Here is a 57,252-nt window from a genome sequence, read left to right as displayed (position 1 = left end):
CTTGGCGAATTTCATACTACTATGATGAAATCGCCGGTTCGTCCGTGCCCCGTTTTTGAGATATTTAGCCGGGGTCGCCGGTTTGCGCAGGTGGCGCGAGCGGCGAACGACGGCTCGCCGGCCGGTATCCGGACGCCGCGCGCAGGCTGCGCGGCCGGGGCAGGCGCGGGAGCCGAATGGACGAATCGACTTCGATTTGCGGGGTGCTATGAGAATTGCTGTACTGGATGACGATCCGGCCCAGACGGATTTCGTCAGTCAAACGCTGACGGCCGTCGGCCATACGTGCTATGCGTTCAAGGAAGGCAAGGCCCTGAAGAAGCGCCTGCAGCGCGAGACGTTCGACCTGCTGGTGCTCGACTGGAACGTGCCCGACATGTCCGGCGAGGAAGTGCTCAAGTGGGTGCGCGCCAACCAGACCGAGCACAGCCTGCCGATCATCTTCATGACGAGCCGCGACGACGAGGCGGGGATCACGCAGATCCTCAACGCCGGCGCCGACGATTACGTGGTCAAGCCCGTGTCCGGCCCGATCCTGCGTGCGCGCATCGGTTCGCTGCTGCGCCGCGCGTATCCGGTCAACGCCGAGGCGACCGTCCGCGAATTCGATCAGTTCCGTTTCGACGTGAACCTGAAGCAGGCGTACGTCGGCGACAAGGCCGTGAGCCTCACGCAAAAGGAATTCGAGCTCGCGCTGCTGCTGTTCCAGCATCTCGACCGGCCGCTGTCGCGCGCGCACATTCTCGACCTCGTGTGGAAGCAGGCGACCGACATTCCGTCGCGCACGATGGATACGCACATTTCGATGCTGCGCACGAAGCTCGGCCTACGGCCCGAAAACGGCTACCGTCTCGCGCCGATCTACGGGTACGGCTACCGGCTCGAACGGGTCGGCCAGGGGGAACCGGAGTGACCGCGCGAATCACGCAGCGCACGGCGAGCCTGTGCACGGCGGCGCTGCGCGCGGCCTGCGCGGTCGCGTTCGCGTTCGCCGCGCAGCAGGCCGCGGCGCAGCCGCCCGCCGCCGCGGGCAAGATGGTCGTCTATCGCACGCAGGCGGGCGACACGCTGTACGACGTCGCCGCGCGCTACCTGCAGGGCGCGGACGACTGGCAACTGCTCCAGCAGATCAACGGCGTGCCGGCGCCGAAGCACCTGCAGCCCGGCGTCGCGCTGAAGCTGCCGGTTGCGCGCCTGCGCAAGGAAAAGCTCACCGCACGCGTGATCGCGGTGCAGGGCACGGCCGAGCGCGCGTCCGGCGACGCCTTCGCGCCGCTCGCGAACGATGCGACGCTCGCCGAAGGCGACCGCGTGCGCACCGGCCCGAACGGCTTCGTGACGATCGAGCTGGCCGACGGCACGCACATGAGCCTGCCGCCCGACAGCCAGCTCGACCTGAAGTCGCTGCGCCGCACGGTGCTGACCGGCACGCTCGATCGCGAGTTCGAACTCACGCGCGGCTCGGTCGATAGCGACGTCACCCACCTGAAGAAACGCGACGACCGCTTCCAGATCCGCTCGCCATCGGTTGTGGCCGGCGTGCGCGGCACGCGCTTTCGCGTGAACTACGACGCGGCCGGCACGGCGTCGACGCGCGTCGAAGTGCTCGACGGCACCGTCGGCGTCGCGGGCGGCCGGCAGCCAGCCGGCGCGACGCTCGTGCATGCGAACTTCGGCAGCGTCGCGACGTCGTCCGGCGCGGTCGGCGCACCCGTCGAACTGCTCGGCGCACCCACGCTCGCGCATCCCGGCAAGGTGCAGGACGAGCCCGACGTCGCATTCGACATCGCGCCGCTCGAGCAGGCGCATGCGTATCGCGTGCAGCTCGCGCACGACGCGGGGCTGCTCGACCTGTTCCGCGAAACGCGCACCGATTCGCCGCGCGCGGTGTTCCGCGACGTGCCGAACGGGAATTACTTCGTGCGGATCGCTGCGATCGATGCGAACGGCCTCGAGGGGCTGCCGCGCACCTATGCGTTCGAGCGCCGCGTGATGGGGCTCGACGCGAGCGCGTCGCAGGGCGCGGGCGGTTACGATTTCCGCTGGTCGCCGAACGGCTCGGGCCAGAATGCGCGTTACCGGTTCGTGCTGTCGCGCTCGAAGGACCTGAGCGCGCCGGTCGTCGATCAGGTCGGCCTGCACGCGCGCCAGATCACCGTCGCGCACCTGCCGCCGGGCGACTATTTCTGGGCCGTGACCGTCGAGGAATTCGAAGGCGGCAAGTTCTACGAGAAGACCAGTCCGGTCAGCGCGTTCACGTTGTCGCGCTGACCCGCGGCGCATGAAACCCGACTCCGTTTCCCCGCGGCGGCGCCTCGGCCGCCGCTTCCTGATCGAATGGATCGCGATCGGCTGCCTCGGGATCGCGGTGATCCTCGCGTGCGCGCTCGGCCGCCTGTCGTCGAGCGTCGACGGGCTGATCTACGACCGGCTGCTGATGCTGCGCAGCCTGCCGCTGTCGCCCGACGTGGTGGTGGTCGACATCGACAACCAGAGCGTGTCCGCGCTCGGCCGCTGGCCGTGGCCGCGCGACGTGCATGCGCGGCTGCTCGACACGCTCGCGCGCGCGCAGCCGGCCGCCGTCGTCTACGACGTGCTGTTTACCGAACCGTCGCCCGAGGATCGCACGTTCGCGGACGCGATGAGCCGCGTGCCGACCTTCCTGCCGGTGCTGCTGAGTCCCGAGCAGGCGGACGGCACGCGATCGGTCGATCCGCCGGTCGCCGCGCTCGCCGCGCGCGCGACGGGGCTCGGCCATATCAATCTCGAAGTCGATCGCGACGGCATCGTGCGCAGCGTCGCGCTGTTCGAAAGCGACGGCCGCGTGCGCTGGCCGCAACTGATGGTGCCCGTGTACCGCGCGATCCAGGCCGGCCGGCTGCACCCGGTCGGCGGCATGCCCGGCGCGAACGCGCACGACCTGTCGCGCGATGCGGCGGGCGACGGCCGCTACCTGATTCCGTTCAGCCGCAACACGCCCGCGTATCCGACGCTGTCGTTCGACGACGTGCTCGAAGGGCGCGTGAAGCCCGACGCGCTGCGCGGCAAGATCGTCGTCGTCGGCGTGACGGCGTCGGGGCTGTACGACCGCTTCGCGACGCCGGTGTCCGGCGAGTTCGGCCCGCTGGCCGGCGTGTATATCCATGCGAACGTGCTCGACATGCTGGCGACCGGCAGTGCGATCTCGCCCGCGTCGCGCGCGGGATTGTTCGTCGCGTCGCTGCTGCCGCTCGCCGTGTTGCTGGGCGGCTTCCTGATGCTGTCGCCGTGGCGTGCGCTGCTGCTGACGCTGAGCCTGGCCGCGCTCGCCGTGGTCGCGAGCGTGGCGCTGCTGTTCGAGGCGCGCATCTGGCTGACGCCGGCGCCCGCGATCTTCGGGCTGATCGCCGTCTACCCGATCTGGAACTGGCGGCGGCTGGAAATGACGATGTCGTACCTGCGCCGCGAGCTGCAGAAGCTCGCCGACGAGCCGCACCTGCTGCCCGAGGCGCCGCGCACGCGCAGCGTCGGCGGCGACGTGCTGGAGCGGCAGATGGCGCTGATGGCGCAGGCCGCGCAGCGCGTGCAGGACATGAAGCGCTTCGTGTGGGACAGCCTCGACAGCATGCCCGAGCCGATCTTCGTGACCGACCTCGCCGGCACCGTGCTGATTGCGAACCACGCGGCGAAACGCTACGGGTCGCGGCTCGCGCTGCCGCTGCCGGAAGGGCGGCCGCTGCGCACCGCGCTCGGCGAGCTGACCTTCATGAAGACCGTCGACGGCAACGCCGAGCACGACGCGGCGATCCGCGAGCGCTGGCCGGCCGCGCTCGATCCGACGCTCGAGGCCGAGCACGACGCGATGGCGCGCGGCATCGAGGTGCGCGATCGCGACGGGCTCGACCATTTGCTACGCTACGCGGCGTGTACGAACGCGCAAGGGCGCGTGACGGGCTGGATCGCCGGCCTCGTCGACGTGACCGAGCTGCATGCGGCCGAACGGCATCGCGAGGAAGCGCTGCACCTGCTGTCGCACGACATGCGTTCGCCGCAGTCGTCGATCCTCGCGCTGGTCGAGATCGAGCGCGATCGCGTCGAGACCGACGCGATGCGCGGGCTGCTCGCGCGGATCGAGCGTTATGCGCACCGCGCGCTGTCGCTTGCCGACGAGTTCGTGCAATTGGCGCGCGCCGAGTCGCAGGCGTACCAGCTCGAGGTGACGAGCCTCGTCGACGTGCTGATCGACGCGAGCGACGAGGTGTGGCCGCAGGCGCAGGCGAAGCACATCCGCGTCGAGACCGACGTGGGCGCCGACATGTGCTGGGTGCGCGCGGATCGCTCGCTGATCACGCGCGCCTTCGTGAACCTGCTGAACAATGCGGTCAAATACAGTCCGTCCGACACGGTGATCGCGTGTACGCTGACGGTCGAGCACGCATCGAAGCGGATGTTCTGTACGATTCGCGATCAGGGGTACGGCATTGCGCCGGAAGATCAGCGGCATCTGTTCGAGCGTTTCAAGCGATTCCATGCCGGCGAGCGGCCCGACATCCCGGGCTCCGGGCTCGGCATGGCTTTCGTGAAGACGGTCGTCACGCGCCATGGGGGCAGCGTGTCGGTCGACAGCGAAGTGGGTGTCGGCACCGCGGTGACGGTGTCGTTGCCCGCGATCGACGAGCCGTCCGCCTGACAGGGCCGGGCGCGACGGCACGCATTTGGGGAAAGTCATGAGAAAGCAATGGGCGGCGACCGCGCTGGCGGCGTCGCTGTTGACGGGTTGTGCCGGCGTGACGAGCGGCGTGAGTGCGGTCGGGCAGCCGAATGCATTTGCATCCGGTGCGCACGGCTACGATTTCGTGCGGACGGCCGCGCAGGCGGACGACGCCGAGTACCGGCAGATCGAGACGCTCGTGCGCGACGAACTCGCGCGCCGCGGCTTCGATGCGCAGCCTCTCAAGGACGCGCGCTACCGGTTGTCGATCGCGTATGCGACGCAGCCGGCGGCGGTCGCGGCGAGCGCCGACCGGTGCGGCGCGGCGAGCAGCGCATGCGTGACGGTCGACGGGCCCGCGCCGGTCGCGCTGCCGTTCATGGGCCGCGTGTACCGCCACGTGCTGACGCTGCGCTTCGTCGATGCGCAATCGGGCGCCGACGTCTATCGCGTGTCGGCGTCGCTGCGCGATCGCGATCCGGGCACGCAGCAGACCGCGCCGGCGCTCGTGAAGAGCGCGCTGGCGAAGGTGCCGTTCGGCGACGGCAGCGGCTGGCTGGTCAAGACGAAAAAAGACGACGCGGGCGGGATGCCGGGCGTCGTCTCGGTGAAGCCGGCCGACGCGCGCTGAAGCGCTGGCCGTGAGGTGAGGGCGGGCCCGCCGGGGCGCGCCCTTGCCGCGTTCAGACGGTCGGTTGGCCGCCGTCGCGCGTGCGCAGGTACGTATCGAACTCCGCACCGACTTCCGGGTGACGCAGCGCGAATTCGACCGTCGCCTTCAGGTAGCCGAGCTTGCTGCCGCAGTCGTAGCGCGTGCCCTGGTACTTGTAGGCCAGCACCTGCTCGTCGGCGAGCAGCGCCTGGATCGCGTCGGTGAGCTGCAGTTCGCCGCCCGCGCCGGGCTTCAGCGCGCGCAGGTGTTCGAAGATCCGCGGCTTCAGGATGTAGCGGCCGACCACGCCGAGGTTCGACGGCGCGACTTCCGGCGCCGGCTTCTCGATGATCGCCGACATCTTGACGATCGACTCTTCCCATTCCTTGCCGTCGACGATCCCGTACGACTTCGTCTCCGACGGCGGGATCTCTTCCACGCCGATCACCGAGCTGTGATAGTGGTCGAACACGTCGACCATCTGCTTCATCACCGGCGGGTTGCCGTCGAGCAGGTCGTCCGCGAGGATCACCGCGAACGGGTTGTCGGCCACCAGCTTTTCCGCGCACAGCACCGCATGGCCGAGGCCGAGCGCTTCCGGCTGGCGCACGTAGAAGCAGTCGACATGGCTCGGCTTGATGCTGCGCACGAGTTCGAGCAGCTTTTCCTTGCCGCGCGCCTCGAGTTCGGCCTCGACCTCGTACGACTTGTCGAAGTGGTCCTCGATCGCGCGCTTGCTGCGCCCGGTCACGAAGATCATCTCGGTGATGCCCGCGGCGATCGCTTCCTCGACCGCGTACTGGATCAGCGGCTTGTCGACGACCGGCAGCATTTCCTTCGGGCTCGCCTTCGTTGCCGGGAGGAACCGCGTGCCGAGACCGGCAACGGGGAATACCGCCTTGGTGACTTTCAACATGATCGAACCTTTATTCCTGTAATCGACTTGTCAGACGGTCTATGTTCACGTTCGCATTATAGTGAACGCAAATGACCTTACCCTTTGTTACGCAGGCAACCGATCGAGCTGCGCACGCAGTTTTTCGAGCGTGCTCTGGAATTCCGCGACGCGTTTCTGCTCCTGTTCGACCACGGCCGGCGGGGCTTTCGCGACGAAAGCCTCGTTGCCGAGCTTCGCGTTGCATTTCGCGATTTCGCCCGTCAGGCGCGTGATTTCCTTCGACAGGCGCTCGCGTTCGGCCGCGACGTCGATTTCCACCTTCAGCACCAGCTTGTTCGGGCCGACGATCGCGATCGGCGCGCCGTGCGCTTCCTTGTCGAGCGCCGCTTCGTCCGCGAGGATCTGCACTTCCGACAGGCGCGCGAGCGCCTGCACGTACGGCGCGAACGAGCGCAGGCGCTCGGCATCGCCGGCCGCGAGCAGCGGCACCTTGGTCGCCGGCGACAGGTTCATCTCGCCGCGCAGGTTGCGGCAGGCGTCGACGATCGCCTTCAGGTCGGCCGCCCACTGCTCGGACGCCTCGTCGAGCTTCTGCAGGTTCGCGACCGGATACGCCTGCGTCATCAGCGACGCCTCGCCCTCGGCCTTGCCCTGCGGATAGCGGCCGGCGAGCGGCGCAACTTTCTGCCACAGTGCCTCGGTGATGAACGGGATGACCGGGTGCGCGAGGCGCAGCACCGTTTCCAGCACGCGCAGCAGCGTGCGGCGCGTCGCGCGCTGCTGTTCCGGCGTGCCGTTCTGGATCTGCACCTTCGCGAGTTCGAGATACCAGTCGCAGTACTCGTCCCACACGAATTTATAAATGCTGCTCGCGATGTTGTCGAAGCGGTAATCGGCGAAACCCTTCGCGATGTCGGCTTCGGTGCGCTGCAGCAGCGACACGATCCAGCGGTCGGCCGCCGAGAAGTCGAGGTAGCCGCCGGGGCCGCAGTCGCCCGCGCCGCACACTTCCGGCTTGTCGCTGCCGCAGTCGTGGCCTTCGCAGTTCATCAGCACGAAGCGCGTCGCGTTCCACAGCTTGTTGCAGAAGTTGCGATAGCCTTCGCAGCGCGCGAGGTCGAAGTTCACGTTGCGGCCGAGCGTCGCCATCGACGCCATCGTGAAGCGCAGCGCGTCGGTGCCGAACGCGGGGATGCCGTCCGGGAATTCCTTGCGCGTCTTTTTCTCGATGGTCGCGGCCTGCTTCGGGTTCATCAGGCCCGTCGTGCGTTTCGCGACCAGCGCCTCGAGGTCGATGCCGTCGACGATGTCGATCGGGTCGAGCGTGTTGCCCTTGCTCTTCGACATCTTCTGGCCTTCCGCGTCGCGCACGAGGCCGTGCATGTAGACGGTATGGAACGGCACCTTGCCGGTGAAGTGCGTGGTCATCATCACCATCCGGGCGACCCAGAAGAAGATGATGTCGAAGCCGGTGACGAGCACCGACGACGGCAGGAAGTGCTTCAGTTCGGGCGTTTCGTTCGGCCAGCCGAGCGACGAGAACGGCACGAGCGCCGACGAGAACCACGTGTCGAGCACGTCTTCGTCACGTTTGAGCGCGCCCGTGTAACCGTTCGCCGCGGCCTGCGCGCGCGCGCCTTCCTCGTCGCGCGCGACGAACACCTCGCCGTTCTCGCCGTACCACGCGGGAATCTGGTGGCCCCACCACAGCTGGCGCGAGATGCACCAGTCCTGGATGTTTTCGAGCCACTGGTAGTAGGTGGTCGTCCAGTTTTCCGGCACGAACTTGATCTGGCCGTCGCGCACCACGTCGAGCGACGTCTCGGTAATCGACTTGCCCGGATTGAACGTGCCTTCCGGCGCCGGCTTCGTCATCGCGACGAACCACTGGTCGGTCAGCAGCGGCTCGATCACGACGCCCGTGCGGTCGCCGCGCGGCACCATCAGCTTGTGCGGCTTCACCGAGTCGAGGAAGCCTTCCGCATCGAGGTCGGCGACGATCGCCTTGCGCGCGTCGAAGCGGTCGAGGCCGCGATACTGCTCGGGGCCGTTGTCGTTGATCTTCGCGTCGAGCGTCAGGATCTCGATCGGCGCGAGCTTGTGGCGCAGGCCGACCTGGTAGTCGTTGAAGTCGTGCGCGGGCGTGACCTTCACGACGCCCGTGCCGAACTCGCGGTCGACGTAGTCGTCGGCGATCACCGGGATCTCGCGGCCCGTCAGCGGCAGCGTCACCAGCTTGCCGATCAGGTGCGCGTAGCGCTCGTCTTCCGGATGGACCATTAGCGCGACGTCGCCGAGCATCGTCTCGGGGCGCGTGGTGGCGACCGTCAGCGAGCCGGAGCCGTCGACGAGCGGGTAGCGGATGTGCCACAGGTGGCCGTTTTCCTCTTCGCTGACGACTTCGAGGTCCGACACGGCGGTGAGCAGCACCGGATCCCAGTTGACGAGGCGCTTGCCGCGGTAGATCAGCCCTTGTTCATACAGCGTGACGAACACGTCGCGCACGGCGGCCGACATCTTGTCGTCCATCGTGAAGTATTCGCGCGACCAGTCGGTCGACGCGCCGAGCCGGCGCACCTGGTCCGTGATCGTCGAACCGGATTTCTGCTTCCATTCCCACACGCGCTCGACGAACTTCTCGCGGCCGAGGTCGTGGCGCGACACGCCCTGCGCGTCGAGCTGGCGCTCGACGACGATCTGGGTGGCGATCCCCGCGTGGTCGGTGCCGGGCACCCACAGCGTGTTCTCGCCGAGCATCCGGTGATAGCGGGCGAGGCCGTCCATGATCGTCTGGTTGAACGCGTGGCCCATGTGCAGCGTGCCCGTCACGTTCGGCGGCGGCAACTGGATCGCGAAATCGGGGCGGGACGGATCGAATGCCGGGGCGGCATAGCCGCGTTTTTCCCACTCCGGCCCCCATTGGGACTCGATGGTATGGGGCTCGAAGCTCTTCGCAAGCGTGTTGTCGCTCATGTTGGAAATCTGCCGAAAAATGCGTGAATTGGATGCCGAATCTGACAATTATAAATGGATGCCCATCCGCCAGCCATCGCCTTGCCGGCGCGGGCCTGCCGGCACGCGGCCGCAACGTGCCCGCAACGCGCGCACGAGGTGCGGCCGAACGGATCGGAAACGGCATCGCGCGGCCGACTTATAATGTCGGGTCCGCATTTTTCTCGCCCGTTAGCCGCCGCTCCATGCCCGATCTGCTCGCCAATCTGAACCCTGAACAATACGCCGCCGTCACGTTGCCGAACGAACCGGCGCTGATCCTTGCAGGGGCGGGCAGCGGCAAGACCCGCGTGCTGATCACGCGTATCGCGTGGCTGATCCAGCAGGGCTATGCATCGCCGCCCACCGTGCTCGCCGTCACCTTCACGAACAAGGCCGCGCGCGAGATGATGGCGCGCCTGTCGGCGATGATGCCGATCGACACGCGCGGGATGTGGATCGGCACGTTCCACGGCCTGTGCAACCGGATGCTGCGCACGCACTGGCGCGACGCCGGCCTGCCGCAGACCTTCCAGATCCTCGACACGGCCGACCAGCTGTCCGCGATCAAGCGGCTGATGAAGGCGGCGAACGTCGACGATGAAAAGTACCCGCCGAAGAACGTCCAGTACTTCATCAACAACGCGAAGGAGCAGGGGCTGCGCCCGGACAAGGTCGACGCGACCGACAACTTCAATCGCAAGTTCGTCGAGCTGTACCAGGCGTACGACCAGCAGTGCCAGCGCGAAGGCGTCGTCGATTTCCCCGAGCTGCTGCTGCGCTGCTACGAGCTGCTCGCGTACAACGCGCCGCTGCGCGCGCACTACCAGGCACGCTTCCGGCACATCCTCGTCGACGAGTTCCAGGACACCAACAAGCTGCAGTACGCGTGGCTCAAGATGCTCGCGGGCGGCCAGAACGCGATCTTCGCGGTCGGCGACGACGACCAGTCGATCTACGCGTTCCGCGGCGCGAACGTCGGCAACATGCGCGACTTCGAAGATGAATTCCGCGTGCGCAACCTGATCAAGCTCGAGCAGAACTACCGTTCGCACGGCAACATCCTCGACGCGGCGAACCAGCTGATCTCGAACAACGCGCACCGCCTCGGCAAGAACCTGCGGACCGATGCCGGTCACGGCGAGCCGGTGCGCGTGTACGAAGCCAGCACCGATTCGCAGGAAGCCGGCTGGATCGTCGAGGAGATCCGCTCGCTGATCAATACCGGCATGGCGCGCAGCGAAGTGGCCGTCCTGTACCGCAGCAACGCGCAGTCGCGCTCGATCGAGCACACGCTGATGTCGTCGGGCATTCCGTACCGCGTGTACGGCGGCCTGCGCTTTTTCGAGCGGCAGGAAGTGAAGCACGCGCTCGCGTACCTGCGCCTGATCGACAACCCGAACGACGACACGGCATTCGTGCGCGTCGTGAACTTCCCGACCCGCGGAATCGGCGCGCGCTCGATCGAGCAGCTGGCCGACGCCGCGCGCCTGTACGGCTGCTCGATGGCCGCCGCGATTCCGTACGTGACCGGCAAGGCCGGCACGAGCCTCGGCGGGTTCGCGAACCTGGTCGCGAAGATGCGCGCCGACACGCAGCAGATGAACCTGCCCGACACCGTCGAGCACATCGTGCGCGCGAGCGGCCTCGCCGATTTCTACCAGGGCGAGCGCGAAGGCCAGGATCGCCTCGAAAACTTGCAGGAACTCGTGAACGCGGCCACCGCGTTCATCGCCGAGGAAGGCTACGGGCTCGACACGCCGGCCCGCTCGATCCCGCTGCGCGCGGGCGCGATCGCGGCGCCCGAACTCGGCGCCGCGACGGACGATCCGGCGGTCGACGTGCTCGATCCCGTGCCGCTCGACGATCCCGCGCAAAATCCCGACACGATGACGCCGCTGGCCGGTTTCCTGTCGCACGCGTCGCTGGAGGCCGGCGACAACCAGGCGCAGGCCGGCCAGGACGCCGTGCAACTGATGACCGTGCACGCGGCGAAGGGGCTCGAATTCTCGGCCGTGTTCATCACGGGGCTCGAGGAGGGGCTGTTCCCGCACGAGAACAGCGTGCTCGAATCGGACGGCCTCGAGGAAGAGCGCCGGCTGATGTACGTCGCGATCACGCGCGCGAAGGAGCGGCTCTACCTGTCGTTCGCGCAAAGCCGGATGCTGCACGGGCAGACCCGCTACAACGTGCGCTCGCGCTTCTTCGACGAACTGCCGGAGCACGTGCTGAAGTGGCTCACGCCGAAGGTCGAGGCCGGGTCGCGCTGGGGCGGGCGTTCGGACAACGCCGGGTACGGGCGCGACTGGTTCGCGCGGCCGGGCGGCGGCAGCCGCGAGCAGATCGTCGATGCGGCCGTGTCCGCGCCACTGCCCGCGTTCGCGGACAAGCAGCGCGCGGCCGACGCCGGCTTCCGGGTCGGCCAGCAGGTGTTCCATACGAAGTTCGGCGAAGGCACGGTCACCGCGCTCGAAGGCAACGGCACCGATGCGAAGGCGCAGGTGAAGTTCAAGCGCCACGGCGAGAAATGGCTCGCGCTCGCGGTCGCGAAACTGCAGGCGGTGGAATGATGGACGTCGACATCGCCGTGACGCCTGCCGCGCGTCCGCTCGGCATTCTGGCCGCGCTGCCCGAGGAACTCGGCGACCTGATCGCCGCGATGCGCGCCGACGGCGCGATGAAGACGGTCACGCTCGGCCGCCGCGATTATCACGTCGGCACCGTGCACGGCGCGGCCTGCGTCGTCACGCTCGCGCGGGTCGGCAAGGTCGCGGCCGCCGCGACGGTCAGCGCGCTGATCCACGTGTTCGGCGTGTCGGGCGTCGTGTTCACCGGCGTCGCGGGCGGCGTGTCGCGCACGGTGCGGGTCGGCGACGTCGTCGTGGCCGATACGCTGCTGCAGCACGATCTCGATGCGTCGCCGCTCTTTCCGCGCTACGAGGTGCCGCTGCTCGGCATCACGCGTTTCGCGACCGACGCGGCGCTGACGGCCCGCTTGCGGGCAGCATGCACGCTGTTCGTCGACGAAGAGGGTGCGCGGTTCGCCGAGCGCTTCGGGCTCGCCGGCGCGGCGCTGCACGCGGGGCTCGTCATCAGCGGCGACCGCTTCGTGTCGAGCGAGCAGGAAGTCGTCGCGCTGCGCGACGCGCTGCCGGATGCGCTCGCGGTCGAAATGGAAGGCGCGGCAATCGCGCAGGTGTGCGCGGAACACGACGTGCCGTTCGCGCTCGTGCGCACGATCTCCGATACGGCCGACGATCACGCGACGCAGTCGTTCTCGCACTTCCTGTCGGCGATCGCGAGCAGCTATTCGTCCGGCATCCTCAAGCGTTTCCTGACGCTGCATGCGACGACGGCGGCCTAGGGCCTGTTCACGCTAATAACGGGCTTGCGAACGTGCCTTTCCGCCCGTCCCCCAAGGGGACTTCCTTTGGGCGCGTGCAAGGAGAGAGGAGGCGCAATAGCCGTAGCTATTGCAACGACGAACGACGCCGCCATGCGGGCGGAAAGGCGCGTTCCCCTGTTTGGAAAAATGCATTCGTGGGGCTGGCCCCCAGAAGGGCCGATCGCCGCGTCATGCTCCTCGCGAATACGTCGAGTATTCGCTTCGTCGCAATCCTTGCGCTCGGCCCTTCTGGGGGCCAGCGCAAGCCCGTTATTAGCGTGAACAGGCCCTAGCCGCCGTCGTATTCTCCCTTCGAGTCGCTCGACCGGCCGCGGCACGCACGCCGCGGCCGGCCGTTCGTCATGCCTGCTTGCGCCGGCTGCTTTCGAGGTTCGGCAGGAACACCGTGAACACGCCGATCAGCGGCAGGAACGAGCACACCTTGTAGACGAACGGGATGCTCGTCGCGTCCGCGAGCTGGCCGAGCACGGCCGCGCCGACGCCGCCCAGGCCGAACGCGAAGCCGAAGAACAGGCCCGCGACCATCCCGACCTTGCCGGGCATCAGCTCCGTCGCGTAGACGAGGATCGCGGCGAACGCCGACGCCAGCACGATGCCGATGATCACGGTCAGCACGCTCGTCCAGAACAGGTTCGCGTACGGCAGCAGCATCGTGAACGGCGCGACGCCGAGGATCGACACCCAGATCACGTACTTGCGGCCGATCCGGTCGCCGACGGGCCCGCCGATCAGCGTGCCGGCCGCCACCGCCGCGAGGAACACGAACAGGTGGATCTGCGCGGCCTGCACCGACAGGTGGAACTTGTCGATCAGGTAGAACGTGAAATAGCTGTTGATGCTCGCGAGGTAGAAGTACTTCGAGAACACCAGCAGCACCAGCACGCCGATCGCGCCCATCACGCGGCCGCGCGACAGCGTCGGGTGGCCGGCCGGGGCGGCCTTCTTCTTCATCGACGGATGCTTCTTGTACCAGTGGCCGATCTGCGTGAGCACGATCATCGCGACCAGCGCGGCCGCCGAGAACCACGCGATGCTGTGCTGGCCGTGCGGAATGATCACGAGCGCGGCGAGCAGCGGCCCGAGCGCGGAGCCTGCATTGCCGCCCACCTGGAACACCGACTGCGCGAGGCCGTGCTGGCCGCCCGACGCCATCCGCGCGACCCGCGACGATTCGGGATGGAACACCGACGAGCCGCAGCCGACGAGCGCGGCGGCCACCAGCAGCATCGGGAAATTCGGCGCGACCGACATCAGCAGCAGCCCCCCGAGCGTGAAGCCCATGCCGACCGGCAGCGAATACGGCTTCGGACGCTTGTCGGTATAGAGGCCGACGAGCGGCTGCAGCAGCGACGCGGTGATCTGGTACGTGAGCGTGATCAGGCCGATCTGCGCGAACGACAGCGCGAACTGGCTCTTGAGCATCGGGTAGATCGCGAGGATCAACGACTGGATCATGTCGTTGAGCATGTGCGAGAAGCTGATCGCGCCGAGCACCGGGTAGACGGTGCGGGCGGCGGGCGGTGCGGCGGGCGGTGCGGACGGCTGGGCGGCGGCTGCGCTGGCGGAGCCGGAGTCGAGGCTGGTTTCCATGAGAGCTGAACGAGTTGAGGTGGCTGGCGCGCTCTGTTGGGGATCGGCGCGTTCTGGATCGTTGCTGCGTCAAAGAAGTGTAATTTGGCGTATCGAGAATGTCCTGCCAAGTTTTGTCGTGAATCGGACATTCCTCCGACGGATCGGCAGATGCATGCTTTTTTGGACGGGTATAACGCTGGCGGCGCGTCCACCCTTCAGCGGTGGCCGCGCCAGGGCCCGGTGCGTGTTTTTCCGGACTCAAGAAACGGCGATGGCGGCCGTAGAACGACCCAATGACAACAGGCGCGCCGCGCCCGGCCCCGGCTACCCGCCGGGCAGGGTGCAGGACGTGCGGCATGGCCAGCCGTCGCGGGAACGCCGGGACCGACCTTTCCGGCAGCGTGATCAATACGGGGTAGATCGATGAAAGCAGCATCTTTGCATCCACAGCCCGGTGCGGCAGCCGCCGTACCCGACGTTGCCGCCGGTCGTGCCGCTCGGCGTGCGCACGCCGAGCGCCGCGCACGCCGGCCGTGGACCGTCAAGGCGACGTTGCGCGCCGCATTCGCGATCCTGCTGGCCGGCACGCTCGTGATCGGCGTGTTTTCGCTGTGGCAGATCAGCCGGCTGAACGAATCGATCTCGTCGGTCTACGACCAGGGTCACGTCGCGAGCCGGGCGGCCGAGGAAGTCCGCGCCGAAGTGCTGCGGGCGAGCCGCGCGCAGAAGATGCTGCTGACCGCGACCACCGCGAAGGAGCGCGACGAACTCGGCGCCGAGGTGAGCGCGGGGCTCGCGTCGATCGGCCAGGCGCTCGGCACGCTGCAGCGCTATGCGGATCCGGCCGATGCCGGCGATTCGGCGCGGCTGCACGCATTCTCGACGGCGGTCGGCACGTGGAGCACGCATCTGCGCGATTTCGTCACGCTGGTGCGCGCGCAGCCGCTCGACCTGTCGCAGATGAACTGGCAGGTCGGCACGCAGGACGTGTCGCTGCTGGTCGAAACCGGCAAGCTCGAAAAACTCGTCGCCGAACTCGTGAAGACGCGCGGCGAGAAGTCGAAGGCGACGCTCGATGCGTCCGCGACCATTTTTTCGTCGTCGTTCGCGATGATCGCGGCGATGACGGCCGCGCTGATCGTGCTGGCCGTCGCGATCGCCGAGCGCGTCGTGCGGCGCCTCGCGTCGCAGCTCGGCGGCGAGCCCGCGCTCGCGAAGGAGATTGCCGCGGACATCGCGCGCGGCGACCTGACGCGGCCGATCACGCTCGCGCGGCACGACCGCGACAGCATGGTGCGCGCGCTGGCCGAGATGCAGACGGGGCTCGCGGCGACCGTCAGCGAGATCGCCGTGAGCGCCGAGGCGATCGCGTCCGCGTCCGGCGAGATCTCGACCGGCAACCTCGACCTGTCGCGGCGCACCGAGCAGCAGGCCGTCGCGCTCGAACGCACCGCGGCCAGCATGGAGCAGCTCACGTCGACCGTGCGGCAGAACGCCGAGAACGCGCGGCAGGCGAGCACGCTCGCGGCCAATGCGTCGGCGGTGGCGGAGACGGGCGGGGAAGTCGTCGGGCGTGTGGTCGCGACGATGAGCGAGATCGACGGCAGCGCGAAGAACATTCGCGACATCATCGGCACGATCGAGGGGATCGCGTTCCAGACCAACATTCTCGCGTTGAACGCGGCGGTCGAGGCCGCGCGCGCCGGCGAGCAGGGGCGCGGTTTCTCGGTGGTCGCCGGAGAGGTTCGGCTGCTCGCGCAGCGCTCGGCGACGGCGGCCAAGGAGATTCGGGAACTGATCGGCGCGTCGGTCGAGCGCGTCGCAAACGGCGCGGCGCTCGCGCACGACGCGGGCCGCACGATGGGCGACGTGGTACGCGCGGTCAAGCGCGTGACCGACATCATCGGCGAGATCTCGGCGGCGTCGGACGAGCAGAGCGCGGGGATCGACGAGATCGGCCGCGCGGTCACGCAGATGGATGCCGGCACCCAGCAGAACGCGGCGCTCGTCGAACAGGCGGCCGCTGCCGCGAACGCGCTCGACGAGCAGGCGCAGGCATTGAAGGCGCTGGTCGGGCGTTTCCGCATCGCACACTGAGCGCGCGGCGCGCCCGGGCGATTACGACTTCTTCTTCTGCTTGTCCGGATCGATGATGACCGTGCAGGTCGTGCCCGCCGACAGCACCACGTCGGCCGGCACTTCGTCGATCCGGATGCGTACCGGCACGCGTTGCGCGAGGCGCACCCAGTTGAAGGTCGGGTTCACGTCCGCGACGAGGTCGCGGCTTTGCGGGTTGTCGCGATCGTAGATGCCGCGCGAGATGCTCTCGACGTGGCCCTTCATCACGCCGCCGCTCATCAGCCGCATTTCGGCCGGCGCGCCGATCTTCACGCGCGGCAGCTTGGTTTCCTCGAAGTAGCCGTAGACCCAGAACGAGTGGCTGTCGACGATCGCGAGCTTCGCCTGGCCGGCCACCGCGTAGTTGCCCTTGAACGTCTGCAGGTTCGTGATGTAGCCGTCGACCGGCGCGACGACGCGCGTGCGCTCGAGGTTGAGCTTCGCGGCGTCGAGCGCGGCGATGGCCTGCTGGTACTGCGCATCGGCGCTCGATGCGCTGTGCGCCGCGTTCTCGCGGTTTTCCTTCGACACGACGAGCGCATCGAGGTCCGCGCGGCGGGCCGCGTCGTCGCGGCGCATCTGCAGTTCCACACGGCGGGCGGCGACGGCCGCCTGCGCCTGCTCGACCGCGATCTGGTAGTGCGACGGATCGATCTGCATGATCAGGTCGCCTTTCTTCACGAGCTGGTTGTCATGCACGGGCAGCTCGACGATTGCACCCGACACGTCCGGCGCGACGTTGATGATTTCGGCGCGCACGCGCCCGTCGCGCGTCCACGGATCGTCCATGTAGTGCACCCACAGCGAGCGCCCGATCAGGATCGCGACGAGAAGGATGACGGCGGTCGCGACGAAGCCGAAGAGTTTTCTGAGCATCATGATGGTTCGGAATCAACGGTAAACGGCAAGACTCAGTCCGCCGCAAATACAGACGAGAAGGCAGGCCCGGAACAGCGACGGATGCCAGACGAGACGGTAGAGGCCCGTATAGGCGAGCAGGCGGTCGACAGCCCAGGTCGCGATCGCGCCGAGGGCGAACATCAGCACCACCGTGGGCATGTAGGCATCGAGAATGGCGATTTCACGCGGCATCATGACGAGGCTCCTGGTTGAGGACGCACGGGGCGGTTGCGGTTGAGCGGCTCGAGCGGCGATTCCGGGTCGAGCAGCGCGGTCCGCACGAAATGCAGGTGGCTCAGGATGCGCTGCAGCCGATGGCGCTCGTCGCGCGACGGCTCGACCGCATCGAGCGTTTGTCGGGTCGCGTCGATCGCCGCATTGGTCGCGGCGAGCGTCGCGTCGAAACGCGCGGTGCTCGGCTTCGAGAACAATGCCGACAGCGCGCTGCGCATCGTCTCGATCGCGCGCCGCCACGGCATCGCGGGCGCATAGCGCGGGTCGGACGGCAGCGTCGCGAGCTCGTGACGCAGGTCGATCGTCGCGTTGCCGGTTTCGAGCACCGCGAACATCCAGCGCAGCGCGTCGCGCTGCACGTCGGGCTGATCGGCCGACAGCGTGTGCGCCTGGTACATCAGGTCGCGCGCACCGCTCTCGAAGCGCGTGCGCAAGCCCGCGAGCCGCGCGTGGCCGGCCGCGACGGCCTGGTGGCGCAGGTCCGCGAACAGCCGCTTCTTGAGCCACGGCGCGGTCGGCGGGAACAGCACCGCGAACGCGATCGCCGACACCAGCATCGCCAGCACGAGCGAGAGCGAATCGTTCATGAAACTGGTCGGATCGTAGTGCGTGATGTTGTCCGGGCCGGCGAGGAAGCTGAAGAAGATCAGGTAGCCCATCCCGTAGCCGGCGAGCTTCGGCTTCAGCGTCAAGTAGATGCCGATCGCCAGCAGCGGTGCGAGCGCGACGCACAGCAGCGGAAAGCCGTCGATGTGCGGATAGATGCCGAACGTCAGCAGGAAGCCCGTGCAGACGGCGAGCGCGGTGCCCATGCCCATCTGCGCGGACATCGCGGTCGGGCGCGGCGTCGACGACGCGAGCGCGCAGGTGGCCGCCGCCGTCAGCGTCATCGTCACGCCGCTCGGCCATGCGGTCTCGATCCAGAACCAGCCGAGCACGAGGATCACGGTCGCGGTGCGAATCGCCGCGATCACCATCGCCGTCGCATTGGTGCGCGGCTCGTAGCGCTCGATCCAGCGTTCGCGCTCGTGCGTCGCGGTCGACAGCGACGCATAGGTGGCCGCGTACTCGTGCAGGTCGGTGATGAAGCGGTACAGCAGTTCGGCGGCCGTGTCGAAGTCGAGCAGCGGAAAGTCCGGCTGCGTCTCGAGCGCGGCGCGCGTCGCGCGGATGCGGCGCGGCAGCGCGTCGCGCCACGCGAGCAATTGCGCGGCCGCATGGCCTGCGTCGGCCGACGTGCGCACCGGTTCGCCGGCGGGCGTCAGCAGCAGCGGGGCGATCTCGCGAAAGTACGGCTCGATCGCGTCGATCGCGGCCTGCGCGCCGGCCGCATGCAGCCGGTTCATCAACTGGTGCAGCGCATGGAACCGGCTCGACGCGCTCATGAACTCGCTGTTCAGCCGCGCGAGGCGGCCGCTGCGCATCCGCGTGTCCGGATCCTCGAACACGGCCATGCTGCGCGCGGCCTCGAACCCGACCACGTCGGCGACGAAGCGCGTATGGATGGTTTCGATATGCGCGCGGTCGAGCTGGCCCGACAGCGCCGCCGCGACGTAGTCGACGAAGCTGCCGAAGCGCTTGCGCACCGTCGTGCGCATCTGCTCGCCGGTGGTCTGCGGAAACACGAGTGCGCTGACCACGCCGGCCGATACGATCCCGACCATGATTTCGGCCACGCGCGTCATCGCGCTCATGAACGCGCCGTCCGGGTGCTGGGATGCGGGCAGCCCGATCAGCGCGGTCGTGTAGCCGGCCAGCAGGAAGCCGTAGCTGCGGAAGTTGCGGTTGCGCGCGGCGCCGGCCGTGCACAGGGCGACCCACAGCGCGACCGCCAGCAGGAACAGTTGCGGCTGCTGCGGGAACAGCCCGACGAAGGTGAGCGTCGCGATCAGCCCGAAGATCGTGCCGGCGACGCGGTAGAAGCTTTTCGCGAGCACCGCGCCGCTTTGCGGCTGCATCACGATGAACACGGTCGTCATCGCCGTTTTCGGCGCGGGCAGGTCGAGCCGCATCGACACGCCGGTCGCGATGAACGCGGCGAGCAGCGCCTTGAACAGGTAGAGCCATGCGGCGCCGTCGGTGCGGGCCCAGTCGCCGAACGCGGCGGTCCAGACTGCGAACGGGCCGCCGGCGGGCGTGGAAGCGGGTGAGGAGGCTGACATGGCGGCGCTCCGCGTTACCGTGCGGCCGGCACGGCGGACGCGCCGGCGGTCGCGACTTCCGCGGGCCGGGCGACGGCTGCCGCGGGCTTCGTGCCCGACGCGGCGGCCTCGTCCTTCGGCGGATGGCCGCCCCGCACGTCCATGCCCGTCTCGACCCCGCCGCCGAGCGCGGCCATCAGCTGCGCGTGCGCAGCGAGGCGTTCCGCGTCGATGCGGGCGGCCGTCTCCTGCGCGCGCAGCAGTTGCTGTTGCGCGACCAGTACGTTCACGTAATCGGTCAGCCCGCGGCGGAAGCCTTCGCGCGACAGTTGATAGCTGCGATTGTTGGCCGCCACCGACCGCGCGGCGTCCTTCTTCTGCGTATCGAGCGAGCGGATCCGCACGACCTGGTCGGCGATGTCCTTGAGCGCGCCGACGATCGTCTGGTTGTAGCGCTCGACCGCCTGGTCGTAGCCGGCATTCGCGGCGCCGAGCTGCGCACGCAGCCGGCCGCCTTCGAAGATCGGCAGCGACAGCGCGGGGCCAGCCGTCCAGCCGCCGTTCATCGCGCGCAGGAAGTCGGTGAACGGCGCGGTCACGCCGAAGCCGCCGACCGTCGCGAGCAGGTCGATGTTCGGGTAGAACGACGCCTTCGCGACGTCGATGCCGCGCGCCTGCGCGTCGACCGTCCAGCGCGCCGCGACGACGTCGGGGCGGCGGCCGAGCAGGTCGGCCGGCAGCGCCGACGGCAGGCCGGCCGGCGCATCGAGCGCAAGCTGCGGCCGCTTGATCGCGTCGCCGGCGCCCGGGCCCTTGCCGGCCAGTGCGGCGAGCTGGTGGCGCGCGAGCTGGATCGCTTCTTCATAGCTGTCGATCTGGCGCTCGTAGTCGGGCAGCGTCGATTCCGCCTGGCTCACGTCGAGCTGCGTGCCGAGGCCGGCCTGCAGCCGCTTGCGCGCGAGATCGGCGAGCGAGCGCTGGCGTTCGAAGGTTTCGTGCGCGAGATCCAGCAGCGCGTAGTTCATCGACATGCCGACATACGCGCGCACGACGTTGACCTCGAGTTCGAGCTTCGCCGCCCGTGCGTCGGCGGCGCTCGCATGCGCGGTGTCGAGCGCACGCTCGGTCGCGTTCTTGTCCTTGCCCCACAGATCGAGGTGGTAGGACAGGCCGAGCGTGCCGGTATTGTTCCAGGTGTCGGCGTTCGCGAGCGGGCCCGGGCCGTAGTACACGTTGTCCGGCCAGTGCTCGCGCATCAGCGACAGGTTGCCGTTGATCTGCGGCAGTTCGGCCGAACGGGCGACGCGCGCCATCGCCTGCGCTTCGCGCACGCGGGCCTCGGCGGCCGCGAGGGTCGGGTTGCCGGCCTGGGCGGCGGCGATCCACGCATCGAGCTGCGGGTCGCGGTACGCGCGCCACCAGTCGGCGGCGGGCCAGCCCGCGTCGCGGTCGGCCGCGCGGATCGCCGCGCCGGCGTCGAGCGCGTTCGCTTCGATGCGAGCGGACTGGGTTTTGTTGTCGCCCATGCTCGCGCAGCCGGTCATTATTAATGAGACTGCAAGAACCGCCAGTGCGAGCGTCCCTTTTGTCGCCGGAGACTGCACGATTTTCTCCCTTTCGGATATAGATGAGTCGGAGGCGATTATATTTTTCAGCGATTCCTGAATAAACGGACAACGGTGCAAGTCATTTTTACGAATCCTGAGATAATATTTGTTGGACCCTGTGCAACAATCCCTCCGGATTCACAGGGGTAACAGGATGGATACGCTACAAAACATGCGGGTATTCGTCCGCGTGGTCGACGCGGGAAGCTTTACCGCGGCCGCCCAGCAGATGAATTCGACCACCGCCTACGCGTCGCGCGCGGTCTCGGATCTCGAGGCGCACCTGCGCACGCGTCTCCTGAACCGCACGACGCGCCGGATCGCGCTGACCGAAGCCGGCGAGCGCTATCTGCAGCGCTGCGAACAGATCCTCGCTTACGTGGACCAGGCCGAAGCCGAGGCGGGCGACGCGCATGCGCGCCCGTCCGGCAAGCTGAAGGTCCATTGCTTCACCAGCCTCGGCCAGCACTATCTGGTGCCGGCCATCGCGCGCTACCGCGAGCGCTATCCGGACGTGCACGTCGAGCTGACGCTCGCGCAGCGGATGCCCGACCTGCTCGACGAGGGGTATGACGTCGCGATCGTCGTCGGCCGCGATCTGCCCGATTCGGGGCTCGTGTCGCAGCGGCTCGGCGAGAGCTATAGCGTCGTGTGCGCATCGCCGGGCTACGTCGAGTTGCACGGCGTGCCGCAGCGGCCGGCCGATCTCGCGCAGCACGTGTGCCTCGGGATGATCGCGACGGGGTTTCACTTCGACGAATGGGCGCTGACGGGGCCGAACGGCGACGAGGTCGTGCCGATCACGGCGCCGCCGTTTCGCGTGAACGTCGCCGAGGCGCTCGCGGTGGCCGTGCGGGAGGGGATGGGCGTCGGCGGGCTGCCGCTCTATTCGGCGATCGGCTGGCTGCGCAGCGGGCACATCGTGCGCGTGATGCCGGAGTACCGGTCGCACGTGATGAACATCTACGCGCTGTATCCGTCGCGCCAGTACCTCGACGCGAAAATCCGGACCTGGGTCGATTTCCTGCGCGAAGAGCTGCCGCTCACGCTCGAAGCCGACGAAGCCGCGCTCGAACAGTACACGCGTGCGACATGACAGCGCGGTCGACCGCCATCTGACGAGATTTGTCCTTCACGCAACATTTTTTTACGAACGTGTGTCAGACAGTTTGATACTGTGGGAATTAACGAGATACACCACACCGGAGTAGCAATGGATACGCACCTGATGATCGGCCTTGGCGTCCTGCTGGGCGCGGCTGCCGCCGCGGCGGCGACCCGCGACCTGCTGCGTGCGATGAAGGCGAAGGCGCAGATGAAGCCCGTGCCGGTCCGCGTGCGCGACCCGCGCCGCCCCGGCCGCTGATCCTGCCGTCACGCTTCGGGTCGGGAAGGCCGCGCCGCGCGGCCGCCCGGGCCGGCGCTCAGCCGAGCTCGACGACCTTGTCCCACGCGAACGCGGGGTTTTCCCATTCGCCGGTGCGCCGGTGAAGGTAGCCGCGCGGATTGCACACCACGCGCGTGCCGCCATCCGCAACGTAGTCGAATGACGTATGCGTGTGGCCGTGCAGCCACAGATCCACCGGCGGCCGCACCAGTTCCGCCATGTCCGTGACGAACCCCGCCGACGCCAGATCTTCCGCATAGCGTTCCGCCAGCGAGCGCCGGTGCGGCGCATGATGGGTGACGACGATCGTCCTGCCCGCGAATGGCGCCGCCAACTGCGCTTCGAGCCATGCGCGGCCTTGCCGGTGCAGCGCGATTGCGTCGGCCGGCGCGAAATCCCGTTCCGGCGCCTCTGCTGGCGTATGCACCGCCGCGTCGTGCGGCCAGGTCACCTGGATCAATCCCTTGAAATCGAGCATCACGCGCAGGCCGGCGTCGGTCGCGCGCGCGACGCTGGCTTCGTCCTGGCCGAACAGCGAAAAATCGGCCCAGAGCGTCGTGCCCAGCACGCGGAAGCGTTGGGCGGGATCGACGTAGACGCCGTTGTTCAGGTAGTGCACGTTGTCGAGCGCATGCGCGGCGTCGCGCATCGCCGTCTCCAGCGCGCCGAATTCCCCGTCGTAATACTCGTGATTGCCCGGCACGTAGATCACCGGCACCGCCGGGTCGAACGTCTCGGCGGCCCAGCGCAGGCCTTCCGCGTGATTGTGGATGTCGCCGGCCAGCACGACGAGATCCGCGTCGGCATGCGGGATCGCGTCGGGCAGGTTGTTTTCGAGATGCAGGTCGGACAGGACGCGGACTTTCACGGGATTCGCTCCGGAGTAGGCGGCTTCAGCGCAGGACCTTGCCGGGATTCATCAGGCCGCGCGGGTCGAGCGCGGCCTTCAGCGTGCGCATCAGCGTCGTTTCGACCGGCGACTTGTAGCGCTGCGCGTCGTCGATCTTCAACTGGCCAATGCCGTGCTCCGCGCTGATCGTGCCGTGGTGGCGGTGCACGTTGTCGTAGACGATCCGGTTGATCGGCGCCTGGAACGCGGCGAGGAACGCCTTCGCATCGCCGCCTTCGGGCATCTGCACGTTGTAGTGCAGGTTGCCGTCGCCGAGGTGGCCGAACGTGACCATCCGCGCGCCCGGCGCGGCCTGCTGGATCGCCGCGTCGGTCTCGTCGATGAAGCGTGCGATCGACGAGATCGGCACCGCGATGTCGTGCTTGATGTTGAGCCCTTCGTCGGCCTGCGCGAGCGGGATGTGCTCGCGCAGGTCCCAGAACGCACGCGATTGCGCGAGGTTCTCCGCGACCACCGCGTCGACCACGAGCCCGGCCTCGAACGCTTCTTCCATCAGCTTCTCGAACAGCGCGCGCGCATGCGCTTCGCTTTCGTTGTCGGACAGCTCCAGCAGCACCGTTTGCGCATGCGTCTGCGCGAACGGGTAGCGCAGTTGCGGATAGTGCTTGCCGACCAGCTGCATGCAGAAATCCGACATCAGCTCGAAGCCGGTCAACAGCGGCCCGGCCGCGCGCTGCGCGAGCGCGAGGAAGTCGAGCGCCGCGTGCGGCGATTCGAGCGCGGCCAGCGCCGTGACCTGCGCGGCCGGCAGCGGATGCAGCTTCATCACGGCCGCCGTGATGATCCCGAGCGTACCTTCGGCGCCGATGAACAGGTCGCGCAGGTCGTAGCCCGTGTTGTCCTTGCGCAGTCCGCGCAGCCCGTCCCAAATCTCGCCCTGCGGCGTCACGACCTCGAGCCCGAGGCACAGCTCGCGCGCGTTGCCGTAGCGCAGCACCGCGGTGCCGCCCGCATTGGTCGACAGGTTGCCGCCGATCGTGCAGCTGCCTTCCGCCGCGAGGCTCAGCGCGAACAGCCGGCCGCCTTCGCGGGCGCGCGCCTGCACGTCGGCGAGGATCACGCCGGCTTCGACGGTGATCGTGTTGTTGTGCGGATCGAGCGCGCGCACGCGGTTCAGGCGCGCGACGCTCAGTACGGCCTGGCTGCCGCTCGCATCGGGCGTCGCGCCGCCGGCGAGCCCCGTGTTGCCGCCCTGCGGCACGAGCGCGACGCCGTGCGCGTTGGCGAGCCGGACGAGCGCGGCGACTTCGGCTGTATCGGCCGGTTTCAGCACCGCGCACGCGCTGCCCTTGTAACGGCGGCGCCAGTCGGTCAGGAACGGTTCGGTGTCGTGCGGATCGGTCAGTACGTAGGCGGCGCCGATCGCGTCGCGGCAGGCGGATACGAAAGCTTCGGAAGAAATCATCACGTTCGGTCGCGTAAGGGTCAGGACGCAGCGCGCTGCTTCTTCGCCGCGCGCTTGTACGGCGCGACGTACGCGAGCGCAGCCACGAAGAAGCCGACGGCGAGCGCGGTCTCGCACCAGCCGAGCGTCGCGGACAGCCCGCGATCGGACATACCGCGCACGATGCCTTCGGCAAGATAGACGAGGATCAGCATGCTCGCCCACTGCATCGTATAGATGTTACGCCGCCAGACGCCGGGCAGCGCGAGCGCGAGCGGCACGGCCTTGAGCATCAGCGCCGAGCCGCCCGGGCGCAGCGGCGCGAGCCACAGTTCCCATGCGAGCGACAGCGCGATCAGGGCGACCAGGCACGCGGCGGCGGCCAGCGCGTAGTGCGGCCGGGCCGCGGCGGCGGGACGGGCGGGGGCGTTCATGCGGCCCCGGCGGCCTGGGCGTCGGCGAGGGCCGCCGCCGCGCGTGCGAGCCGCACGCCGAGCGCGGCCGCGAGGGCCTTTTCGTCCGCCGACAGCCCTTCGGGCGCACTGCGATCGTGCTGCGCGACGTGCGACGCGCCGTACGGCGTGCCGCCGGTACGCGTCGTGCTGAGGGCGGATTCGGTGTACGGGATCCCGACGATCATCATCCCGTGATGCAGCAGCGGCAGCATCATCGACAGCAGCGTCGACTCCTGGCCGCCGTGCAGGCTGCCGGTCGACGTGAACACGCTCGCGGGCTTGCCGATCAGCGCGCCCGACAGCCATTGCGGCGTCGTGCCGTCGAGGAAATACTTGAGTGACGCGGCCATGTTGCCGAAGCGGGTCGGCGAGCCGAGCGCGAGGCCCGCGCATTCCTCGAGGTCGCGCAGTTCCGCGTACGGCGGGCCGTCGGCCGGGATGTCGGGGGCGGTGGCTTCGCAGACGGCCGACACGGGCGGCACGGTGCGGATGCGCGCCTGCATGCCCGGCACGCTGTCGATACCGTTCGCGATCGCGAGCGCGAGATCGCGCGTGGCGCCGTGACGGCTGTAATAGAGGACGAGAATGTCTTTCATGGGCGACGGAGCCGCGTGCGGCCGCGCGCGTGCCCGGTGCAGTCGGCCCCTGCTGGAATCGAGCGGCTATTATAGGGGCTGAAGCCGTCGCGCAGCGCGGCGGCGCGCCGTGACGCGCGCAGCATCAAGAAGGAGAAGCGGTTTGCCGAAGTTGAGCGTCGATCTCGTCACCATCAAGCGCCTCGCGCAGTTCGCGGCCCGGCGCAGCGCCGAGGATCGCATCCCGCAAGTGGCGGGCAGCCTGACCTTCACGACGATGCTGGCGCTCGTGCCGCTGCTGACGGTCGCGTTCGCGCTGTTTACCGCGTTCCCGATGTTCGGGTCGTTCCAGATCTCGCTGCAGGGGTTCCTCGCGGATCACCTGATGCCCGCGCAGTTCAACATCCAGATCTTCAAGTACCTGAACCAGTTCGCGTCGAAGGCCAAGGGGCTGACGACGGCCGGCCTGATCGTGCTGGTCGTCACGTCGGTGATGACCATGATGACGATCGAATCGGCGTTCAACCTGATCTGGCGCGTGCGCAAGCCGCGGCCGTTCGCGCAGCGCGTGCTCGCGTACTGGGCGCTGATCACGCTCGGGCCGTTGCTGTTCGGCGTGAGCCTGTCGATCTCGTCGTACCTGTTCACGCAGTCGCTCGCGTTCACCGGCGCGGGGCCGTCCACGTCGATCGTCGAGTGGCTGCTCGCGCTCGCGTCGCTGCCGTTGACGGTGCTCGCGTTCACGCTGCTGTACGTGTACCTGCCGAACTGCGCGGTCGCATGGCGCGACGCGGTGATCGGCGGGCTGTTCGCGGCCATCGCGTTCGAACTCGCGAAGCGCGGCTTCGGCTACTACGTCCGGCGCATTCCGACCTATACGGCCGTCTATGGCGCGTTCGCGGCGCTGCCGGTGTTCCTGCTGTGGGTGTATTTGAGCTGGTTCATCGCGCTGCTCGGCGCGATGGTGGCGTCGGCGCTCCCGGCGATTCGCGTCGGTCAGTTCCACCGGATCCACTATCCGGGCAGCGACCTGCTCGACGCGCTCGAACTGCTCGCGCGGCTGGCCGAAGCGCGCGCGGCCGGCAAGCGCGGCTATACGGCGCTGCGGCTCGCGACGATGCTGCGCTGCGACATGGAAACCGCGCAGCGGTTGCTGACGACGATGGAGGAGCGGGAATGGGTGGCGCGGCTCGAGGGCGACGGCGAGGCCACGCCGCGCTACATCCTGCTCGCGAACCCGGAGCAGTTGACGCTCGCGCAACTGTTCGACGTGCTGGTGATCGACCGCACGGAGCTGACCTACCAGCTGCAGCGGCGCCGCAGCCACGTCGACGGCGCGGCGCTGCTCGCGGTGCTGTCGAGCGACCGGTTCGACGTGACGCTCGCGTCGCTGATCGCCGCGCACCGGCTCGCGGGCGGGCAGCCGGCCGGGAGCGCCGGGCAGGCGCCGGGCGTGGCCGATCCGCACGCGCGGCCGCCGCGGCCTGCCTGAAGGCGGGGGCCGGCGGCTACAGCGGGATCTTGCCGGTGCAGATGTCCTTGAACATCACCCAGTCGCCCATCAGGCTGTAGATCGGGTGCCGGAACGTGGCCGGGCGGTTCTTCTCGAAGAAGAAGTGTCCGACCCACGCGAACCCGTAGCCGCAGACGATCGCCGCCGGCAGCCACAGCCAGATGCCGGTCGCGACCGCCATCGCGACGCAGCCGATCACGCCGAGCGAGCCGATGAAGTGCAGCCGCCGCGACGTCAGGTTCTGGTGCTCGTTCAGGTAATACGGGTAGAAGTCAGCGAAGCTGGCGAATTGCTCCGTATGCGTATGCGCCATGGCCGTCTCCTCGGGCCGCCGTTCATGAGGCCATTGTGCGGCCGGCAGCCCGCGTCCGCAAGCGGTGACGGGGCGCCGCGCCGGCCCGTGCTTTCCTTTTGACAGGCTTTCCGATAGGATCGAAAGAGATTTTGCATTCAAGCATGAGGGGACTACGATGCGCGTCAGCGATATTCTGAAAGTGAAGGGCAACACGCTGTTTACGGTGACGCCCGATAAGCCGCTGCGCGAAGCGGTCGATACGATGGCCGAGCACGACATCGGTTCGCTCGTCGTGATGGAGTACGGCGATCTCGTCGGGATGCTGACGTTTCGCGAGATCATCCTGCGCCTGCACGTGAACGGCGGCGCGATCGGCGACGTGCAGGTGCGCAAGGTGATGGACGAGCCGCTCACGTGCACGCCGGAAACGGACGTCAACGAAGTGCGCCGGATGATGCTCGAGCGTCACGCACGCTACATGCCGGTGCTCGACAAGAAGGTGCTGATGGGCGTCATTTCGTTCTACGACGTCGCGAAGACGGTCGTCGAGGCGCAGAGCTTCGAGAACCGGATGCTGAAGGCGTACATCCGCGACTGGCCGGAATCGGAAGCCGAAGCGCACAAGCCGTGAACCACGCCGCGCCCGGCACCTCGATGCATGGGCGCCGCCATCCGGCATGCGGCGGCGCAGGTTTGTCCTGCGCCGCTTTTTTTTCAACGATAACAACACGAGGCCCGCGCAGCTTCGCCCAGACGATGCGCGCGTATTCCGCATGAGCGATCACACGCAAGCCACTTCGGGGCGGCGCGACGAACGGCGCGCCCACGCATCGCAGTTCGACCTGCTGCGCGAGCGCCGCTTCGCGCCGTTCTTCACGACCCAGTTTCTCGGCGCGCTGAACGACAACGTCTTCAAGATCGGCTTCACGTCGCTCGTCACCTATCACACCGCGCGGTTCTCCGGTGTCGATGCGAAGACGGCTGCGTTCCTGATTTCCGCGATCTTCATTTTGCCGTTCGTGCTGTTCTCGGCCACCTCCGGCCAGATCGCCGACAAATACGACAAGGCGACCCTCACGCGCTTCGTGAAGACCTTCGAGATCGTGCTGATGCTGGTCGGCGCGGCCGGCTTCGTCACGCACAGCGCGACGCTGCTGTATCTGTGCACGTTCATGATGGGGATGCACTCGACGCTGTTCGGGCCCGTCAAGTATTCGTACCTGCCGCAGCATCTCGGCGAGCACGAACTGGTCGGCGGCAACGGTCTCGTCGAGATGGGCACGTTCATCGCGATCCTGATCGGCACGATCATCGGCGGCGCGGCGGCCGGCATCGAAGGCAGCGGCGAGCGCGTGCTCGCGGTGAGCGTCGTCGTCATCGCGCTGGCCGGGCGGCTCGTCGCGCAGCGCGTGCCGTCGACGCCCGCGCCGCAGCCCGACCTCGTGATCAACTGGAACCCGGTCAGCGAGACCTGGCGCAACCTCGGCCTCGCGCGGCAGAACCGCACGGTATTCCTGAGCCTGCTCGGCATCTCGTGGCTGTGGTTCGTCGGCGCGACGTTCCTCACGTCGTTCTTCAATTTCGCGAAGGACGTGCTGTCCGCAAGCCCCGACGTCGTCACGATCCTGCTCGCGACGTTCTCGGTCGGCATCGGCCTCGGTTCGCTGCTGTGCGAGCGGCTGTCGCAGCGGCGCGTCGAGATCGGCCTCGTGCCGCTCGGCTCGATCGGCATCAGCGTGTTCGCGATCGAGCTGTATTTCGCGAGCCATGCGCTGCCGTCGCCCGGCCATCTGCTGTCGGTCGGCGAATTCCTGGCCGGTGCGCGCCACTGGCGCATCCTGGCCGACCTGTTCCTGCTGGCGATGTTCGGCGGCTTCTACAGCGTGCCGCTGTATGCGCTGATCCAGAGCCGCAGCGCGCCGACGCACCGCGCGCGGATCATCGCCGCGAACAACATCCTGAACGCGCTGTTCATGATCCTGTCGGCCGTGATGGCGATGGGGTTGACCAAGGCCGGCGTCGACATCCCGGGGCTGTTCCTCGTCACCGCGCTGTTGAACGTCGTGGTCGCGACCTATATCTACCTGCTCGTGCCCGAGTTCCTGCTGCGCTTCGTCGCGTGGGTGCTCGTGCACACGTTCTACCGGATCCGCCTCGTGCACGCGGAGCGGATCCCGGCGGAAGGGGCCGCGGTGCTCGTGTGCAACCACGTCAGCTACGTCGATGCGCTCGTGCTGGCCGCCGCGAGCCCGCGCCCGATTCGTTTCGTGATGGATCACCGGATCTTCAAGACGCGTTTCGCGAGCTGGGTATTCCGGCATGCGAAGGCGATCCCGATCGCGCCGCGTCACGAGGATCCCGCGATGCTCGCGCGTGCGTACGACCTGTGCGAGGCCGCGCTGAAGGACGGTGAACTCGTGTGCATCTTCCCCGAGGGCAAGCTGACGAAGACGGGCGACATCAACACGTTCCACCACGGCATCACCGAGATCCTGGGCCGCACGCCGGCGCCGGTGATTCCGATGGCGCTGCGCGGGCTGTGGGGCAGCTATTTTTCACGGCATTCCGACGCACGGATGCCGCGTCCCATCAAGCGCGGCGTGATGAGCCGGCTGACGCTGGCGGTCGGCGAACCGATCCCGGCGTCGGTGGCGACGCCCGAGGCGCTGCAGGCGGCAGTGACCGAGCTGCGCGGCGCGCGGAAGTAGGCGGGCGGCAGGCCCGGCGGCGTTGCGTCGGGTCACGATGACGGCCGCGAACCAACCGGCCCGGCGGAACGGCGCGGGCCGACGAGCGCTGCCCGGCCCATATCCGTGAGCGCGGCCCGTGTGGTCTGAACGGTTCACACGGCCCGCGCGCCCGGGACGGCTGGCATAATAGCGGTTTACCTCTTTTTCTCGACCGGCAAACGATCGACCTGCCTGCGGCCCGGCAGCGCATCGGTTTGCCCATTTCTCTTTGGGCGGTTCCATCATGTCCGGCAATACCCTCGGCACGCTTTTCACTGTCACGACCTTCGGCGAATCGCACGGTCCCGCGATCGGCTGCGTGATCGACGGCTGCCCGCCGGGGATGGGGCTGACCGAAGCCGACATCCAGGTCGAGCTCGATCGCCGCAAGCCGGGCACGTCGCGGCACGTGACGCAACGGCAGGAGGCCGACGAGGTCGAGATCCTGTCGGGCGTGTTCGAAGGCGTGACGACCGGCACGCCGATCGCGCTGCTGATCCGCAACACCGACCAGCGCAGCAAGGACTACGGCAACATCGTCGAGACGTTCCGGCCCGGCCACGCCGACTACACCTACTGGCAGAAATACGGCATCCGCGACTACCGCGGCGGCGGCCGCTCGTCCGCGCGCCTGACCGCGCCGATCGTCGGCGCCGGCGCGGTCGCGAAGAAGTGGCTGCGCGAGCGCTTCGGGGTCGAGGTGCGCGGCTACATGAGCGGCCTCGGCGAAATCGACGTGCCGTTCGTCGACTGGTCGTACGTGCACGAGAACCCGTTCTTCTCGCCGAATGCGGCGGTCGTTCCGGAGCTGGAAGCCTACATGGACGCGCTGCGCAAGGACGGCGATTCGATCGGCGCGCGCATCGACGTCGTTGCGTCGGGCGTGCCGGTCGGCTGGGGCGAGCCGGTATTCGACCGGCTCGATGCCGATATCGCGAAGGCGATGATGAGCATCAACGCGGTGAAGGGCGTCGAAATCGGCGCGGGCTTCGACAGCGTCGCGCAGCGCGGCTCGGTGCACGGCGACGAATTGACGCCGGCCGGCTTCGTCGGCAACCACGCGGGCGGCGTGCTCGGCGGGATTTCGACGGGGCAGGACATCACCGTGTCGATCGCGATCAAGCCGACGTCGAGCATCCGCACGCCGCGCCGCTCGATCACGAAGTCCGGCGAAGAGGCGACGGTCGAAACCTTCGGTCGCCACGATCCGTGTGTCGGCATTCGTGCGACGCCGATCGCCGAATCGATGCTCGCGCTGGTGTTGATCGACCATGCGCTGCGCCACCGCGCGCAGTGCGGCGACGTCGAGACGTCGACGCCGAAGATCGCCGGCAGCGCGGCCTGATACAAAGCGGGCGGGGCGCCGCGCGCGCCATCTCGACCGTCGAACGATGAATGCAAACGGGGCGCTGCGTGATGCAGCGCCCCGTTTCGTTTGCGGCGGTTTGCCGTGACCCAAAAAAATGCGCCGCTCGTGGCGGCGCGTTCCGGCAGGTTACATGTTCGGGTAATTCGGCCCGCCGCCGCCTTCGGGCGTGACCCACACGATGTTCTGCGTCGGGTCCTTGATGTCGCAGGTCTTGCAGTGCACGCAGTTCTGCGCGTTGATCACCAGCCGATCGCTGCCGTCGTCGTTCTTCATGAACTCGTACACCGCCGCCGGGCAGAAGCGCGCCTCCGGCCCCGCGTAGGTGCGCAGGTTCACGTTCACCGGCACGCTCGCGTCCTTCAGCGTCAGGTGCGCCGGCTGGTTCTCCTCGTGGTTCGTGTTCGAGATGAACACCGACGACAGCCGGTCGAACGTCAGCTTGCCGTCCGGCTTCGGATACTCGATCGGCTCGCACTGCGATGCCGGCTTCAGCATTTCATGGTCCGCGTGCTGGTGATGCAGCGTCCACGGCACGTTGCCGCCCATCACCTTCTGCTCGAGCCCCACCATCAGCGTGCCCAGGTACAGGCCCTTGGCCATCCACTGCTTGAAGTTGCGCGCGCGGTACAGCTCCGTGTACAGCCACGATTGCTTGAACGCATCCGGATATGCATTCAGCTCGTCCGACTGACGGCCGGCCTGCACCGCGTCGAACGCGGCGTCGGCGGCCAGCATCCCGGTCTTGATCGCCGCGTGGCTGCCCTTGATCCGCGATGCGTTCAGGAAGCCTGCGTCGTCGCCGATCAGCGCGCCGCCCGGGAACACCGTCTTCGGCAGCGACAGCAGGCCGCCGGCCGTGATCGCCCGCGCGCCGTACGACACGCGCTTGCCGCCTTCGAGAAACGCGCGGATCGACGGGTGCGTCTTGTAGCGCTGGAATTCCTCGAACGGCGACAGGTACGGGTTCGTGTAGCCCAGGCCCACCACGAAGCCGACCACGACCTGGTTGTTGTCCATGTGATACAGGAACGAGCCGCCGTAGGTGTCCGACTTCAGCGGCCAGCCGGCCGTGTGGATCACGAGGCCCGGCTTGTGCTTCGCGGGATCGATTTCCCACAGTTCCTTGATGCCGATCCCGTACGCCTGCGGATCGGCGTTCGCGTCGAGCTTGAACTTCGAGATCAGCTGGCGGCCGAGGTGGCCCCGGCAGCCTTCGGCGAACAGCGTGTACTTCGCGTGCAATTCCATGCCGAGCTGGAAGTTCTCGGTCGGCTCGCCGTCCTTGCCCACGCCCATGTTGCCGGTCGCGACGCCTTTGACCGAGCCGTCGTCGTTGTAGAGAATCTCGGCGGCCGGGAAGCCCGGGAAGATCTCGACGCCCAGCGCTTCGGCCTGTGCCCCAAGCCAGCGCGTGACGTTGCCCAGCGAGATCACGTAGTTGCCGTGGTTCTTGAAGTTCTCGGGCAGCGCCCAGTTCGGCGTCGTGACCGCGCTCTTCTCGGACAGGAACAGGAAGCGGTCTTCCGTCACCTCGACGTCGAGCGGTGCGCCGCGCTCCTTCCAGTCGGGAAACAGCTCGGTGATCGCGCGCGGGTCCATCACCGCGCCCGACAGGATGTGCGCGCCGATCTCGGAACCCTTCTCGAGCACGCATACGCCGATCTCGGTGCCTTTCTCGGCAGCCAGCTGCTTGAGCCGGATCGCCGCCGACAGCCCGGCGGGGCCGCCGCCGACGATCACGACGTCGTATTCCATCGATTCGCGCGGGCCATATTGCTCGATGAGGCTTGCGGGGGTCATTGGCGTTCCTCTAACCGTTAGAATGCTTTTATTCGGGAGCGTATTGTCTGCGAAACGAAATGCTTGCCGCAACAACATGCAGGTAGATTAGCACGATCGTTCTATTTTTTGTGCTAGGGTAATGCCGCCCGGGCTGTGCCGCCCGGACTGGCGAAACGACATCGAAAGGGGATGTGCAAATGGGTCGATCGATCAATCTGGAAGGCAAGGTCGCGCTGGTGACGGGCGCGTCGAGCGGCCTCGGGCAGCGTTTTGCGCAGGTGCTGTCGCAGGCCGGCGCGAAGGTCGTGCTCGCGAGCCGCCGCGTCGAGCGCCTGAAGGAACTGCGCGCGGAGATCGAGGCGGCGGGCGGCGCCGCGCACGTCGTGTCGCTCGACGTGACCGACGTCCAGAGCATCAAGGCGGCCGTCGCGCACGCGGAGACGGAAGCCGGCACGATCGACATCCTCGTGAACAATTCGGGCGTGTCGACGATGCAGAAGCTCGTCGACGTGACGCCGGCGGATTTCGAATTCGTGTTCGATACGAACACACGTGGCGCATTTTTCGTCGCGCAGGAAGTCGCGAAGCGGATGATCATGCGCGCGAACGGCGGCGGCAACGGCAAGCCGCCGTGCCGGATCATCAACATCGCGTCGGTGGCCGGGCTGCGCGTGTTCCCGCAGATCGGGCTGTACGCGATGAGCAAGGCCGCGGTCGTGCAGATGACGCGCGCGATGGCGCTGGAGTGGGGCCGCCACGGGATCAACGTGAACGCGATCTGCCCGGGCTATATCGATACCGAAATCAATCATTACCTGTGGGAAACCGAGCAGGGCCAGAAGCTGCAGTCGATACTGCCGCGCCGGCGCGTCGGCAAGCCGCAGGATCTCGACGGGCTGTTGTTGCTGCTCGCGGCCGACGAGTCGCAGTTCATCAATGGCTCGATCATCTCCGCCGACGACGGTTTCGGCCTCGCCTGAGCGGTTGACATTCAGCAACGAAGAAGACTGCAATGAGCGTAACAAGCGATTACTCGCCCGTTTTTGAGATGTCGATGCCGATCCGCTGGGGCGACATGGACGCGTTCGGCCATGTGAACAACACGGTCTATTTCCGCTACATGGAGCAGGCGCGGATTTCGTGGTTCGAGGCACTCGGCATTGCCGGCGGCAACGGCGAGGGGCAGGGGCCCGTCATCGTCACCGCGTCGATGGAATTCCTCAAGCAACTGCACTATCCGGGCGACGTGATCGCGAAGATGTCGGCCGCGAAGCCCGGCCGAAGCAGTTTCGACACCGGTTTCGAGCTCACGCGCGCGGACGATCCGCAGCATGTCTATGCACGCGGCAACGCGCGATGCGTGTGGGTCGACTACGCGCTCGGCAAGTCGGTGCCGCTGCCGCCACTGCTGCGCGACACGATCGAGCACGCGCTGGCGACGAAAGTCGGCTGAGCGCGGATACCGCCGGGCCGGCACCGGGTCGCCGGTGACGCGGCGTGCCCGTCGCGCCATGCCCGTCGTTTCCGTCAATCGGCCGCCGTGTGCGGCCGATTGTCATTCGAGCGCCGTCACGCAATGCACGTTTACTGCCCGAGCAGGCGCTGCAGCAGCTCCGGCGTATTGTTCGTCCCGTATTTGCGCATCAGCCGGGCGCGGTAGATGTCGACCGTGCGCGAGCTGATGTCGAGCACGCGCCCGATCTGCTTGCTGGTCTTGCCGGTCGCGAGCTGGGCGGCGATCTCGCGCTCGCGCGGGGTCAGCTCGACCGCGACGCGGCGCGTCGCGCTCAAGTCCTCGAAGGTCCAGACGCCGGCCGCGAGCGGCGCGGTGCGGTCGAGCGCGCGGCCCGTCACGTGGCACCAGAACAGCTCGCCGTCCGCGCGTTTCATGATTCTGTCATCCGAGTAGACGCCGTTCGCGACCATCACGCGTGCGATGCGCTCGCCGATTCGCTGGAATTCGTCCGTGGACGGGTAGAGCACCGCGTACGATTTTCCGATCAGGTCGGCCCGCGCGCAGCGGAAGATCGACGCGAGCGCGTCGTTGCAGTCCTCGATCACGCGGTCGCGCGACAGCACGAGGCCGAGCGGCGCGAGGTGGAAGGCGGTCTGGTAATCGAGATCGGGCATGGCGCAGGGAGGCGGAGGGAAATGCTTATGTATTTTTGCGTATTGTGCCGCATCCGCGCCGCATCGTACCCTTTCAGGCATCTCGCGGCGTTTGTCGCGACATAAAAAAGCGTGCCTCGACGCAGGCATCGCCGCGCATGCATAGAATGGTGCGGCGGGCTTGCGCCACGTGGCGCGTGAACCGGTTTTGCTGGTTTCCATAAAGGAAGGGACAACAGATGAACAAAGTCTATCCAAGCGCGGCTGCCGCGCTGGAGGGGATCGTCCGCGACGGACAGACCTTCGCGGTGGGCGGCTTCGGCCTGTGCGGCATTCCCGAGGCGCTGATCGCGGCGTTGCGCGATTCGGCGGTCAAGGGCATCACCTGCATCAGCAACAACGCCGGTGTCGACGGTTTCGGCCTCGGCCTGCTGCTGGAAACGCGCCAGATCAAGAAGATGATCTCGTCGTACGTCGGCGAGAACAAGGAGTTCGAGCGCCAGTACCTGGCCGGCGAACTCGAGCTCGAATTCACGCCGCAGGGCACGCTCGCCGAAAAGCTGCGCGCGGGCGGCGCGGGCATCCCCGCGTTCTTCACGAATACCGGCTACGGCACCGTGATCGCGGAAGGCAAGGAAACGCGCCAGTTCGGCGATCGCCACTACGTGCTCGAGCCGTCGCTGACGGCGGACGTCGCGCTCGTGAAGGCGTGGAAGGCCGACAAGTCCGGCAACCTGATCTATCGCCGCACCGCGCGCAACTTCAACCCGATGTGCGCGATGGCCGGCAAGATCACCGTGGTGGAGGTCGAGGAGATCGTCGAGAACGGCACGTTCGATCCGGACCAGGTTCATACGCCGGGGATCTTCGTGCAGCGCATCGTGCTGAATGCGACGCCCGAAAAACGCATCGAACAACGCGTCGTACGCGCGAAAGGAGACTGACATGGCCTGGAATCGTGACCAGATGGCCGCGCGCGCGGCGAAGGAACTGCAGGACGGCTTCTACGTGAACCTCGGCATCGGCCTGCCGACGCTCGTCGCGAACCACGTGCCGGAAGGCGTCGAGGTGTGGCTGCAGTCGGAGAACGGCCTGCTCGGCATTGGCCCGTCGCCGACCGAAGACGAAGTCGACGCCGATCTCATCAACGCCGGCAAGCAGACCGTCACGACGCTGCCCGGTTCGTCGATCTTCTCGTCGGCCGATTCGTTCGCGATGATCCGCGGCGGTCACATCAACCTCGCGATCCTCGGCGCGATGCAGGTCAGCAAGCAGGGCGACCTCGCGAACTGGATGATCCCGGGCAAGATGATCAAGGGGATGGGCGGCGCGATGGACCTCGTCGCCGGCGTGAAGCGCGTCGTCGTGCTGATGGAGCATGTCGCGAAGGGCGACCAGCACAAGATCCTCGACGAATGCAACCTGCCGCTCACGGGTGTCGGCGTGGTCGACCTGATCATCACCGATCTCGGCGTGATCGAAGTGACGCCGGCCGGGTTGAAGGTGCTCGAGCTCGCCGATGGCGTGAGCGCCGACGAGATCCAGGCGAAGACGGGCGCGCCGCTCGACGTCAGCGCCGTGGCCTGAGCACTACCCTGGTGCGTCATCCTCGACGCCCCGCGTTCCGTCAGGAACGCGGGGCGTTTTGCCATGACCGCACGCGTCACGCAATCGCGCCGCCGCCGTCGATCAGTACCGTCGAACCGGTCGCATAAGGCGTTGCCGCCAGATACAGGATCGCATTCGCGACATCCTCCGGCTGACCGACCCTGCGTGCCGGAAGCCGCTGGGCGGCGCCGGCGTACATCGCGTCGCGTGCGTCGGGCGCGAGCTTGTCCCACAGCGGCGTCGCGATCAGGCCCGGCGACACGGTGTTCACGCGAACCGGCGCCAGCTCGAGCGCCAGCCCGCGGGCGAGGGCCTCGAGCGCCGCATTGATCGCGCCTTGCAGCACCGACGACGCGCTCGGCCGCACGCTGAGGTAGCCCGACACGAACGTCAGCGAGCCGCCCGGCGCGATAGCGATCGCGCGGGCGATGCGGTAGGCGCCCCAGAACTTGCTGTCCATTGCTGCTTGCGCGTCGGCGAGCGGCAGCGCACGGACCGCGCCCGTGGCCGTCTTCGCGGCCGAAATCACGACGTGGTCGAACTGGCCGGCGCGCGCGCAGAACGCATCGACGTCCGCCGTATCGGTGATGTCGAGCGTTTCGGTTCGCACGTGCGCGCCCGGTAGGGCGTCGATGTCGAACCTGCCTGGATCGCGCGACGCGATCGTCAGGCGCGCGCCGCGCCGCGCGAATGCGGTCGCGGTGGCGGCGCCGATGCCGGAGCTTCCGCCGACGACGAGTACGTTCTTTCCGTGGAGCGGATCATTCATGAAAGTCTTTCCTGGGTGATGAGTTGAACGGGAGTTGAACGGAATCCGGTCAGATCGTTTCGGTCTCGCGCAGCGTCGACGGGCTGTGCAACGCGAAGCGCGCAATGTCGTCCTTGCGCATGAAGGCGACGCCCGGGTGTGATCGAGCGTAGTGCAGGAACGCGTCCCACGCGCGGACCATCTGCGGCGTGCCGCTGATCCGGTCGTGCGCACTGATCGACATGAGTCTGCGCCGCTGCCCGGCTTCCGCGTACAGTTGGTCGAAATCGAGCTTGATCTGCTCGAGGAACATCGTCGGCGAGTAGTTGCGACCTTCGATCAGCAGGATGTCGTTGTTGCGCAGCGTGTACGGGACCACCACGAAATCGCGACCGCTGACGGTCTCGATGAACGGTTCGTCGCGACTGACGTCGTCGATGTGATACGCGTAGCCGAGCGCCTGCAGCAGCGACAGCGTATGCGGCCCGCGCCGCAGCCAGTTGCAGTTGTAGCCGGTCGGGCGCTGGCCGGTCGCCGCTTCGACCATGTCGCGCGCTTCGGTCAGGAAGCGGCGCTCGTCGTCGCGGCTCATCGCGAATTGCGCGCGCCACGTCGGGCCGTGCGCGGCGGCTTCGTGGCCGCGCGACACGATCTCGCGCGCCAGTTCGGGGTGCCGGCGGGCGGCTTCCCCGATCATGTGCGACGTCACTTTCACGCCGTGCCGGTCCCACAGATCGAGCAGGCGCGGAATCCCTTCCCGGTAGCCATACGCGAACCAGGTGGCCGAGGCGAGATCGACCGGCACCGACGGCGGGAACGCGACGGCCGGAAACGGGCTGTCCGCGCCCGTGGGCGGTTGTCCGCCCGCCTCGAACTGCATCGAGATCGAGATCACGATGCGCGCGCCGTCCGGCCAGAACGGCGTGGCGCCCGGTGCCGCGGGCGCCGGCTCCGGCGCGGCGGTTGCCGGCAGGGAGGCGCCTGCGGCCGCCGCGACGCCGGCCGCGAGGCCGGCGCCGGCCTGGGCCAGGAACGTGCGGCGCGGCAGAGGTGTCGCGGGATGGTCGTTGTCGTGAGTCATCGTCCCCTCCGTCAGCCGACGAGCCCGAGCTGACGCATCAGCGTCAGGTTGTCCTCGATGTGCCAGTTTTCCGCGATCCGGCCGTGGTCGATCCGATAGATATCGGTCGCGATGAAGTCGATTGCCTGTCCGCGCCCGGCCGTTCCGTTGAAAGCACCGGTGAAATGCCCGCGGAAATGCAGGTGCACGACGACCCGGTCGCCTGCCACGATCATCTGTTCGATGTCGCAGCGCAGGTCCGGGATCGCACCACGCATCGTGCTGGAGGCCGCGAGCGGCCCCGATACGCCTTGTTCGCGGCCGGGCGGCAGCGTGCGGTCGGTGAAGCCGGCGGCGAGCGCCGCACGGGCGAGGGCGGGGTCGCCGGTATTCCAGAAGGTGCCGTAGCGGCGCGCGGCCAGGATTTGCGCACGCGCCTGCGCGGCCGGCAAGCCTGTCGCGACGGTCAGGCTGTGCGGCGCGACGAGATCGGCGGCACGGGAAGCGGCGGGCCAGAGCGCCACGACGCAAGCGGCTGCCGCGAATGCGTGCGCGACGGGGCGGGTGGCCGAACGGAGGCGGATCGACATGATTTCGGAGGTCCTGTGAAGGCGTCAGGCGACGACGCGGAACAGGTATGGTAGGTTTCCGTTCTGCATGCAAATACGGGCAAAAGGCGAATGGATTCTTCGAAAAAAAGAAAGGCTGGGGCGAGGCGGGCGCCATGACGCTGATCGACGATTTCCCGGCGCTCGATACTTTCGCGCGGATCGTGTCGGCCGGCAGCCTGTCGGCGGCGGCACGCGAGCTCGACCTGTCGTTGTCCGTCGTCAGCAAGCGGCTCGCGCATCTCGAGTCGCGGCTCGGCGTGCGCCTGCTGCACCGGACGACGCGGCAGCAAACGCTCACCGACGACGGCGCGCAGTTTCACGCGCAGGTGCTGCGCATCCTGGCCGAAGTCGAGCAGGCGGAAACGCTGATGCGCGATCGCCGCGGCACGGTCAGCGGCCTGCTGCGCGTGACGGCGCCCGGCGAGCTCGGCCGCCTGCGAATCGCGCCGCTCGTGGCGGCATTTCAGCAGCGGCATCCGCAATTGACCGTGCAGCTGGTGCTGACCGATACGGTCGTCGATCTGCTCGCCTCCGACATCGACGTCGCCGTGCGGATCGGCAATCTTGCCGATTCGACGATGATCGCGCGCGAGCTGGCGCCGAACCATCGCGTGCTGTGCGCGTCGCCGGGTTATCTCGCGGCGCACGGGTCGCCGGCCCATCCGGCCGAGCTTCGTGCGCATCGATGCATCGTGATGGGCGACCAGCCGCGTGCCGAATGGCGGTTCGATGGCGCGCAAGGCGGCGTGGCGGTCGAGGTGACGGCCGCGCTGCTGACGAACGACGGCGGCGCGGCGCGCACGCTGGCGCTCGAAGGCGCGGGCATTGCGCTGAAGTCGATCTGGGACGTCGGCGCCGATCTCGACGCCGGCCGGCTCGTGCGGGTGCTGCCGGCCTTCGAGGCGTCCGCCGCGCCGCTGCATGCCGTCTATCCCGGCGGCCGTCACGTGCCGTTGCGCGTGCGGACATTCGTCGATTTCCTGCGCGAGCGGTTACGGGACGCGTGGCGCCGCCGCGATTGAACCTGTCCCGGGTGGTGGGCCGGGCGCGTGGCGCCCCGTTATTCCGAAGCGGTTTACAATCGTTTGCATCGGGCGTCGCAAGCGTTGCCCCGCGCGTCGCCCCCCGTTCGACAGGATGCCAACGATGCCAACGACCCCAGCGAATTCCCCGGTTCCCCGCCAGCGGCGCGTGCAGTGTGCGAGCGCGGCCGGCCTTCACCACGTCGCCTATACCGAGTGGGGCGATCCCGCGAATTCGCGCGTGCTCGTCTGCGTGCACGGCCTGACCCGTTCCGGGCGCGATTTCGACCGGCTTGCCGCCGCGCTGTCCGATACGTATCGCGTCGTCTGCCCCGATGTCGCCGGGCGTGGCCGGTCCGACCGGCTGGCCGATCCGCGGCTCTATGCGATTCCGCAATACGTGGCCGACATGGTGACGCTGATCGCACGGCTCGACGTGGAATCGGTCGACTGGTTCGGCACGTCGATGGGCGGCCTGATCGGCATGGCGCTCGCCGGGCTGCCCGGTTCGCCGCTGCGCCGGATGATCGTCAACGATGTCGGCCCGCGCATCGAGCCCGATTCGCTGACGCGCATCGGCGAGTACCTCGGCGTGCAGCCGCGCTTTGCGACCGAGCAGGAGGGGATCGACTATCTGACGTCGTTGTCGCTGCCGTTCGGTGCGCTGAGCGCCGACGAGTGGCGCGAAATCAACGGGCCGCTGCTGCACGAACTGCCCGAAGGCAGCTGGACGATGCGCTACGATCCGCGCATCGCCGAGCCGTTCAAGGCGACGACGCCCGAACTGGCCGCGCTCGGCGAGGCCGCGCTGTGGCGCGCGATCGAGACGACGGACGCGGCGCTGCTCGTCGTGCGCGGCGAGACGTCCGACTTGCTGTCGCGCGAGACGGCGGCCGAAATGGTCCGGCGCGGCCGGCATGTGACGCAGGTCGAGATTCCGGGGGCGGGCCACGCGCCGGCGTTCGTCAGCGCCGACCAGATCGCGCTCGCGCGGCGGTTTTTCGTCGAAGGCGACGCATAAACGCGTCATAATATGCGGTTCGGCGGCGCGCGGGCCGTGCCGCCGCCCGATTCCTTACCCATCACGACCGGAACATTTCATGGCAGTCATTCGTCACCACGTCGGGGCCCGTCTCTCCGAAACCGCGATCCACAACGGTACCGTGTATCTGGCCGGCCAGATCGCCGAAGACACCACGCAGGACATCCGCGGCCAGACGCGCGAAGTGCTCGGCCACATCGACCGCCTGCTCGCCGAAGCGAACAGCGACAACGCGCATCTGCTGTCGGTGCAGATCTACATCTCGGATCTTGCGAACTTCGAAGGCATGAATGCGGAGTGGGACGCATGGGTCGCACCGGGCAACACGCCGCCGCGTGCCACCGTCGAGGCGAAGCTCGCCGATCCGGCGCTGCTCGTCGAGATCGTCGTCGTCGCCGCGCAGCGGAGCTGAGCGTTATCCGACGATGACCGTATTCCGGCAGGCCGTGCAATGACCGAATCCGTTTCCGCCTCTCCCGTCGCGGCGCCGTCGTTCGACGACGTGCTCGCGTTCGTGCGCGAGCGGGCCGGCGACGCGCGCCTGTCGTCCGGCGAGCTGCTCGCCGATCACTCGGCGGGCACGGCGGCGATCATGCGCACGCTGAACGTCGATCCGTCCGCGATGCAGGCCGCCGCGCTGTTCGTGCTGACGCCGCACCTGAGCGACCCCGAGCGCGAGCTGACCGAGCGTTTCGGCGACGAAGTCGCGCGGCTCGTGTCCGACGTGCGCAAGCTGTTGCGGCTCGGCACCGTCAGCCTGCGCGTCGCGCAGAACGCGAAGCCCGACTCCGGGCGCGACGCGGCGGAAGAGCGGCGCACGCAGATCGAGGCGCTGCGCAAGATGCTGCTCGCCTTCGCGCAGGACATCCGCGTGGTGCTGATCCGGCTCGCGTCGCGGTTGCAGTCGCTGCGCTACTACGCGGCCGCGAAGATCGATCCGCCGCCCGACGTCGCGCGCGAGACGCTCGAGATCTATGCGCCGCTCGCGAACCGTCTCGGTATCTGGCAACTGAAGTGGGAGCTCGAGGATCTCGCGTTCCGCTTCGAGGATCCCGTCACCTACAAGCGGATCGCGAAGCTGCTCGACGAGAAGCGCATCGAGCGCGAGGCGTACGTCACGCAGGCGATCGCGCGGCTGCAGCGCGAGCTCGCGGAAGCGCACATCCAGGCCGACGTGAGCGGCCGGCCGAAGCATATCTACAGCATCTGGCGCAAGATGCGCGGCAAGGAGCTCGATTTCTCCGAGCTGTACGACGTGCGCGCGTTTCGCGTGATCGTGCCCGACATCAAGGATTGCTACGCGGTGCTCGGCATCGTGCATCACCTGTGGCAGCCGGTGCCGAAGGAATTCGACGACTACATCTCGCGGCCGAAGCCGAACGGCTATAAGTCGCTGCATACGGTCGTGATCGGCGACGACGGCCGTGCGTTCGAAGTGCAGATCCGCACGCAGGAGATGCATCGTTTCGCCGAGTACGGCGTCGCCGCGCACTGGCGCTACAAGGAGGCCGGCGCGCGCGGCTATGGCGGCCAGTTCTCGGCGAGCGACAAGTACGACGAGAAGATCGCGTGGCTGCGCCAGTTGCTCGCATGGAAGGACGACGTCGAGGACGGCACCGAAGTGTCGGGCGACCAGGCGTGGGCGCAGTTGCGCGAGACGTCGCTCGACGACGACCACATCTACGTGCTGACGCCGCAGGCGCGCGTGATCGCGCTGCCGCAGGGCGCGACGCCGGTCGATTTCGCGTATCACCTGCACAGCGAGCTCGGCCATCGCTGCCGCGGCGCGCGCGTCGACGGCGTGATGGTGCCGCTGAATACGTCGCTCGCGAACGGCCAGACGGTCGAGATCGTCGCGGTGAAAGAAGGCGGGCCGTCGCGCGACTGGCTGAACCTGCAGCTCGGTTACCTGAAGAGCTCGCGCGCGCGGCAGAAGGTGCGTGCGTGGTTCAACTCGATCGAGCAGGAAGAAAACGTCGCGCACGGCCGCGCGCTCGTCGAAAAGACGCTGCAGCGCGAGGGCAAGACGTCGGTCAACCTGGACAACCTCGCCGCGAAGCTCGGCTTCAAGTCGCCCGAGGAGCTGTTCTCGGTCGTCGGCAAGGAGGAATTCAGCCTGCGCAACGTCGAGCACGCGCTGTCCGATGCGCCGCCGCCGGAACCGGCGCCCGAGGCGCCGGCCGATTTCGAGAAGCGCAGCAGCGGCGCGAGCGTCGCGCACGGTGCGTCGACCGGCGTGCTGGTGGTGGGCGTCGACGCGCTGCTGACGCAACTGGCGCGCTGCTGCCGTCCGGCGCCGCCCGATCCGATCAGCGGTTTCGTCACGCGCGGCAAGGGCATGTCGATCCATCGCACCGACTGCCCGACGTTTCGCCGGATGGTCGAGCGCGCGCCGGAGCGCGTCCTGCAGACGACCTGGTCGGCCGACGTGCTGGGCGGGCGCGGCGCGTCCGTCTATCCGGTCGACCTGATGATCGAGGCGAGCGACCGGCAAGGGTTGCTGCGCGATATTTCCGAAGTGTTCGCACGCGAAAAGATCAACGTCGTGGGCGTGAAGACGCAGAGCCGCCGCAATGCGGCATTCATGCAGTTCACGGTCGAGGTATCGAATTCGGCGCAGGTGCAGCGCGCATGCACGCTGCTTGGCGAGGTGCAGGGCGTCGTGCGGGCAGGGCGGAAATCGTGATGGGGCTGGAACAGCGGTATTTTGCTGCAACCGCATAAAACACTTGCCAAGCTGGCAGCAGCCCCATATAATCTTAGCTTCTCTAGGCTCGTAGCTCAGCTGGTTAGAGCACCACCTTGACATGGTGGGGGTCGTTGGTTCGAGTCCAATCGAGCCTACCAACGAATTGAGAATGCCCGGCCTCCGGGTGTTCGATGCAGTACACAACTCAACGCGAACAAGGCGAATACGGTTATGACACCGCGAACGTTGACCGAAACCACTTCGGAGCGACGCTAGTCGAGGAACGTTTTCGCCCTTTCAGTTTGAGTGAAGTATCGAATGCGGCCCCTCGAAAGCGGGGCCGCATTTTTTTTGTCGCGAATTTTTCACGCGTGAGTTTGATCTCGCGTGCCTGGTCTGCCGCCCACTGTCGGCATCACGGAGAGTGCTATGGTTTCGATACGCTTGCCTGACGGCTCAGTTCGACAATACGAGCATCCGGTGACAGTTGCCGAGGTTGCGGCCTCGATCGGTCCCGGCCTTGCTAAGGCTGCGCTTGGTGGCAAGCTCGATGGCGAGCTCGTTGATACGTCGACGGTGATCGACCGCGATGCGTCGCTCGCGATCGTCACGGACAAGGATGCCGACGGCCTCGACATCATCCGCCACTCGACCGCCCACTTGCTCGCGTACGCGGTGAAGGAACTGTATCCGGACGCGCAGGTGACGATCGGCCCGGTGATCGACAACGGTTTCTATTACGACTTCTCGTACAACCGCCCGTTTACGCCGGAAGATCTCGAAAAGATCGAAAAGCGCATGCAGGAACTCGCGAAGAAGGACGAGCCGGTCACGCGCCGCGTCGTGTCGCGCGACGAGGCGGCCGGTTACTTCCGCAGCATCGGCGAGAAGTACAAGGCCGAGATCATCGAATCGATTCCGCAAAGCGACGAAATCAAGCTGTACTCGCACGGCGGCTTCACCGATCTGTGCCGCGGCCCGCACGTGCCGTCCACCGGCAAGCTGAAGGTGTTCAAGCTGATGAAGGTCGCGGGCGCGTACTGGCGCGGCGATTCGAAGAACGAGCAGCTGCAGCGCATCTACGGCACGGCCTGGACGAAGAAGGAAGACCAGGATCAGTACCTGCACATGCTCGAGGAAGCGGAAAAGCGCGACCACCGCAAGCTGGGCAAGCAGCTCGACCTGTTCCACATGCAGGAAGAGTCGCCGGGCATGGTGTTCTGGCATCCGAAGGGCTGGGCGCTGTGGCAGCAGGTCGAGCAGTACATGCGCCGCCGCGTCAACGAAGCCGGCTATCTCGAGATCAAGACGCCGATGATCATGGACCGCTCGCTGTGGGAAGCGTCGGGTCACTGGCAGAACTACCGCGAGAACATGTTCACGACGGAGTCGGAGAAGCGCGACTACGCGATCAAGCCGATGAACTGCCCGGGCCACGTCCAGGTGTTCAAGCACGGTTTGCGCTCGTATCGCGACCTGCCGCTGCGCTACGCCGAATTCGGCTCGTGCCACCGCAACGAGGCGTCGGGTGCGCTGCACGGCCTGATGCGCGTGCGCGGCTTCGTGCAGGACGATGCGCACATCTTCTGTACGGAAGATCAGGTCATTGCCGAATCGATCGCGTTCAACAAACTCGCGATGAGCGTGTACAGCGATTTCGGCTTCGAGCACATCGACATCAAGCTGTCGCTGCGCCCGGAGCAGCGCATGGGTTCGGACGAAACCTGGGATCGTGCCGAGCAGGGGCTGCGCGAAGCGCTGACGGCCTGCGGCCTCACGTGGGAAGAGTTGCCGGGTGAGGGCGCGTTCTACGGCCCGAAGATCGAGTACCACATCAAGGATGCGCTCGGCCGTTCGTGGCAGTGCGGCACGCTGCAGCTCGACATGATGCTGCCGGAGCGCCTGGGCGCCGAGTACGTGGCGGAAGACAACAGCCGCCGCCGGCCGGTGATGCTGCACCGCGCGATCGTCGGTTCGATGGAGCGTTTCCTCGGTATTTTGATCGAGCACCACGCTGGTGCAATGCCGGCCTGGCTCGCGCCGTACCAGGCAATTGTGCTCAATATCGCCGAAAGTCAGGCCGAATATGCGCAGTCTCTGACCCAATCGTTGCAAAAACAAGGGGTTAGAGTAGCGGGCGATTTGCGCAACGAGAAGATTAGCTATAAAATACGCGAGCACACGCTGGAAAAGGTGCCTTATCTCCTCGTCGTGGGCGATAAGGAGCGTGATGCGCAAACGGTAGCCGTGCGTGCCCGTGGCGGCGTCGATCTTGGCGTTATGCCGGTCGAAGCCTTCGTTGAGCGTCTGCAGGAAGACCTGCGCTCGTTCAAGTAGCCACCCTGGCAGCGCGGCTCGTTTTTTTAATTTTTAGAGGAAACGTAACATCGCTACTGATAAGTCGTCGCATCGCATCAACGGTGAAATCAATGCGCCGGAAGTGCGTCTGGTCGGGCTCGAGAACGAACCGCTCGGTATCGTAAAACTCGCTGATGCTTTCCGTAAATCGGAAGAACTGGATGTTGACCTGGTGGAAATCGCGCCGCAAGCGGTTCCCCCGGTTTGCCGTCTGATGGATTACGGCAAGTTCAAGTACCAGGAATCGAAGAAGCAGCACGAAGCGAAGCTGAAGCAGAAGGTCATCCAGGTGAAGGAAGTCAAGTTCCGCCCGGGTACCGATGACGGGGATTACAACGTCAAGCTCCGCAATCTCGTGCGCTTCCTCGAAGAGGGCGACAAGACGAAGATCACGTTGCGTTTCCGCGGCCGCGAAATGGCTCACCAGGAAATCGGTATGCGGATGCTTGAGCGTCTGCGCACGGATCTCGAGGAAGTCGGCCAGGTCGAGCAGATGCCGAAGATGGAAGGGCGCCAGATGATCATGGTGCTCTCGCCGAAGAAAAAGAAGTAACGGGCCCGCGCGCATCGCGCGCAGGTTCGACAGTGGTTCGGTGCGTTGCCCGGTCAGGGCGGCGCGCCAACAATGACGGCGGCTGCGCAAGCGGGTCGCCGTACACAAGTGGAGTTGGGTTTCGAAGGGCGGGTCAAGGGCGCAAGCCAACCGCACACCCATCGCCATCTAATAAACTGGAGTTGTTCGTCATGCCTAAGATGAAGACCAAGAAGAGCGCTGCAAAGCGCTTCGTGGTGCGTCCGGGCGGTACCGTCAAGCGCGGTCAAGCCTTCAAGCGCCACATCCTGACCAAGAAAACCACGAAGAACAAGCGCCATCTGCGCGGCGCAACGGCAGTTCATGATTCCGATCTGAACTCCGTCCGCGCGATGCTCCCGTTCGCGTAACCCCTCAACCGATACTCCAAGGAGAGAAACATGCCTCGAGTCAAACGTGGGGTAACCGCACGGGCCCGCCACAAGAAGATCATCAACCTGGCCAAGGGTTATCGCGGCCGCCGCAATAACGTCTACCGCATCGCCAAGCAGGCGGTGATGCGCGCTGGTCAGTACGCGTACCGCGATCGCCGCAACAAGAAGCGTGTGTTCCGCGCACTGTGGATCACGCGTATCAACGCGGCAGTTCGCCAGCACGACATGACCTACAGCGTGTTCATCAACGGCCTGAAGAAGGCGTCGATCGAACTCGACCGTAAGGTCCTGGCCGACATGGCGGTGTTCGACAAGGCTGCTTTTGCTGCGATCGTCAAGCAGGTGAAAGCCGCCGTTGCAGCCTAATTGCGAAATTAGCACTGCGTGGTTAGTTGCAGCGAGGTTCCGGTAGTCTCGGCCGCTGCAGCGAAAACGGGGCTCTTCCGAGCCCCTTTTTTGTTTGGTGGGCGGTTTCGCTCGCCAAGACCGAATGACGTTGGAAATGATGGGATCTATGGATCTGGACCAGATTGTCGCCGACGCGCAGCAGTCCTTCGAACAGGCTGCCGACATCACCACGCTCGAAAACGAGAAAGCGCGATTTCTCGGCAAATCGGGTGCGCTGACCGAGTTGCTGAAGGGCCTCGGCAAGCTCGATCCCGAAGCACGCAAGACCGAAGGCGCACGCATCAACGTCGCGAAGCAGCAGGTTGAAGCCGCGCTCACCGCCCGTCGCCAGGCACTGGCCGACGCGCTGCTGAATCAGCGCCTCACTGCCGAAGCGATCGACGTGACGTTGCCGGGCCGTGGCGCCGGCGCAGGCAGCCTGCACCCGGTGATGCGCACGTGGGAGCGTGTCGAACAGATTTTCGGCTCGATCGGTTTCGATGTGGCCGACGGCCCCGAAATCGAGACCGACTGGTACAACTTCACGTCGCTGAACAGCCCGGAGAACCATCCGGCGCGTTCGATGCAGGACACCTTCTACGTCGAAGGCAAGGATGCCGACGGTCGCCAGCTGCTGCTGCGCACGCACACGAGCCCGATGCAGGTGCGTTATGCGCGCATGAACCGTCCGCCGATCAAGGTGATCGCGCCGGGCCGCACGTATCGCGTCGACAGCGATGCGACCCACTCGCCGATGTTCAATCAGGTCGAGGGGCTGTGGATCGACGAAAACATCAGCTTCGCCGACCTCAAGGGCGTCTATACCGACTTCCTGAAAAAATTCTTCGAGCGCGACGACATCCTCGTGCGCTTCCGTCCGTCGTATTTCCCGTTCACGGAACCGTCGGCCGAGATCGACATGATGTTCGAGCAAGGCAAGAACGCCGGCAAGTGGCTCGAAATTTCCGGCTCGGGGCAGGTGCATCCGACCGTGATCCGCAACATGGGCCTCGACCCCGAGCGCTACATCGGTTTCGCGTTCGGCAGCGGCCTCGAGCGCCTGACGATGCTGCGCTACGGCGTCCAGGATCTCCGGCTGTTCTTCGAGAACGACCTGCGTTTCCTGCGCCAGTTCGCATAACGCCGCTCGCCGCGCCGACCTGTGCCCGCGCACGCCCCGACGGACGTTTCCGAGGGGCCCGGGCGTCGATCTAACCTGTTTCGAACGTAGACATCCATGCAATTCCCTGAATCCTGGTTGAGAACCTTTGTCGACCCGCAGCTGACGACCGACGCACTGTCGCACGCGCTGACGATGGCGGGGCTCGAAGTCGAATCGCTGAGCAAGGCTGCGCCGCCGACGTCGAAGATCGTCGTCGGCCGCGTGCTCGAAGTCGTCAAGCATCCGGATGCGGACAAGCTCAATGTCTGCCAGGTCGACGCCGGCACCGGCGCGACGCTGAACATCGTCTGCGGCGCACCGAACGTCGCGCCCGGCATCAAGGTGCCGGTCGCGCTGGTCGGCGCGGAACTGCCGCCGGCGGAAGAGGGCGGCAAGCCGTTCGCGATCAAGCTGTCGAAGCTGCGCGGCGTGGAGAGCCAGGGGATGCTGTGCTCGGCGCGCGAGCTGAAATTGTCCGAGGATCACAGCGGGCTGCTGATCCTGCCGGAAGACACGCCGATCGGCCAGGACATCCGCGAGACCCTCAATCTCGACGACACGATCTTCGAAATCAAGCTGACGCCGAACAAGGCCGATTGCCTGTCGGTGTTCGGGATCGCGCGCGAGACGGCCGCGATCACCGGCGCGCCGCTGACGCCGGTCGACATCCGCCCGGTGAACGTCGAGCTCGACGAAACGCTGCCGGTGCGCATTGCCGCGCCCGATCTGTGCGGCCGCTTCTCGGGTCGCGTGATCCGCGGCGTGAACGCGCACGCGAAGACGCCGCAATGGATGGTCGAGCGCCTCGAGCGTTCGGGCCAGCGCAGCGTGTCCGCGCTCGTCGACATCTCGAACTACGTGATGTTCGAACTCGGCCGCCCGTCGCACGTGTTCGATCTCGACAAGATCCACGGCGGCATCGAGGTGCGCTGGGGCAAGCGCGGCGAATCGCTGAAGCTGCTCAACGGCAACACGGTCGAACTCGACGAAACGGTCGGCGTGATTGCGGACGACCGGCAGGTCGAAAGCCTGGCCGGCATCATGGGCGGCGACAGCACGGCCGTCACGCTCGATACGACCAACATCTACCTGGAAGCCGCGTTCTGGTGGCCGGACAGCATCCGCGGCCGCGCGCGCAAGTACAACTTCTCGACCGATGCGGCCCATCGCTTCGAGCGCGGCGTCGATTACGCGACGACCGTCGAGCACGTCGAGCGCATCACGCAACTGATCCTCGACATCTGCGGCGGCAAGGCCGGGCCGGTCGACGATCAGGCGGTGAACCTGCCGCAGCGCGCGCCGGTGAAGATGCGCGTGTTGCGCGCGAACCGCATCATCGGCGTGAAGATCGACGCCGACGAGATCGCGAACATCTTCACGCGCCTCGGCCTGCCGTTCGAGCGTGAAGACGATGCGTTCCTCGTCACGCCGCCGTCGCATCGGTTCGACATCGAGATCGAGGAAGACCTGATCGAGGAAGTGGCGCGCATCTACGGCTTCGAGAAGATTCCGGCGCGGCCGCCGGTCGCGACGAGCGAAATGCGCGCGACCCACGAGACGCGGCGTTCGATCCACGACATCCGTCACGCGCTCGCCGCGCGCGACTACGCGGAAACCGTCAACTTCAGCTTCGTCGATGCGGAGTGGGAGCAGGATTTCGCGGGCAACGACAACCCGATCCGGCTGCTGAACCCGATCGCGAGCCAGCTTTCGGTCATGCGCACGACGCTGTTCGGCAGCCTGATCGCCGTGCTGCGCCACAACCTGAACCGCCGAGCCGATCGTGTGCGCGTGTTCGAATCGGGCCGCGTGTTCGTCGCCGATCCGTCGGTGAAGGCCGGCGAGCTGGCGGTCGAAGGTCACGCGCAGCCGAAGCGCGTCGGCGCGCTGGCGTACGGTCCGGCATTCGACGAGCAGTGGGGCGTGGCGACCCGCGCGGTCGATTTCTTCGACGTGAAGGGCGATCTCGAGGCGCTGCTCGCGCCCGCGGCTGCGCGCTTCGTGAAGGCCGAGCATCCGGCCCTCCATCCGGGCCGCAGCGCGCGCATCGAGGTCGATGGCCGTGCGGTCGGCTGGATCGGCGAGCTGCATCCGCGCCTGATGCAGAAGTACGAGCTGCCGAACGCGCCGGTGATGTTCGAGATCGACGCGGACGCGCTGATTGCACGTGCGCTGCCCGCGCCGACCGACGTGTCGAAATTCCCGCCGGTCCGTCGCGATATCGCTGTTGTCGTCGATCAGGCGGTCGAGGTTCAGGCACTTTTCGACGAAATGAAGAAGGCGCTTGCCGAAGAGGCCTGCCGATTCGTTCAGAAGGTTGTACTCTTCGACGAATTTCGTGCAAAATCAAATACTTCCGGTGGTCTTGCCGCGAACGAGAAGAGCCTTGCCTTCCGCGTGACGCTGCAGGACGCGGCTGGCACGCTGCAGGACGAGGTCGTCGATCAGGCGATCCAGACGCTGGTCGAGCGGATGGCTCGTGCCGGTGCGCGCCTGCGCGGCTAAGGAGAGGGCCGGCCCGTTCGCGGGCGGCTTGTTTCCATCGTAAGTTTTGATTCAACGCGCTGTATGGCAGATATGAACGACATGACCTCGAGTGAATTCGAAGCCCTCCTGACGGCGCAACGCAGCGCCATGAACCGCGACGCTTCGGCGCCGGCGTCCACCGAGACGCCGACGCTGACGAAGGCGGAACTGGCGGAGCTGCTGTTCGACAGCGTCGGGCTGAACAAGCGTGAAGCGAAGGACATGGTCGAAGCGTTTTTCGAAGTGATCCGCGATGCGCTCGAAAACGGCGAAAGCGTCAAGCTGTCGGGGTTCGGCAATTTCCAGCTGCGCGACAAGCCGCAGCGTCCGGGCCGCAATCCGAAGACGGGCGAGGCGATTCCGATCGCGGCCCGCCGGGTGGTAACCTTCCACGCGAGCCAGAAGCTGAAGGCGCTGGTCGAAAACGGCGCGGAGTAATACGCGCGCCCACGCCCCGCGCGGCCGCCGCGCACCCTTACCGACGGTTAACCGACGATGACCACTACGGTTGAGAAAGTCGTCTTGCCTCCGATTCCCGCGAAGCGCTACTTCACGATCGGCGAAGTCAGCGAACTGTGCGGGGTCAAGCCACATGTGCTGCGTTACTGGGAACAGGAATTCACTCAGCTGCGGCCGGTGAAGCGGCGCGGCAACCGGCGGTATTACCAGCATCACGAAGTGCTGCTGATCCGGCGGATTCGCGAGTTGCTGTACGAGCAGGGCTTCACGATCAACGGCGCGCGCAACCGGCTCGATTCGCCGGGCAGCGAGCGGGCTGCGGCGGAGCCGGTCGAATCCGACGCGCAGGCCGCCGATGCGCGCGAGGCGGGCAAGGGCGGCGCAACCGTCGACGTCATCGCGTTGCGGCAGGCGTTGCTGGACGTGATCGACGGACTGAAACACGACTGAGCGCCCGGCGTGCAGGATGCATTGAAAAGCCCGGTTGGCCACCTGCCACCGGGCTTTTTTCATGCGTGTCTTGCACGCGGATCAGCGCGACGCGAGCGGATTCTTCTGCCCCATGTCGACGACCAGCGTGCCGTCCGGCAGCATCCGCACCGAGCCCTGCGCGACCTGGCCGCGGTACCCGTACAGGTCGAACCGCATCGGGCCGGCCTCGGCCGAATTCCGGATCAGCGCGCGCACGTTCAGTTCGAGCACGTTGAACATCTTCATGTCACCGCCTTCCATCCACATGTAGCTCGGCGCGTCGATCTGCGGCCGCTTCGGCGCGGGCGCGCCCGCCGCGCGCCGGAACGTGAGACGCAATCCGTCGCGCTCGACCGTCGCCTGGCCGAGCTTGCCGTTCAGCACGGGCGGCGGGAACACGGTGTACTGGTCGAGCACGAGGGTGTCGCCGCGCAGTTCCGCGCCGCGCCGCTGCAACGGCGTCAGCGACGCGAGCTCGATGCCGAGCGAGCGCAGCAGCGTCGCCTGCGGGATGCCGAGCACCGACACCTGCGACGGCTTGAATGCGAGATGCCGGTCGTCGAGCACCGTCAGCGAGCCCTTCATGTCGGTCGGCAGCCAGACGCCCGGTACGTGATTCCACAGCTTGATGCCGCCCTGGACGCGCAAGTTCTGGCCGTCCGCGCTCAGTTGCAGGTCGTTCAGCGAGCGCGGCGAATAGTCGAGCAGGTAGTTGTTGAACAGCGCCGACATCGCCTTCCACGACTCGACGACCGTGCCGCCGAGAATGCAGATGTCGTACTGGTTGGGGTCGTCGAGATCCACGGGTTCGCCCGGGCGCTTCGATACGAGTTCGACGTCGAGATCCTCGACATGAAAGCCGATATCGCCGGACAGGTTGAAATCGACGTTGCGCAGGTGGATCGTCGGGTTGCGGTTCGACACGTGCCGTTCGTTGAACGGCGTCGTCGACGTGCGCCGCATCGCGACCTTCTGCATGCCCGGCCGCATCGCGTCCGCCGCGAGCGCGTACGCTTCCCAGTGCTGCCGCACGTCGCGCAGCGCATTCTGCTGCGCGGCGAGGAAGCTGTCGTTCAGGCGCGCCGCGGCGTTGCCGAGCAGCGCGCCGCTGGCCGGGCCCGTATACGACGGCATCCGGATCGCCATCGCGCCGCTTTCGTCGAAGTTGAAGTAGCCGGCCGATACCTGGTCGCGATAGTGATACAGGTCGAACACGAACGTCTGGTCGCGCTTCGACGCGTCGACCGGGCCGATCAGGATGTCCGCATTCATCGGCATCGAGCGCATGAATTTCACGTCGCCGCCGCGGATAACCATCGCCTGCTGCGGTGCGTTCGCAGGCATCGCGAAGCCGGCATGCGTGCCGTCGTCGAGCTTCAGGTCGAGGCCCGCCGGCGTCACGCGCACGGCGGTGATCGTGAGCTTCAGGCGCGGCGGCGGCATCAGCTTGTCGACCGCCATCACGAGATCGTCGCCGGCGAGTTGCGCGATCGGTGTCTGCACCTTCAGCAGATCGGCCATTTTCACGTTGGCCGCCCGCATCACCGGCTGCGCGTTGATGCCCGACACGCGCACGCCGGTCGGGTGGAACACGAGCTGGCTGCCGTCGCGGATCGCGAGCGTGCCGGTCAGCGAGAACGGTACCCAGCCGTCGCGCTGCATCTCGCCTTGCAGATGGATCACGCCGTCGCCGGCCGACACTGCGAGCTTGCGCAGCGGCGCGTTGCGATAGCCGAAGATGTAGGTGTTGAAGAGGGCGGTCAGCTTCGCGTTGTCGAGCGTGACCGTGCCTTCGTGCACGTCGATCTCGAAGCTCGTCGGATCGTCGAATACGATCGGCGCGCCGGCCTGCGTCGGCACGAGCGTGGCCGACAACTGATGGATGAAGAAGCCGAGGTTGTTGACGATGCGGAAATCGACGTCGCGCAGGAACGTCATCGCGCCGTTCTGGCCCGAGTCGCGTAGCGTGAACGGGCGCGGTTGCGTGAGGCTGATCGAGGCGAGCGACGGCACGGTGCGTGCGATCTGCTGCTCGCGCGCAAGGCGCTCGGCCTTGGTGCGTTCGATCTTCGTCGACGCGATCGACGTGTTGCTGTCGCGCTGCGCGGCCGATTCCGCGCACCCGGCGCAGAGCAGCGCGAGCGCCAGCGCGCCGCAGCCGAACACGCGGGATGGCGTGTGAGTCCTCCGGGCGGCCGTGCGTTGCAGGCCGGAAACCCAGTCGAAAATTGCCAAAGGCGAGCGATGGCCGCGCCGGACCGCATTCCGCATCGTCTGTCTCCATGTCTTGTCTTGATCGACGGCGGCGCGCGCCACTGCACGGCGCGAGCGTCGATGCCGTGCAGTGTGTCATAGCGCGCTAGAGCGGCGTTACCAAACAACGGGCGCCCGGGCGCTGCGCGCCGGCGGGCGGCCGGACAATGGATTCGCGGTGGATGGACGGCCGGATCAAACGGTCGTTTGGTTTGTCCGGACCGTCGGCCGGCGCCTTTCGACGCAACCCTGAAAACCCGCGGCCGGCCTTGGCCGGCGCGGGTTTCACCCGACGCCTGAGCGGCGCGGCCCCCGGGCATCGACGGATACGATCGATGATGGCGGCGAGGTAAGATCGGTATCAGTGGCGGGTTCGATATCACAACACGGCAGCCATCACGGGGAAGCGCCATGGACCTGAAGGAAGTCGACGTACTGGGTGCGGGGGTGGGCGATCACTGGTACTACGCGTCGAAGGCGAGCGCAATTCGCCGGTTCCTCGGCGCGTCGGGCGCGAACCGGATACTCGACGTCGGGGCGGGTTCCGGTTTTTTCTCGAAGCATCTGCTCGAGCGCACGCAGGCGACGGAAGCATGGTGTGTCGATACGAGCTACGCCGACGACAGCGACGGCGAGGCGGCCGGCAAGCCCATCCACTTTCGGCGGTTCGTCGATCGATTCGATGCCGATCTCGTGTTGCTGATGGACGTGCTCGAACATGTCGACGACGATGTCGGGCTGCTGACGCAGTACGTGAAGGGTGCGCCTCCGGGCAGCCGATTCCTGATCACGGTTCCCGCGTTCCAGTTCCTGTGGAGCGGCCACGACGATTTCCTCGAGCACAAGCGCAGGTATACGCTCGGCGGCCTCGAAGGCGTGGCCCGGCGTGCGGGGCTCGACGTCGAGCACGGCGCCTATTATTTCGGCCTCACGTTTCCGCTCGCGGCCGCACTGCGACTGGGCGAGCGGGCGCGTTCGCATCCGCGCGAGCCTGCGTCGCAATTGCGCCGTCATCATCCATTCGTCAACGGCTTGCTCAAGACGATCTGCCGCATCGAGTTGCCGATGTTCCGCTTCAATCGCGTCGCCGGCCTGACGGTCATCTGCGTCGCGCGCAAGCGGTGACGGCGCTGCGGGAGCGGTGTCGCAGATTGCTTGCATCGGCGCCATCGCGCCAAAAAATTTCACGAGAACATTCACAAAATGCATGCGACCCGTTCTAAATCGGGAAACTGTCTGTTATAATTTTTTTCTTTCGGGGCGTAGCGCAGCCTGGTAGCGTACCTGCATGGGGTGCAGGTGGTCGGAGGTTCAAATCCTCTCGCCCCGACCAGACAAGAACCCGCGTCGGCTCAGGCTGACGCGGGTTTTTTCTTGGCCGTCGCTTTTTTGCACATCGCAGCGCGGCCCCGGTAAAATGCAAGGTTGATCCACGGAAAGCGCCGTGATTTAGCGGAAGAGGATTCCCCGAACATGACTGATCTTCGTCTTACCATGCGGTTCGCTGCAGTGCTCGCCACCGGCGCGCTCGTCGCCGGTTGCGGTACGTCGTCGCCCACGAAAGTGGACTACAAGAGCGATTCGAAATCGAAGGAAGCGTCGCTCGCAGTGCCGCCCAACATGCTCGACGAGACGGCCGATCAGCGTTCGCTGCCGCCCCAGGGCGGCGCGACATCCCTGTCCGCGCTCAAGCAGGTCCAGCAGGCCGCGCCCGCGCTGGACACCGTCGCGCCGGCCGTGGCCGGCATGCATATCCAGCGCGACGGCACCGAAAGCTGGCTCGTGATCGACGGCAAGCAGCCGGCCGCGATCTGGCCGCAGGTTCGCCGTTTCTGGCAGGAGCAGGGCTTCCTGCTCGTCGTCGACCAGCGCGACAAGGGCGTGATGGAAACCGACTGGAACGAAACCCATCCGCAGATCAACGACGGCCTGATCCGCAGCGTGATCTCGAAGGCGATGGGCAATTCGTACGTGACGGCCGAGCGCAACAAGTACCGTACGCGCCTCGATTCGGCGCCGAACGGCGGCACCTACGTGTTCATCAGCCAGAAAGGGATGCGCGAGGCGATCACCGGCGCGAACAACGATTCGAGCAAGTGGGAACCGAAGCCGAACGATCCCGCGCTCGAGACGGAATACCTGAAGCGGTTGATGGCCGTGCTCGCGCAGAACG

General features: G+C 66.9%; 49 protein-coding genes and 2 tRNA genes (1 of these 51 running past the window's edge). 33 read left to right on the top strand and 18 right to left on the bottom strand.

Features of this window, described 5'->3' with window-relative positions:
- Positions 1–208: 208 nt before the first annotated feature.
- The 4 genes from HWX03_RS23895 to HWX03_RS23880 are packed head-to-tail and all read left to right on the top strand — an operon-like array spanning position 209 to position 5,321.
- Complete coding sequence (locus HWX03_RS23895) at positions 209–913, top strand: response regulator transcription factor (RefSeq protein WP_006490421.1); 705 nt, start codon at positions 209–211, stop codon at positions 911–913.
- A complete protein-coding gene (locus HWX03_RS23890) occupies positions 910–2,271 on the top strand; it encodes a FecR domain-containing protein (protein WP_175872881.1) in 1,362 nt (453 codons plus the stop codon). The genes HWX03_RS23895 and HWX03_RS23890 overlap by 4 nt, the downstream gene beginning before the upstream one ends.
- A 10-nt stretch (positions 2,272–2,281) precedes the next feature.
- Complete coding sequence (locus HWX03_RS23885; RefSeq protein WP_175872880.1) at positions 2,282–4,669, top strand: CHASE2 domain-containing protein; 2,388 nt, start codon at positions 2,282–2,284, stop codon at positions 4,667–4,669.
- Between the two features lie 37 nt (positions 4,670–4,706).
- Positions 4,707–5,321, top strand: a complete 615-nt coding sequence (locus HWX03_RS23880; protein WP_175872879.1) for a DUF4136 domain-containing protein — start codon at positions 4,707–4,709, stop codon at positions 5,319–5,321.
- Positions 5,322–5,373: 52 nt separating this feature from the next.
- Here HWX03_RS23880 and galU read toward each other — a convergent pair whose 3' ends face one another.
- Both galU and HWX03_RS23870 read right to left on the bottom strand, forming a co-directional pair.
- Positions 5,374–6,258, bottom strand: a complete 885-nt coding sequence (gene galU, locus HWX03_RS23875) for a UTP--glucose-1-phosphate uridylyltransferase GalU (RefSeq protein WP_174432015.1) — start codon at positions 6,256–6,258, stop codon at positions 5,374–5,376.
- Between the two features lie 87 nt (positions 6,259–6,345).
- Entirely contained in the window at positions 6,346–9,213 is a 2,868-nt protein-coding gene (locus HWX03_RS23870) for a valine--tRNA ligase (protein WP_175872878.1), read from the bottom strand.
- A 224-nt stretch (positions 9,214–9,437) separates the two neighbouring features.
- Here HWX03_RS23870 and HWX03_RS23865 point away from each other — a divergent pair, with 224 nt between their 5' ends.
- Entirely contained in the window at positions 9,438–11,801 is a 2,364-nt protein-coding gene (locus HWX03_RS23865) for a UvrD-helicase domain-containing protein (protein WP_175872877.1), read from the top strand.
- Positions 11,798–12,595, top strand: a complete 798-nt coding sequence (locus tag HWX03_RS23860; protein ID WP_175872876.1) for a 5'-methylthioadenosine/adenosylhomocysteine nucleosidase — start codon at positions 11,798–11,800, stop codon at positions 12,593–12,595. The genes HWX03_RS23865 and HWX03_RS23860 overlap by 4 nt, the downstream gene beginning before the upstream one ends.
- Positions 12,596–12,976: 381 nt before the next feature.
- Here HWX03_RS23860 and HWX03_RS23855 read toward each other — a convergent pair whose 3' ends face one another.
- Complete coding sequence (locus HWX03_RS23855; protein WP_175872875.1) at positions 12,977–14,227, bottom strand: MFS transporter; 1,251 nt, start codon at positions 14,225–14,227, stop codon at positions 12,977–12,979.
- Between the two features lie 405 nt (positions 14,228–14,632).
- Here HWX03_RS23855 and HWX03_RS23850 point away from each other — a divergent pair, with 405 nt between their 5' ends.
- Positions 14,633–16,306, top strand: coding sequence for a methyl-accepting chemotaxis protein (locus tag HWX03_RS23850; protein ID WP_175872874.1), 1,674 nt, complete (start codon positions 14,633–14,635; stop codon positions 16,304–16,306).
- Between the two features lie 21 nt (positions 16,307–16,327).
- On the opposite strand, the gene HWX03_RS23845 is transcribed toward HWX03_RS23850, so the two are convergent.
- The 4 genes from HWX03_RS23845 to HWX03_RS23830 are packed head-to-tail and all read right to left on the bottom strand — an operon-like array spanning position 16,328 to position 21,206.
- Positions 16,328–17,206, bottom strand: a complete 879-nt coding sequence (locus tag HWX03_RS23845) for an HlyD family secretion protein (protein WP_175872873.1) — start codon at positions 17,204–17,206, stop codon at positions 16,328–16,330.
- A 12-nt stretch (positions 17,207–17,218) separates the two neighbouring features.
- Positions 17,219–17,422 (bottom strand): DUF1656 domain-containing protein, encoded by a 204-nt coding sequence (locus HWX03_RS23840; protein WP_034207084.1) that lies wholly within the window; start codon positions 17,420–17,422, stop codon positions 17,219–17,221.
- Positions 17,419–19,623 (bottom strand): FUSC family protein, encoded by a 2,205-nt coding sequence (locus HWX03_RS23835; RefSeq protein WP_175872872.1) that lies wholly within the window; start codon positions 19,621–19,623, stop codon positions 17,419–17,421. The genes HWX03_RS23840 and HWX03_RS23835 overlap by 4 nt, the downstream gene beginning before the upstream one ends.
- 14 nt (positions 19,624–19,637) lie before the next feature.
- Complete coding sequence (locus tag HWX03_RS23830) at positions 19,638–21,206, bottom strand: efflux transporter outer membrane subunit (protein WP_175872871.1); 1,569 nt, start codon at positions 21,204–21,206, stop codon at positions 19,638–19,640.
- Between the two features lie 157 nt (positions 21,207–21,363).
- Here HWX03_RS23830 and HWX03_RS23825 point away from each other — a divergent pair, with 157 nt between their 5' ends.
- Together HWX03_RS23825 and HWX03_RS23820 are read left to right on the top strand one after the other, a co-directional pair.
- Positions 21,364–22,305 (top strand): LysR family transcriptional regulator, encoded by a 942-nt coding sequence (locus HWX03_RS23825; RefSeq protein ID WP_175872870.1) that lies wholly within the window; start codon positions 21,364–21,366, stop codon positions 22,303–22,305.
- A gap of 117 nt (positions 22,306–22,422) precedes the next feature.
- Positions 22,423–22,575, top strand: coding sequence for a hypothetical protein (locus HWX03_RS23820; RefSeq protein WP_174429583.1), 153 nt, complete (start codon positions 22,423–22,425; stop codon positions 22,573–22,575).
- Positions 22,576–22,633: 58 nt separating this feature from the next.
- Here HWX03_RS23820 and HWX03_RS23815 read toward each other — a convergent pair whose 3' ends face one another.
- From HWX03_RS23815 to wrbA, 4 genes are read right to left on the bottom strand one after another with little or no spacing between them, the layout of a single operon-like run.
- The gene (locus tag HWX03_RS23815) at positions 22,634–23,464 is read right to left on the bottom strand and encodes a metallophosphoesterase (RefSeq protein ID WP_175872869.1); all 831 of its coding nucleotides are present in this window, start codon (positions 23,462–23,464) and stop codon (positions 22,634–22,636) included.
- A gap of 25 nt (positions 23,465–23,489) precedes the next feature.
- Positions 23,490–24,911, bottom strand: a complete 1,422-nt coding sequence (locus HWX03_RS23810; protein WP_175872868.1) for an FAD-binding oxidoreductase — start codon at positions 24,909–24,911, stop codon at positions 23,490–23,492.
- Between the two features lie 20 nt (positions 24,912–24,931).
- Entirely contained in the window at positions 24,932–25,324 is a 393-nt protein-coding gene (locus HWX03_RS23805) for a DUF2069 domain-containing protein (protein ID WP_175872867.1), read from the bottom strand.
- Positions 25,321–25,941, bottom strand: a complete 621-nt coding sequence (wrbA, locus tag HWX03_RS23800; RefSeq protein ID WP_175872866.1) for an NAD(P)H:quinone oxidoreductase — start codon at positions 25,939–25,941, stop codon at positions 25,321–25,323. Before wrbA ends, HWX03_RS23805 begins: the two co-directional genes overlap by 4 nt.
- A 142-nt stretch (positions 25,942–26,083) precedes the next feature.
- Here wrbA and HWX03_RS23795 point away from each other — a divergent pair, with 142 nt between their 5' ends.
- Positions 26,084–27,412 carry a YihY family inner membrane protein gene (locus HWX03_RS23795; RefSeq protein WP_174429579.1) on the top strand — a complete coding sequence of 443 codons (1,329 nt, stop codon included), beginning with the start codon at positions 26,084–26,086 and terminating at the stop codon, positions 27,410–27,412.
- Between the two features lie 16 nt (positions 27,413–27,428).
- On the opposite strand, the gene HWX03_RS23790 is transcribed toward HWX03_RS23795, so the two are convergent.
- Positions 27,429–27,746: an Mpo1-like protein gene (locus HWX03_RS23790; RefSeq protein WP_175819989.1), complete on the bottom strand. Its 318-nt coding sequence runs from the start codon at positions 27,744–27,746 to the stop codon at positions 27,429–27,431.
- Between the two features lie 157 nt (positions 27,747–27,903).
- Here HWX03_RS23790 and HWX03_RS23785 point away from each other — a divergent pair, with 157 nt between their 5' ends.
- The 3 genes from HWX03_RS23785 to aroC all read left to right on the top strand — a co-directional run bounded on the left by HWX03_RS23785 (position 27,904) and on the right by aroC (position 31,802).
- The gene (locus HWX03_RS23785; RefSeq protein ID WP_006488504.1) at positions 27,904–28,359 is read left to right on the top strand and encodes a CBS domain-containing protein; all 456 of its coding nucleotides are present in this window, start codon (positions 27,904–27,906) and stop codon (positions 28,357–28,359) included.
- Positions 28,360–28,501: 142 nt separating this feature from the next.
- Positions 28,502–30,436 carry an MFS transporter gene (locus HWX03_RS23780; RefSeq protein WP_175872865.1) on the top strand — a complete coding sequence of 645 codons (1,935 nt, stop codon included), beginning with the start codon at positions 28,502–28,504 and terminating at the stop codon, positions 30,434–30,436.
- Between the two features lie 265 nt (positions 30,437–30,701).
- On the top strand, positions 30,702–31,802 hold the full coding sequence (aroC, locus tag HWX03_RS23775) for a chorismate synthase (protein WP_175872864.1): 1,101 nt from the start codon (positions 30,702–30,704) through the stop codon (positions 31,800–31,802).
- 150 nt (positions 31,803–31,952) lie between these two features.
- On the opposite strand, the gene HWX03_RS23770 is transcribed toward aroC, so the two are convergent.
- Positions 31,953–33,626, bottom strand: a complete 1,674-nt coding sequence (locus tag HWX03_RS23770; RefSeq protein ID WP_175872863.1) for an electron transfer flavoprotein-ubiquinone oxidoreductase — start codon at positions 33,624–33,626, stop codon at positions 31,953–31,955.
- 179 nt (positions 33,627–33,805) lie between these two features.
- Between HWX03_RS23770 and HWX03_RS23765 the strand changes: the two genes are divergently transcribed.
- Positions 33,806–34,588 (top strand): SDR family oxidoreductase, encoded by a 783-nt coding sequence (locus HWX03_RS23765; RefSeq protein ID WP_050012456.1) that lies wholly within the window; start codon positions 33,806–33,808, stop codon positions 34,586–34,588.
- Between the two features lie 32 nt (positions 34,589–34,620).
- The gene (locus HWX03_RS23760) at positions 34,621–35,061 is read left to right on the top strand and encodes a thioesterase family protein (protein WP_175819985.1); all 441 of its coding nucleotides are present in this window, start codon (positions 34,621–34,623) and stop codon (positions 35,059–35,061) included.
- A 131-nt stretch (positions 35,062–35,192) separates the two neighbouring features.
- Here the strand turns inward: HWX03_RS23760 and HWX03_RS23755 are convergent, their stop codons facing one another.
- The gene (locus tag HWX03_RS23755) at positions 35,193–35,738 is read right to left on the bottom strand and encodes a LuxR C-terminal-related transcriptional regulator (RefSeq protein ID WP_012328362.1); all 546 of its coding nucleotides are present in this window, start codon (positions 35,736–35,738) and stop codon (positions 35,193–35,195) included.
- Between the two features lie 218 nt (positions 35,739–35,956).
- Here HWX03_RS23755 and HWX03_RS23750 point away from each other — a divergent pair, with 218 nt between their 5' ends.
- Entirely contained in the window at positions 35,957–36,661 is a 705-nt protein-coding gene (locus HWX03_RS23750; RefSeq protein ID WP_175819984.1) for a CoA transferase subunit A, read from the top strand.
- A gap of 1 nt (position 36,662) precedes the next feature.
- Positions 36,663–37,304 (top strand): CoA transferase subunit B, encoded by a 642-nt coding sequence (locus HWX03_RS23745; RefSeq protein WP_047900502.1) that lies wholly within the window; start codon positions 36,663–36,665, stop codon positions 37,302–37,304.
- A 76-nt stretch (positions 37,305–37,380) separates the two neighbouring features.
- Here HWX03_RS23745 and HWX03_RS23740 read toward each other — a convergent pair whose 3' ends face one another.
- From HWX03_RS23740 to HWX03_RS23730, 3 genes are read right to left on the bottom strand one after another with little or no spacing between them, the layout of a single operon-like run.
- Positions 37,381–38,094 carry an SDR family oxidoreductase gene (locus tag HWX03_RS23740; protein ID WP_175872862.1) on the bottom strand — a complete coding sequence of 238 codons (714 nt, stop codon included), beginning with the start codon at positions 38,092–38,094 and terminating at the stop codon, positions 37,381–37,383.
- Between the two features lie 49 nt (positions 38,095–38,143).
- Complete coding sequence (locus HWX03_RS23735; protein WP_175872861.1) at positions 38,144–39,154, bottom strand: polysaccharide deacetylase family protein; 1,011 nt, start codon at positions 39,152–39,154, stop codon at positions 38,144–38,146.
- An 11-nt stretch (positions 39,155–39,165) separates the two neighbouring features.
- Positions 39,166–39,723 (bottom strand): ester cyclase, encoded by a 558-nt coding sequence (locus tag HWX03_RS23730; protein ID WP_175872860.1) that lies wholly within the window; start codon positions 39,721–39,723, stop codon positions 39,166–39,168.
- Between the two features lie 134 nt (positions 39,724–39,857).
- Here HWX03_RS23730 and HWX03_RS23725 point away from each other — a divergent pair, with 134 nt between their 5' ends.
- The 13 genes from HWX03_RS23725 to HWX03_RS23665 all read left to right on the top strand — a co-directional run bounded on the left by HWX03_RS23725 (position 39,858) and on the right by HWX03_RS23665 (position 52,805).
- Positions 39,858–40,766, top strand: coding sequence for a LysR family transcriptional regulator (locus tag HWX03_RS23725; protein ID WP_175872859.1), 909 nt, complete (start codon positions 39,858–39,860; stop codon positions 40,764–40,766).
- 124 nt (positions 40,767–40,890) lie between these two features.
- Entirely contained in the window at positions 40,891–41,787 is an 897-nt protein-coding gene (locus tag HWX03_RS23720) for an alpha/beta hydrolase (RefSeq protein ID WP_175819979.1), read from the top strand.
- A 79-nt stretch (positions 41,788–41,866) separates the two neighbouring features.
- On the top strand, positions 41,867–42,220 hold the full coding sequence (locus HWX03_RS23715) for a RidA family protein (RefSeq protein WP_175819978.1): 354 nt from the start codon (positions 41,867–41,869) through the stop codon (positions 42,218–42,220).
- A gap of 39 nt (positions 42,221–42,259) precedes the next feature.
- Positions 42,260–44,494, top strand: coding sequence for a bifunctional (p)ppGpp synthetase/guanosine-3',5'-bis(diphosphate) 3'-pyrophosphohydrolase (locus HWX03_RS23710; RefSeq protein WP_175872858.1), 2,235 nt, complete (start codon positions 42,260–42,262; stop codon positions 44,492–44,494).
- An 84-nt stretch (positions 44,495–44,578) separates the two neighbouring features.
- Positions 44,579–44,655 (top strand) — tRNA-Val (locus tag HWX03_RS23705).
- A 271-nt stretch (positions 44,656–44,926) separates the two neighbouring features.
- Positions 44,927–46,834, top strand: coding sequence for a threonine--tRNA ligase (gene thrS, locus HWX03_RS23700; RefSeq protein ID WP_175872857.1), 1,908 nt, complete (start codon positions 44,927–44,929; stop codon positions 46,832–46,834).
- 49 nt (positions 46,835–46,883) lie between these two features.
- Positions 46,884–47,408, top strand: a complete 525-nt coding sequence (infC, locus tag HWX03_RS23695; protein ID WP_174390844.1) for a translation initiation factor IF-3 — start codon at positions 46,884–46,886, stop codon at positions 47,406–47,408.
- Between the two features lie 191 nt (positions 47,409–47,599).
- Positions 47,600–47,797, top strand: coding sequence for a 50S ribosomal protein L35 (gene rpmI, locus HWX03_RS23690; protein ID WP_004191477.1), 198 nt, complete (start codon positions 47,600–47,602; stop codon positions 47,795–47,797).
- Between the two features lie 30 nt (positions 47,798–47,827).
- A complete protein-coding gene (gene rplT, locus HWX03_RS23685; protein WP_004192938.1) occupies positions 47,828–48,187 on the top strand; it encodes a 50S ribosomal protein L20 in 360 nt (119 codons plus the stop codon).
- Positions 48,188–48,335: 148 nt separating this feature from the next.
- A complete protein-coding gene (gene pheS / locus HWX03_RS23680) occupies positions 48,336–49,349 on the top strand; it encodes a phenylalanine--tRNA ligase subunit alpha (protein WP_006486107.1) in 1,014 nt (337 codons plus the stop codon).
- A 96-nt stretch (positions 49,350–49,445) separates the two neighbouring features.
- On the top strand, positions 49,446–51,875 hold the full coding sequence (gene pheT / locus HWX03_RS23675; RefSeq protein WP_175872856.1) for a phenylalanine--tRNA ligase subunit beta: 2,430 nt from the start codon (positions 49,446–49,448) through the stop codon (positions 51,873–51,875).
- Positions 51,876–51,947: 72 nt separating this feature from the next.
- Positions 51,948–52,334: an integration host factor subunit alpha gene (locus HWX03_RS23670; RefSeq protein ID WP_006486093.1), complete on the top strand. Its 387-nt coding sequence runs from the start codon at positions 51,948–51,950 to the stop codon at positions 52,332–52,334.
- 57 nt (positions 52,335–52,391) lie between these two features.
- Positions 52,392–52,805 (top strand): MerR family transcriptional regulator, encoded by a 414-nt coding sequence (locus HWX03_RS23665; protein ID WP_175872855.1) that lies wholly within the window; start codon positions 52,392–52,394, stop codon positions 52,803–52,805.
- Between the two features lie 81 nt (positions 52,806–52,886).
- On the opposite strand, the gene HWX03_RS23660 is transcribed toward HWX03_RS23665, so the two are convergent.
- Entirely contained in the window at positions 52,887–55,097 is a 2,211-nt protein-coding gene (locus HWX03_RS23660; protein ID WP_175872854.1) for a hypothetical protein, read from the bottom strand.
- Between the two features lie 393 nt (positions 55,098–55,490).
- Between HWX03_RS23660 and HWX03_RS23655 the strand changes: the two genes are divergently transcribed.
- The 3 genes from HWX03_RS23655 to bamC form a co-directional block, all read left to right on the top strand.
- Entirely contained in the window at positions 55,491–56,204 is a 714-nt protein-coding gene (locus tag HWX03_RS23655; protein ID WP_175819972.1) for a methyltransferase domain-containing protein, read from the top strand.
- A gap of 131 nt (positions 56,205–56,335) precedes the next feature.
- A tRNA-Pro gene (locus tag HWX03_RS23650) sits at positions 56,336–56,412 on the top strand.
- Positions 56,413–56,552: 140 nt separating this feature from the next.
- Positions 56,553–57,252: the 5' portion of an outer membrane protein assembly factor BamC gene (gene bamC / locus HWX03_RS23645; protein ID WP_175872853.1), read on the top strand. It continues 509 nt past the right edge of the window; the window shows 700 of its 1,209 coding nt (coding positions 1–700); the start codon lies at positions 56,553–56,555; the stop codon falls past the right edge of the window.

The sequence above is a fragment of the Burkholderia sp. BCC0397 genome (assembly GCF_902832865.1).
Classification (GTDB): Bacteria; Pseudomonadota; Gammaproteobacteria; order Burkholderiales; family Burkholderiaceae; genus Burkholderia.
Note: the sequence above shows the minus strand (reverse complement) of the source record. Positions and strands in the feature narration are given on the sequence as shown.

Coding starts and splice junctions, on each gene's coding strand:
- HWX03_RS23895 (WP_006490421.1), top strand. CDS start 209: ATGAGAATTGCTGTACTGGATGACGATCCGGCCCAGACGGATTTCGTC.
- HWX03_RS23885 (WP_175872880.1), top strand. CDS start 2,282: ATGAAACCCGACTCCGTTTCCCCGCGGCGGCGCCTCGGCCGCCGCTTC.
- HWX03_RS23880 (WP_175872879.1), top strand. CDS start 4,707: ATGAGAAAGCAATGGGCGGCGACCGCGCTGGCGGCGTCGCTGTTGACG.
- galU (WP_174432015.1), bottom strand. CDS start 6,258: ATGTTGAAAGTCACCAAGGCGGTATTCCCCGTTGCCGGTCTCGGCACG.
- HWX03_RS23870 (WP_175872878.1), bottom strand. CDS start 9,213: ATGAGCGACAACACGCTTGCGAAGAGCTTCGAGCCCCATACCATCGAG.
- HWX03_RS23865 (WP_175872877.1), top strand. CDS start 9,438: ATGCCCGATCTGCTCGCCAATCTGAACCCTGAACAATACGCCGCCGTC.
- HWX03_RS23860 (WP_175872876.1), top strand. CDS start 11,798: ATGATGGACGTCGACATCGCCGTGACGCCTGCCGCGCGTCCGCTCGGC.
- HWX03_RS23855 (WP_175872875.1), bottom strand. CDS start 14,227: ATGGAAACCAGCCTCGACTCCGGCTCCGCCAGCGCAGCCGCCGCCCAG.
- HWX03_RS23850 (WP_175872874.1), top strand. CDS start 14,633: ATGAAAGCAGCATCTTTGCATCCACAGCCCGGTGCGGCAGCCGCCGTA.
- HWX03_RS23845 (WP_175872873.1), bottom strand. CDS start 17,206: ATGATGCTCAGAAAACTCTTCGGCTTCGTCGCGACCGCCGTCATCCTT.
- HWX03_RS23840 (WP_034207084.1), bottom strand. CDS start 17,422: ATGATGCCGCGTGAAATCGCCATTCTCGATGCCTACATGCCCACGGTG.
- HWX03_RS23835 (WP_175872872.1), bottom strand. CDS start 19,623: ATGTCAGCCTCCTCACCCGCTTCCACGCCCGCCGGCGGCCCGTTCGCA.
- HWX03_RS23825 (WP_175872870.1), top strand. CDS start 21,364: ATGGATACGCTACAAAACATGCGGGTATTCGTCCGCGTGGTCGACGCG.
- HWX03_RS23820 (WP_174429583.1), top strand. CDS start 22,423: ATGGATACGCACCTGATGATCGGCCTTGGCGTCCTGCTGGGCGCGGCT.
- HWX03_RS23810 (WP_175872868.1), bottom strand. CDS start 24,911: ATGATTTCTTCCGAAGCTTTCGTATCCGCCTGCCGCGACGCGATCGGC.
- HWX03_RS23805 (WP_175872867.1), bottom strand. CDS start 25,324: ATGAACGCCCCCGCCCGTCCCGCCGCCGCGGCCCGGCCGCACTACGCG.
- wrbA (WP_175872866.1), bottom strand. CDS start 25,941: ATGAAAGACATTCTCGTCCTCTATTACAGCCGTCACGGCGCCACGCGC.
- HWX03_RS23790 (WP_175819989.1), bottom strand. CDS start 27,746: ATGGCGCATACGCATACGGAGCAATTCGCCAGCTTCGCTGACTTCTAC.
- HWX03_RS23785 (WP_006488504.1), top strand. CDS start 27,904: ATGCGCGTCAGCGATATTCTGAAAGTGAAGGGCAACACGCTGTTTACG.
- HWX03_RS23780 (WP_175872865.1), top strand. CDS start 28,502: ATGAGCGATCACACGCAAGCCACTTCGGGGCGGCGCGACGAACGGCGC.
- aroC (WP_175872864.1), top strand. CDS start 30,702: ATGTCCGGCAATACCCTCGGCACGCTTTTCACTGTCACGACCTTCGGC.
- HWX03_RS23770 (WP_175872863.1), bottom strand. CDS start 33,626: ATGACCCCCGCAAGCCTCATCGAGCAATATGGCCCGCGCGAATCGATG.
- HWX03_RS23765 (WP_050012456.1), top strand. CDS start 33,806: ATGGGTCGATCGATCAATCTGGAAGGCAAGGTCGCGCTGGTGACGGGC.
- HWX03_RS23760 (WP_175819985.1), top strand. CDS start 34,621: ATGAGCGTAACAAGCGATTACTCGCCCGTTTTTGAGATGTCGATGCCG.
- HWX03_RS23755 (WP_012328362.1), bottom strand. CDS start 35,738: ATGCCCGATCTCGATTACCAGACCGCCTTCCACCTCGCGCCGCTCGGC.
- HWX03_RS23750 (WP_175819984.1), top strand. CDS start 35,957: ATGAACAAAGTCTATCCAAGCGCGGCTGCCGCGCTGGAGGGGATCGTC.
- HWX03_RS23745 (WP_047900502.1), top strand. CDS start 36,663: ATGGCCTGGAATCGTGACCAGATGGCCGCGCGCGCGGCGAAGGAACTG.
- HWX03_RS23740 (WP_175872862.1), bottom strand. CDS start 38,094: ATGAATGATCCGCTCCACGGAAAGAACGTACTCGTCGTCGGCGGAAGC.
- HWX03_RS23735 (WP_175872861.1), bottom strand. CDS start 39,154: ATGACTCACGACAACGACCATCCCGCGACACCTCTGCCGCGCCGCACG.
- HWX03_RS23730 (WP_175872860.1), bottom strand. CDS start 39,723: ATGTCGATCCGCCTCCGTTCGGCCACCCGCCCCGTCGCGCACGCATTC.
- HWX03_RS23725 (WP_175872859.1), top strand. CDS start 39,858: ATGACGCTGATCGACGATTTCCCGGCGCTCGATACTTTCGCGCGGATC.
- HWX03_RS23720 (WP_175819979.1), top strand. CDS start 40,891: ATGCCAACGACCCCAGCGAATTCCCCGGTTCCCCGCCAGCGGCGCGTG.
- HWX03_RS23715 (WP_175819978.1), top strand. CDS start 41,867: ATGGCAGTCATTCGTCACCACGTCGGGGCCCGTCTCTCCGAAACCGCG.
- HWX03_RS23710 (WP_175872858.1), top strand. CDS start 42,260: ATGACCGAATCCGTTTCCGCCTCTCCCGTCGCGGCGCCGTCGTTCGAC.
- thrS (WP_175872857.1), top strand. CDS start 44,927: ATGGTTTCGATACGCTTGCCTGACGGCTCAGTTCGACAATACGAGCAT.
- rpmI (WP_004191477.1), top strand. CDS start 47,600: ATGCCTAAGATGAAGACCAAGAAGAGCGCTGCAAAGCGCTTCGTGGTG.
- rplT (WP_004192938.1), top strand. CDS start 47,828: ATGCCTCGAGTCAAACGTGGGGTAACCGCACGGGCCCGCCACAAGAAG.
- pheS (WP_006486107.1), top strand. CDS start 48,336: ATGGATCTGGACCAGATTGTCGCCGACGCGCAGCAGTCCTTCGAACAG.
- pheT (WP_175872856.1), top strand. CDS start 49,446: ATGCAATTCCCTGAATCCTGGTTGAGAACCTTTGTCGACCCGCAGCTG.
- HWX03_RS23670 (WP_006486093.1), top strand. CDS start 51,948: ATGAACGACATGACCTCGAGTGAATTCGAAGCCCTCCTGACGGCGCAA.
- HWX03_RS23665 (WP_175872855.1), top strand. CDS start 52,392: ATGACCACTACGGTTGAGAAAGTCGTCTTGCCTCCGATTCCCGCGAAG.
- HWX03_RS23660 (WP_175872854.1), bottom strand. CDS start 55,097: ATGCGGAATGCGGTCCGGCGCGGCCATCGCTCGCCTTTGGCAATTTTC.
- HWX03_RS23655 (WP_175819972.1), top strand. CDS start 55,491: ATGGACCTGAAGGAAGTCGACGTACTGGGTGCGGGGGTGGGCGATCAC.